The organism is Anabaena lutea FACHB-196 (assembly GCF_014698305.1).
In the GTDB taxonomy this organism is placed as follows: domain Bacteria; phylum Cyanobacteriota; class Cyanobacteriia; order Cyanobacteriales; family Nostocaceae; genus Anabaena; species Anabaena lutea.
In genome coordinates this window covers 1-57,671 of the sequence record NZ_JACJST010000023.1, presented here as the reverse complement: position 1 = coordinate 57,671, position 57,671 = coordinate 1, and the positions used below count along the sequence as shown (strand labels likewise).

Here is a 57,671-nt window from a genome sequence, read left to right as displayed (position 1 = left end):
TCGCGTAATAAGCTTTAGCCATAATCGAGTACCGAGTACCAAGTATTGAGTACCGAGTATTGAGTAGTGAGTATCGAGTGATGAGTTGAAAAACTATCCAGCAGGAGTGGGGTTTTTAGAGATTAACTGCTAACTACTAAGAACCACCGCGACGACCTCCTCCTCCACGGCCACCACCGCCACCTCCTCCTCCTAAACCAGGGAAAACGCCTCCTCGTGGTGTTGATTGGGGGCGTGATCCTGGTGGAAAACTGAGCAGTACCCTCTCGTCTCCTGTCAATCCAGACTTAACTTCAGTAAAATTATTCACAGTCACGCCAGTCTCAATACGCGTGAAAACAGGTTTGCCATCCGCGCCCGCTACATACACACCTGTGGTACGTTCTCGGCGCACTACTGAAGCTGTTGGCACTACTAGGACATTTTCCAATTTACCAACTTGAAAGTCAGCTGCCACATTCATACCCGAACGCAGTAGCCTTTCAGGATCTGAGAGTGCTACTCTGACTTCAAAACTGGTAACATTTTGCTCAACTATGGCTTGGGCTGCAATTTGACTGACTTTACCTATAAAGGTTTTTCCTGGGTAGGCATCTGCCTTGATTGTGACTTCTTGACCAAGACGGATTTTAGAAATATTAGTTTCGGCTAAATTGGATACAACTTCATTTGTGGAAGCTAGAGACAAGATAGAAGAAGAGGTAGCAGAAGATACTGCACTACTGGCAGTTGTGGGAGTAACGAAAGCGCCAGGATCAGCGTACTTTTTCGTCACTACACCGTCAAAGGGAGCGCGAATTATGGTGTCATTAATTTGGGCTTGAACGTTTTGTAGGGAGCCACGAGCAGACATCATCTGTGCTTGTGCTTGGTCAATGTCTTCTCGGCGCGTCCCTGCTTTGAGGAGTGATAAAGATTGCTGTCTCTGTTGAACTACAGCCCGTGCTTGTTGAATATCTTCTGGACGTGAACCTGCTTTTTGTAATGCTAGTGCTTGCTGGGCTTCATTCACCTGAGCCTGGGCACTATCACGATCTGCTAGTTTTTGGTTAACGGTTTGGAGGGAAATTCCTCCTGAATTGAAAAGTTGTTGATTTCGGCGGAAATCATCTTCTGCTTTACTGAAATTAGCTTGAGCGCTTTTTAAGCGTGCCTCTGCTTGGCCAATATCTTGGGAACGATTACCTGCTTCTATTTTTCGCAAATTTGCCAAAGCCTCGTCCAGTTGTGCCTGTGATTGAGCAATATCTTGGGGACGATTACCTGCAATCAACTTTTGTAGATTCGCCTCAGCTTGAGCTATTTGCCCTCTGGCAGAGGTGAGTTGCCCTTGCAGGTTGGAATCATCCATGTAAGCTACAATCTGTCCTTGTTGGACTATATCGCCTTCTTTGACGAGCAGTTGTTTGAGGATGCCTGAATTTTTAGGGCTGAGGTTGATTGATCTCTCAGGCTTAACGGTTCCATTGGCAGCAACTGTGATTGATAAGCTCTGTCTTTCTACTGGCCGGGTGACAACACGACGTTGTGCTTGTTGACTGGGAAGAACCATGAACTGAAGATAAACTACGTAGCCAATTCCACCTATTAGCCCAAGGACGATTAGCCAAGGCAGCCAATGATTTCTGCCTTTTTTTTTGTTTACTTTTGGAACCGATAAAGATGAATCTACAGGATTTGATGTATCAATTGCCATATAAAATTTGTGTATATACAACGGATGCGGATCTAGTACAAAAAGGCGTAACAATAATCTGCCCATTTAAAATGTCTAAAACCCCTACAGCACATTCAGAGGGAAGAGGGAACAGTGAAACCCACCCTTAAGAGAGTGAGATTGAAAACTTGGACGTTTTGTTGTTCGGGCTACGTTTTCAACAAATTTTCTTTTCTGACTGAGCTTTAAACTCAGAACTCAAGCTTTAGGAAATAAGACACTTTCTATTCCCTGTTAAGAGTTCCCTCTTCCCTGTTCCCTTTTTTTGTAATTAAGTTGGCATCATCTGCGATCGCCGCTCTTACGAATTATTTTAATGTTATGCAGCCTCTTCGTATAAATCTATGTAAGCAATTATCGAACAATTACCCCATATCTCAAGCATGACCAAAGTCACTAGTAACTGTAAACTTATGTATGACCAAAGTCACCAAAAAATTTCTGAAGAACTAGTTGTAAGTTATGAGACTAAACTCAGCACTCAGCACTCAGAACGGTTTCGGTAAAATTTACCTTTTTTCTGGAGCGGAGATCGTCTAAGCTATCTGAAAGATTCTTTGATTTGTGGTTTAGAGGCGGTAGTGTGCCAAAACACCTTGGTTTGATTTCTCTTCTGGTTGTCTGTAGTTTGTGGAATATTCCCAAAACTGTCCACGCACAGGCATTGATACCTCATACACTGCAACTTGATACAGCCAAGTTGGAGAAGCAGGGGTTGAGCTTGGCTCAAGAAGCGGCTCAATTAGCACAGTTTCAGCAAATTGATTTGGCTTTGCCACGTGCGCGGCTGGCTACTCAATTGGCTCCTGAAAATGATAAGGTATGGTTACTCTTGGGTGGTTTGCATTTGCAAATGAAAGAGTATGATACTGCGATCGCAGCTTTACAAAAAGCCCAAACGCTTAATCCCAAAAATGCTGATATTCTCTTTGCTTTGGGTTCAGCTAATTTTCAGAAACAAAATTATCAAGCATCTGCTACCCATTACCAAAACGGGTTGCAGTTAAAACCTAATGACTCAGAGGGTTTATTTGATTTGGGTAATGCTTACTATATGTTAGGTCGCTTGCCCGATGCGATCGCTCAATTTAATCAAGCTGTCTCTCAAGATAAAAAATTCTGGCCAGCAATTAACAACATTGGCTTAATCAAATACGAACAAGGCGATGTTCAAGGTGCAATTAAACAATGGCAACAGGCAGTAGCTATTGATAAGCAAGCCGCCGAACCTTTATTGGCTTTAGCTGTAGCGTTGTATACCAAGGGTGACAGTCAACAAGGATTAGCAATGGGGGAAGCAGCACTCCGTATAGATCAACGTTATGCTGATTTGGATTTCCTCAAGCAAAACCTTTGGGGTGAACGCCTACTGTCTGATACGAAAAAATTCTTAGAATTACCCCGCATTCAAGCAAGTCTAGGAACGCTGCAAGACACCCCGCAACCCACACAACAGCCTACACAGTAGTAAGTTGATTAATTGGTAATTGGTAATTAGTGTTGCTATTACCCGTTACCTATTAATACTTGCCTAACTTTACCAATCTGTAGTACATATAAACTAAGAAAGAACAGAAGTCATCCAAAATATTTATGGATGTGTTCTTCTGACATCAGCTGGCAGTTTTCAAGAATCTTGTGTAGGTAGAAGTGCCACAATCTGGTCAACAAATTGTTGATGGTCAACAACGGGTTTAGAGATGTAGCCATCCGCACCACTTTGCTTGAGAAAGTTCTCACGATCGCCTTCCATAGCGTGTGCTGTCACCAAAATAATAGGTAAGTTTGCTGTTTGCGGATCAGATTTTAACATTTGTGTAATTTTGATACCATCAACAGACTTACCTTCGTAAACACTGCGAGATAGAGAAACATCCATTAAAATCAGGTCAGCTTCCCCAGCTTGGGCAATTTTGATCACCTCTTCCACATTTTCCGTATGTTTCACACCCAAGCCACCACGCTTGGTCAAAATTTTGGAAAAAACACGAGCATTAATCAGATCATCTTCGACAATCAAAACAGTTTTCATGAGAATTTAATCTATAAGGGTGAAGGAGGATTAAAAGCAATTTTGGATTTTGGATTTTGGATTGGGAACATGGATAGTTAGAGTGTTTCATCGCGATGAAACAAGACAACCTCTCCCAATCTGGTATAAGACCTAAGCAGCAAATAATCTCTGCTGCCTTATTTAGTAATCAATTTGTATCCCCAATATCAAGGATAATACTACTGTTTTTTATCCTATGAGGATCAAGATTTTATTATCAATACCATTTAATCCGTTATGCTGTGGTTTCTATAGTGTTAAGTTCCACCGACTTTTGTGTAGTTAAAATTCAGGGAAAAAGCTCATGGCAAAACAGTTAAACCTTCTCTCCACGGGACAGGTCATCACAACAGCCCTGCACACCGAGATGCAACGGTCTTATCTAGAATATGCCATGAGTGTGATAGTTGGGCGGGCATTACCAGACGTGCGTGATGGCTTAAAGCCAGTGCATCGACGGATTTTGTACGCCATGCATGAACTTGGGCTGACACCAGATAGACCTTATCGTAAATGCGCTCGTGTAGTTGGAGACGTATTAGGTAAGTACCATCCCCACGGGGATCAAGCCGTTTATGATGCTTTGGTGAGGTTAGTACAGGAATTTTCCAGCCGCTATCCCTTACTGGCTGGACATGGTAATTTTGGTAGCGTGGATAACGACCCACCAGCGGCGATGCGTTACACAGAAACGCGCCTCGCACCCATTGGCCATGAGGGAATGCTGACAGAAATTGGCGAAGAAACCGTGGAATTTAGCGGTAATTTCGATAATTCTCAGCAAGAACCAACTGTCTTACCGGCTCAGTTACCGTTCCTACTACTTAATGGCTGTTCTGGTATTGCTGTGGGGATGGCGACAAATATTCCCCCGCATAATTTAGGGGAAATAGTCGATGGGTTGATTGCTTTAATTGACAACCCAGATTTAACGGATGAAAAGTTATTTGAGCTAATTCCGGGGCCAGATTTTCCTACCGGGGGAGAAATTGTCGGTAACACGGGGATTCGGGAAGCATACACCACAGGAAAAGGTGGGATTTTGTTGCGGGGTGTGGCGACATTGGAGGAGATTCCTGCCACTAGAGGCAGCAAACGCCGGACGGCAATTATTATTACTGAATTACCTTATCAGGTAAATAAGGCGGGTTGGATTGAAAAAGTAGCAGATTTGGTCAATCAAGGACGCTTACTAGGCATTTCTGATTTGCGGGATGAGAGCGATCGCGAAGGGATGCGAGTAGTCATTGAACTCAAACGCGATACCAACCCCCAAGAAGTTCTCCAACACTTGTATCACCAAACTGCTTTACAAACTACCTTTGGAGCGATTCTGTTAGGGTTAGTAAATGGACAACCTCGACAGTTAAGCTTGCGTCAACTGTTGCAGGAATTTTTGAATTTCCGAGAACATACTCTCAATCGTCGCTACAGTTATGAGTTAGGTAAAGCCGAAAACCGAGTGCAGATTGTCGCCGGTTTACTGAAAGCTTTGTCTCACCTAGATGATGTAATTGCCATTTTAAGGCAAGCTGCTGATGGTAGTACAGCCAAATTGAACCTTTGTCGCCGACTAGATTTGAGCGAAGTACAAGCGGATGCCATTCTGTCCATGCCATTACGCCGCCTCACCAGTTTAGAACAGCAAAATTTACAGCAGGAATTTGACCAAATTAACGAGCAAATTACCTCATTGCGGAGATTACTGGAAGACAGACGGGAATTACTGAAAGCGTTGAAAAAGGATTTGCGAAGTCTCAAGCGAAAATATAGTGATTCTCGACGGACAAAAATTTTAGCGCCCAATGAAACCCCAATCAAACCAGAAAAGGGAAAAATAGAAACACAGGACAATCCAAAATCTACAATCCAAAATCCCAAATCGGAACAACCACCAGAACCAGCAGTTCTAGAATTTACCCAGCGAGGTTATGTCCGTCGCATTTCTCCCACAGGGAAAAAGCCGAAAGCGGAAAATGGTTTGCATGACAACGACTTCATTATCCACACCGAGTCAACTGACACTGAAAAAGATTTGTTGATTCTCAATAGTGGTGGTAAAGTCTACCCTGTGAAAGTGGGAGAAATTCCCGCTACAACTGGACGTTCTCCACGAGGAACACCACTCATTACCATGCTCACAAGTACAGCACAAGGTAATGCAGAAGCTGTTGTTAGCCGCTTTGTACTGCCAGAAACATCCGCAACAACTGAGATGATTCTCCTCACCAAACAAGGGCGAATTAAGCGTCTGTCTCTGGAAGAATTCGCCAACCTCACTCGGCGCGGAATTACGATTTTGAAGCTGAAAGATGATGATGAATTATCTTTTACCCAGTTCACCAGAACAGGAGATCATCTGATTTTAGCTAGTTCAGGCGGGCGCTTGTTGCGGTTTGCAGTTAATGATGAGCAATTGCCTGTAATGGGACGTGCCGCAATGGGTTTACAAGCATTCCGGCTGTTAAAAAATCAGCAAATGGTTGGTTGTGTAACTGTCGCTAAAGATGACCAGATATTGCTAGTTACTCAAGAAGGATACGCCAAACGAATGCCTGCAAGTAACTTAAGAGCAGCTAATCGCGGCGATTTAGGCATACAAATGCTGAAATTTAACAACAAAACTGATAACCTAGCCGCTATGGTACGCGCCATCCCAGGTACAGAAGTAGCTCTGTTGACTAATAAAGAACGCGTCGTGAGAATTCCTGTAGATACAGTGCCACTTTTAGATAGAGATGCTAAAGGTGAGAAGATATTGCAAATCAACCGCGATGAGAAAATTATCACGGTTGTTGAGGTGCGAGTCTGGATCAGCTAAAAAGCATCTAATTTGCAGATCATAATTTCATCGAACTCTTGTGGGGTAGGTATCTTGCTTGCCCAGCTTGAAGTTTGAGTTGATTCGCTAATTTAGGAGATTTGTCAACTTAAGTTTATAAATCTCTACAAAGAGAACAAACTAACCTTGCATTATTGAAAATATTTGTTATATTAGTTTACATAAGGCAATAAAGCTTAGTAAAGCCATCTTGGAGTGCGAACCATGACTAACGCAACAAAAACTATTACTTCCATACCAGAAGATCGTAACGCTTGGCGTTGGGGCTTTACTCCCCAAGCAGAAATTTGGAATGGTCGCTTGGCAATGATTGGCTTTTTAGCGGCTACCTTGGTTGAGGTTATTTCTGGTCAAGGCTTTCTACACTTTTGGGGTATTTTGTAAGATTTGAGATAAAGAGTTGTTCATAAACGAAAAACCTGGTAGTTTTGATTAACTACCAGGTTCTTTATTTTTTGCTTTCTTGGTTATTTGTCTTCAGTCATTAGATATACATTTAAAGCTCATGACTAAATACAGCAGATTGCAGATCAATGAGGTACAGAATCTAAATTGAAACCTAGACACATTCGCCAGTTTTACTCCTGAACCGGAGGTCTGCGTAGCGTCTCCTGAACCGATAGCGCAGCGTGGCGTAAGCCATAGGTCTGCGAAGCGTCTCCTGACTCCTGAATTCTGCTGTAACTACCGAATATATTCCTTAAGAACGCTGTTGCGATTCGGATGGCGTAACTTGCGGAGTGCCTTGGCTTCAATTTGGCGAATTCTTTCGCGGGTAACGTTGAAAATCTGACCAATTTCTTCAAGAGTTTTCATCCGACCGTCATCTAAGCCATAGCGTAGTCTCAAAACATCTCTTTCGCGGGGGCTAAGGCTGTCGAGTACTTTTTCTAGGTCTTCGCGCAGAAGATTTTTAGAAACTTGGTCTTCTGGCGTTTCTCCGTCAGATTCAATAAAATCGCCCAATCGAGAATCTTCTTCTTTCCCAATTGGTGTTTCTAAGGAAATTGGTAACTGGGCGGATTTAGCAATAAAGCGCAGTTTCTCGATGGTCATTTCCATGCGAGTAGCAATTTCTTCTTCGGTGGGTTTGCGACCCATTTCTTGAGAGAGCAGTTTGGTAGTTTTCTTGATCCGTGATATGGTTTCGTAGAGATGAACAGGTAGACGGATAGTGCGAGATTGATCAGCGATCGCTCTGGTAATTGCCTGACGAATCCACCATGTAGCGTAGGTAGAAAACTTATAACCTTTTTCGTGGTCAAACTTCTCAGCAGCGCGAATCAAGCCTAGACTACCTTCCTGAATTAAATCTTGGAAGGATAAGCCACGATTCATGTATTTTTTGGCGATTGAAACTACCAGGCGCAAGTTTGATTGCACCATTTTATCTTTCGCCCTGCGTCCAACGTGTAGACGATAACGGAAGGTCGGTAATGGTAGTGCAACAGCTTCTGCCCATTCTTTAAATTCAGGTTCGCGTTCTAACTGTTCGTACAGACGATCCCTTACCCGTTCTAATTCCAGCAGATCGGCAATTTTCCGCGCCAATTCAATTTCTTCATCCGCTCGCAATAGCCGAATTCGACCAATTTCTTGCAAATAAAGGCGAATTGAATCTTCGGTGTAATGCTTTTTCTTTGTTTGTGTCCGACGACGCGACTTAGCGGCTTTTCCAGACTTTGCGTCGTCCTCATCAGACTGAGGCTCTAAAAAATCATCAATTTCGCCGTCGTCGGTAAGCAGTAAGTCCTCTTCATCCTCAATTAATAAGAGTTCTTCTTCGATCTCAGGCGGATTTATCATTTCTAGGTCAGGCTGATAAATGCTGTCGAGTACGTTGTTAGCCTGGTTCATGCCGCGTTCCTCATGCTCCTTGCAGAATCAATTACTCAAGATGTGTTTACTGCTCTTTTAATCGAGCTAATTGTTCACCGAAAATAGACTTTTGGCTGATTGCCTGTGATATTTTCGGAATTATTGCCCCCTTGGGAGGCGGAGTTTTTTACTTTAGCAGCAACTATCACTCTTATGTGACTTGCTTTTGGGAAAGTAAATTTCGTCGCTGTCGCCGTTGTACACAACTTCTGATTGACTGGTCTAAAACCAGACTGAATCTTTAATCAAGAAATCTACCATTTCAGAGCAATGAATCTGACTGCTGGCAGATTTACCTGTAAAGACTGTTCCGATTGTAGCCTGTTTCACAGAAATTGCACTCTTTTTGTGTTTTAATCGCCAACTCGTTCAGAAAAGGGAAGCCACTTTTATCAAAAAGATATTAAAAACGGTAGTCACACCATTAAATCTTGTCGAAAACTTTTTGGTTTTGCAGTGGCATTCTCATTAGATTAAAAGGTAGGCACACTTGCTCCTAAAAGCTTCTAGATGTTAGGTACAACAATAATTCCCTGGCAACAGGACTTTGAATCTTAACTTAAGTCAGCAGGATTAATGCATCCATGTTTACATTTCTTTCATCCAGCAGTCAGTTTACCAGAGTAGAGCAGGGCTAACTGCTCGGTAGATCTCTTTGTAGTGGATCAGTGCGCTTGCTTACAGGCGCTTAACCTTGTATATACTGTGCCAATAACCTGAACTTAGGAGTTAAGGTTGTAGCATAACTAGCAGGATGACAGATGAATTTAGATTTCACTCAATTCTGCCTTATTAACACATTAGCGCAAGGCTGAGATTTCAGCCTTATGCAACTTGACAAACTGTTCTTATTGTATACAAGGTTATTTTAATCAGTCGAGAAATAATTTGTCAGTGGAGATAGTAGATAATTTGCTCTCTCGATGCTAAAAGTGCATTGTTACAGGGAAAACAATCATCTTGGCTACAGCGATATATGACTATATCAGCAATTGTTTAGATATTTGTTGCCTGTTTTTGAGAATGAGCAGTTGGCTCATAGAGAAGTTGCCGATTGGCTTTTTTGTATGCACTTAGCATTATTACGTACTTTTACTATCAATGTTAATCTTGTTTTGAGGAAATTTTGATACTTGGTTATAAATATTAACCTCTATACTGAGAATAATTATCGATTAGATCATATGGCAGGGAACTCTTCACAGGGTAGAAAGTCTTTTGGTGTCTGACTTTTATGCTTGCTGTTTGTCCTAACCTACCTCAAACATAAATGAGTGGTGGGAATAGCCCACCCTACGGACAAATTAACCCAAACTAAATTCTACACATTCTGGTAAACCTGGATAGATCATATTTCTGTCCAATGCTGACAAGACTTTATGATTAGCATGATCAGAATTTAAACACCGACAAACTAATTGGGCAACATCAGCGCGATGAATACTACCAACAATACGTGGATCTTCAGTTAGGAGGCCATTATTAGTTGCTGGTTCTGATTTTAAACCACCGGGACGAATAATTGTATAATTTAGTCCGCTATTAATTAAGTATTGTTCAGCTTGTTCTTTGAGAATTAAAACTGGTTTGAGTGTTGCTAATGCTTGGGGAGGCATAGAAACTGCACTATCACCACTACCAATAGAAGTTACCAGAATAAACCTTTGCACTCCGGCTTTAACTGCGGCATCAATCAGGTTTTTATTACCGATATAATCAGGTTTTACATCATCTGTAGGTAAACCACCCAGGGTACTGATAACAGCTTGGATAGGTTCATCTCCTAAAATTGCCCGTTCAACATCATCCACATTCAAAGCATCTCCTAAAATCGGATGAACACCCATCGCTTCTAGTTCCTTAGCGGCAACTTCTGTTCTCAATAGTGCTTTTACCTGGATTTGTTGTGCTGTCAAATATTTGGCAATTTCTTGTCCAACACCGCGACTAGCCCCAGCTATAAAAATGTAAGATGTACTTGACATGGATATTTTCTCAGATAGATGCATTGGTTACACAAATAATTAATATATCTGGCTTTGACCAATTTTAGAAATTACATTCCTAAAAAAAATTGATTTACTGATAAACCATACACCTCATTTGTCTGGATAACTGTTTCTCTAGAAACAGTAACTAGTTTGCTAAGTTAGTTAGAATTTATGGAAATCATCTAAATCTCTATATACTACTAAATAAGTTGATCAAACGTTTGATGATTATCTAGATGTATCTTTAGCATAAACCTAAAAATTTGTTTGTCTTCTATGGGACTGTAAATATTACTGATTTTTTACTTAACTAAAGGTTATAAAATTGAGTAATTGCGTTGGTATAAATTACCCTGAATATGCAATAATGTGCCGCTATCATGCAGATGGATTGGATTAGCTTACTAAAAGCTCAACAAATTGACTTCCTACAACGTGTGAAAAAACCTAAAACTGCGGATCTTTCTCTCTTAGAAGGTCAAGTAAAAGGTTGTCACAGTGAGATTGTCGCCTTTTGGGGCGAGCCATTGGCAAAAATAGTAGAATGTTCGCGCCAACAAGCAGAAATTCTTGCCAAAAACCCTCCACCAATGCCACCCGAATATCCTGAACCACCTGACTGGACAATTCCCTTTCCTACATATTTTCAACGCCAAGCAGAGGATTATCTGGTTCGAGAACAAATTGTAGATAGATTGATTACAGAAAGGTTGGGTAAATTAGTCAAAAAAGTGCCACAAGACACTTTAGAAAATATGGTCTTAGATGATGAGGGTAATTTACGTAGTGAAAGTAAATTTATTTATTGGTTGAATAATAACCCAAAAATTAGTATTCAAGTTCACGTAGCAGATGGAGAAAGTTTCAACGGAATTAAAAAAGACAAAATTCGGTGGTCAATTAGTCAAGAAGATGTCAGAAATCACCAGGTTTTAATTTTTCTGTGTTTGTTGTATCCAGCAACTACTAAATTAGGCTATGAAAAGCAAACTGTAATCGCTGGTTTTTTACCAACACATCAACTAGAACGTACTGAACCAAAACTGTCTATCACTCCTAGTAATTTATTGTATGCAGGAGGATTAAATTGGTATTTAGAATCGCTAGATGGCAAAAAATATGATCTGCCTGTAGCAGATGAAATAATCATTGCAGAGACTATTCAAACTTTGCCATCAGACCATCCGCAAAAAAATGTTATTGGGGATTGGGAATTTTGGCAGACCTTGAAAGGACACACTAGAGGTATTAACTGTCTAGCTTACGCTGTTAAAACTGTACCCATATTAGCTAGTGGTAGCCGAGGAGAAACAAAATTATGGGATCTAACTAAAGGTGAACTAATCGAAACTTTGTCAGAATATCCTTGGATAATGTCTGAGTTAGTAGATGAAGTAAATTCCTTGGCTTTTAGTGCAGATGGACAAACTTTAGTTAGTGTAGGTGCAGATTCTACAATTAAAATTTGGCATACTGGCGCACTGGATTTAATTGATATTTTGCATAAACATAATGGGAGTGTGCGTTGTGTTGCTTTTACTCCTGATAGCAAGATGATCGCAACTGGTGGCGATGACAGAAGAATCTTGTTTTGGGATTTGTGTAATCGCCAGGTTGAAAAATCTTTATCTTTAGATGATACAGCAGCCCATTCAATGGTGTTAAGTCAAGATGGGCAACTTTTGATTACAGGTAGTTACCGCAAAATTAAAGTTTGGCATACATCTTCTATAGTTAGTAAGAAAAAGGTTGAGGATATACAACCACTACATATTCTTATTGGTCATTCTCACGTTGTTAATTCTCTAGCAATTAGTGCTGATGCTAAATTCTTGGTGAGTGGGAGTCGTGATAAAACTATTAAAGTCTGGAATGTGGAAACAGGGAAATTAATTCACACTCTTAAAAGTCATAGAGATGGTGTGTACGCTGTAGCCCTGAGTCCTAATGAACAAATTATTGCTAGTGGTAGTGCTGATAAAACTATCAAATTGTGGCATCTAGAAACGGGAGAGTTGTTAGGCACGTTTACTGGTCACACTAATACAGTTACAGCTTTGACTTTTACAGCTTCTGGAGAAATGTTGGTGAGTGGGAGTTTAGATAAGACGATTAAAATTTGGCAGCGGAGTTAAGTTTAAACGCAGAGGAACGCAAAGTAAACCGCAAAGGAACGCGGAGAAATTCCTCTGTGTTGTAAAAACAAGTTTTTATAGAAGATAAACTTCATATTATCGTTGATAATAGAAATATGCTTTTTCATTAACGACTATGACTATAGCTAGTGAATGCAAAATTACTTTAGATGAGTTCCTGAAACTCCCGGAAACTAAACCAGCATCGGAATTTATTAACGGGGAAATTATACAAAAACCAATGCCACAGGGTGAACATAGCTTAATCCAGACTACTTTAATTGAATTTATAAATGGAAAAGCCAGAATTCAAAAAATTGCCATAGCTTTTTCAGAATTACGCTGTACTTTTGGTGGTGATACTATTGTACCGGATATAGCTGTATTTCGCTGGGAAAGAATCCCTAAAACTGCATCAGGTAAAATAGTCAACCGCTTTGAAATTCATCCAGACTGGGTAATTGAAATTCTTTTCGCAGGACAACAACAGAAAAAAGTCTTAGCCAAATTATTACATTGTTGTCGCAATGGCACAGAATTAGGATGGTTAATCAACTCAGAAGAAGAAAGTATATTAGCTGTTTTTCCTGGTCAAAAAATTGAATTATATGAAGGTGATGATAAATTACCAATTCTTGAGGGTATTGAATTAGAACTAACAGTTAAAGAAGTTTTTGGTTGGTTAAGTTTTGGTTAAATGAAAAAAAATAATTACCCCCAATACCATAATATATTTTTTGGGGTTGCATATTTGTAGGATTACTTTTATACTTCTCTAGGATGCTTTTGCAAGCGTCCTCATTTTTTGGGTAAATGCATATATTCTCTAAATTAGACTTAATAGAATATCATAATTTTACCCTTTTAACTCAAAAACATTTCTTTAGGAATTTTCATAAGATTTTCCTATAAGTTGTGCAGGAAATTATCAACAATTCTGAAAACGCAAACTTAGTATCTACCATGAATCAATCACCCATCCTCAATAATCCAATTTTAAATCAAGAAGCTAAGGCGAATTCCCAGTTTAGATTTACGATTTCTAACGATATTTTTTCAGATCCAGACGCTATCAACCCCTTTGATAATTTAGTTGTCTTTGGTAATAGCCTTTCTGATACTGGAAATGTTTTTGAAATATTCAAGAACTTTGATCCCCAACCATTTGGTTATCCCGCATCACCCTATTATTACCAAGGACGTTTTGCTAACGGACCGAATTGGGTAGATTATCTGGGATCTAAATTAGCCTTTAGCGAAGAATCAGTCATAAATTTCGCTCATGGTGGAGCAAAGGCAGGGGAAGATGTTGTTTTTCCGGGTTTTGAGAATAATCCTATCCCATCAGTATTAACACAAATTCAACAATTTACAACTGAAAATACAAATACTCCGGTTAGTGAAGATACACTATACATAATCTGGGCTGGTCATAATGATTTTAATTTTCTCGCTGCTACGGCTGATCCCGTCGAAGTTGCTAAGAATGCAGCCACAAGTATTGGTGATGCAATTACGACATTAAGCAGTTTAGGAGCAAAGGAAATTGTTGTTGCTAATTTAGAAGATTTAAAAGCTAGACCTTACATAAATCCAGCAAATCCTACTGCCGATGGTAGAGAATTTTCTATTGAGTTTAACAATGCTTTAAGTCAAGAAGTAAATGATCTAGAATCATCTCTCAACATTGATTTATCTGTAGTAGATATCTTTAGTTTTAATGAAGAAGTTCAAGCTAATCCTGAAAATTACGACTTCACCAATCTTACCGAACCTCTGATTTATATCACCCCTGGGACTGTTAACCCTGATGAATATGCATACTGGGATGAAGCTCATCCCACTACCAAGCTTCATCAATACATTTCCCAAACATTTGAGAATACACTACTGGATGAGGGAATAATTCCCGATTTGATTACTTATTCAACTACCTTAGCAGATGGTAGTGAATTACCAGATTGGTTGAGTTTTAATCCCATAACTCAAACATTTAGTGGTACTCCTGCATATGGAGATGCAGGTCAACTGGATGTAAAAGTAATCGCTACAGATAAAGAAGGAGCGATCGCAACGGATACTTTCTCCATTCAGATTCAAACACCATTCATCTTCGGGACTCCCAATAGTGAAGAACTCAACCCCGAAGCAGGACAAACATTATTTGCTGGTGACGGAGACGATACAATAAATTCCACCGACGATAATGACATCTTTGCAGGTAATGGTAATGATGTTGTCACAGTCAATAGCAACTCTTCTGTTTCCGCAGGAGATGGTGATGATATGGTTACTGTTGGTGCAAATGGCCCTGCTAACAATACCACTGTCAATGGTGGTGATGGTGAGGATATGCTATTTGTAGCTGAAGCCAATGGTACTAACAATCTGTTTGGTGCAGCAGGTGCAGATGAACTAAGAGTTGTTGAAGGTTCACGTCAATTATTGTTGGGTGGTTCAGGTAACGATAATATTACCAGTGAAGGAAGTAACAACCGTATTTTTGGTGGTTCAGGAGATGACGTATTAGTCTCTAACCTGAATGATTTTCTATCCGGTGGTGATGGTAATGATATCCTCTTTGCTGGAAAAGCAGGAGGTAATAAACTCACAGGTGGTAGTGGTAATGAGCAATTTTGGGTTGCTAATGGTAGTTTACCGACTAGCAAAAATACCATTACAGATTTCACCATTGGAGTTGACAAAATCGGCTTTGGTGGAGTGGGTATCCTCAATTTTGGTCAAGTAACCAAAGAACAAACTGGTGCTGATACTTTACTCAAAAACGGAACAACTGAAATAGCTTTGTTAGTGGGAATTAACTCCGCTAATCTCTCAGCTAGTGATTTTGCTTTCTCTGCCAGCGTAGTTTAAATAACACCATTTTCTCGTTCCCATACTCTGTATGGGAATGAATTCAAGAAGGCTCTGCCTTAGATTAAATCAGAGCCAGAGCCTCTATTAATGGCATTCCCAGTCTCTGACTGGGAACGAGATAATCCTCTGCGTTTAAAAAACTCTAAACCAAAAGCGTTTGCAGCAAAGGTTTATCAGCATCTAACTTACCAGTTCGCAACCATTCAGACATTTCATCTGGAGCTTTTGCTTGAGTTAGCTTTTCGCGTAAATAACTACCTTCAAGAATTTCCTTTTGTAATAATTCCTGGGCAATTTCTTCTAGTAAATCGCGGTTATTTTTCAGAATGCTTAAAGCAATGTGGTGAGCATTATCGACAATTTCCTTCACTTCGCGGTCAATTTCTTCCGTCATTTGGGGACTAATTGTACGCCGAGGATTTCCATAACCTTCAATAAACTGCTGTTGAACTTTTTCAAAAGCGACAGGTCCGAGTTTATCACTCATGCCATAAATTGTAATTGCCCTTTCTGCTAAATCAGTGACTTTTTGAATATCGTCAGAAGCACCAGTTGATACTTTACCAAATACAATTTCTTCCGAAGAACGTCCACCTAATAAAGTGGCAATACGTCCACGAATTTCATCTTCTACCATTAAGAAACGGTCTTCTTCTGGCATTTGGATTGTATAACCCAAAGCACCGACACCACGGGGAACAACAGAAATTTTTTCAACTTTACCTGCTCCAGGCATTAATGCACCGATGATAGCGTGTCCAACTTCGTGATAAGCAACAGTTTTTTTCTCAATTTCGTTTAACACACGAGAACGTTTTTCTAAACCTGCAATTAAACGTTCAATGGCTTCATTAAAATCTGCCATGAGTACCGCTTGACGGTTATTTCTTGCTGCTAACAAAGCTGCTTCATTGACTAAGTTAGCTAAATCTGCACCAGCAAAACCAGGTGTGCGAGTGGCAATAATTCCTAAATCCACATCTTCGGCTAATTTCACATTTCTAGCGTGGACTTTGAGAATAGCTTCTCGACCAATTTTATCAGGTCTATCCACCACAATTTGACGGTCAAAACGACCAGGACGACGTAAAGCAGGATCGAGAACTTCGGGACGGTTGGTAGCAGCGATGATAATTACACCGGTGTTAGCGTCAAAACCATCCATTTCGGTGAGTAATTGGTTGAGGGTTTGTTCTCTTTCATCGTTACCACCGACGAAACCACCAGGACCACCACGAGATTTACCTAAAGCGTCTAATTCATCGATGAAGACGATACAGGGTGCTTGTTGTTTTGCTTGTTCAAATAAATCTCTAACTCTTGCAGCACCGACACCAACAAATAATTCAATAAATTCAGAACCGGAGATACTGAAGAAAGGAACACCAGCTTCACCTGCGATCGCTTTTGCTAGTAATGTTTTACCTGTACCTGGCGGTCCGACTAACAACACACCTTTGGGAATTTTTGCCCCTAAGTTGGTGTATTTGGTCGCATTTTTGAGAAAATCAACGATTTCTTCTAATTCGGCTTTGGCTTCATCTACACCCGCCACATCTAGGAATTTTACCCCAGTGCTGCCTTCAGAATAAATGCGAGCTTTACTTTTACCAACTGTCAGCGCTGCGGGGCCAGCACCTTGACGATTCATTAAAAATGCCCAAATCCCAAAGAAAATTAATGGGGGAGCTACCCAACTCAATACAGTGCCAATCCAGGCGTTTTCGTTTGGTGGTGGTGCGGCAAATTCGACATTATTCTCACGGAGAATTTTCGGTAAATCCAAGTCGATGGCTACAGGTGTAGTTCTAAATACCTGTTCAACGGTTTTACCTTCGGGGGTTTGGGTTTTGATAGAATATTCAATGCGATCGCTCCCCACAATTGCTTTATCTACTTTACCAGCTTGTACTTGAGCAATAAAATCACTATAGGGAACTTGCTGCAATCGAGTCCCAAACAAACTGGGAACTATCAAATTCAGCAATAACAAAAGAGTCAATAAAATTAGGAAACTACCCCCAAACTGTCTGATTTTTGGCGGTTTCATCTGTTTGTTATTATTAGTTTCTACAGGCATAATGTCACCTCAACGAAATTTGTTTGTTAGTTATTAGTCATTGGTGATTGGGGAAAAGGTGATTGCTTTATTAACCTTTCCTATTCCCTGTTCTCAGCTTAATAACAAAGCAAATAGTCCACATAAAGCAATTCCATCAAATACACCCGCACCACCAATACTCAATACACCCGCACTCATAGCTTGAATATCCTTGAGATGTAGCAAATCAGCACCAATTAAAGTACCTAAAACACCACCCGCAAAAGCCACTGGTGCAGCATGAGGTGAGGCTATTAGCATTGCAGACACAGCCGCAGTCAAAGGAGCAAGCAATGGATTCATTTGAATCCCAATTCCCGGTACTACTTGGGCTGCAAAGTAGCTGACAACAGTCACAATGGCAGTAACTAGCAGAATTGCCAGCCCATTTCCCTGAGAAAATTGGTATAATGCCAACACAACAGGTATTAATCCACCCCCCACATTCAGAGCTACCACGGTAGAGCGTTGCACATTTCTTAATGGAATACCCCAAAATTCCTTTAACCACAATGCCGCAAATTCATCTGCTAATTGGACGGGAGCTTCTAATCGGTAGATGGGAATATTGATTGTGCTGGTAATAATTACTAGCAACAACAATACAAAAGCAATACTAGGAGAAAAACCCAACTTAGCTACCGCAATTTCCACCACGTCTACTGCAACGGCAAACCAAATAAATGGCAGCAACAGCAATAAAACCAGAAATAACAGTAATGAAACTGGTAGATAGATCATGGAAATAAAGAAATAGAATGAATTTGGCACTCAGTTCATCAAATCCAGCCTTTTGAAAATCTGCAAATAACTATAAAATGCGCTTATTCGACCATTTTCCAGAAATCAACTTTGTGAATGTTGACAGATACAGAATCTAAATAAGTAAAGTTTTGTATCTGTTTTCTATTGTAGAGACTGGATAGTGAAGTCTAAATTCGTGTATACCCTACCAAAAAAATGTGTATTGCCGTACTTTTATGAAAAATCAACTAGGTTTCTTACTTAAGCTACTTTTACTCTCGGCTTTAATATCATTGTTGATTAAGTATGCCACTCCGACGTTTTTAATTCCCGAAACGTCAACAAATGCGTTAATTCTAGTTTTGTTGCCTACTGTGATTATGATAACTATCCTACTTTTGCGAATTCCAGCACAAAAACAAAATTAACTGAAAATCTCTAGTGGGAATCTCTAAAATCAGCTAACCTATCTGAATTACTCGAAAATTTCATCTCACCAAGCTTTGGGAGTTAGTCTGTGAAACTGGGTCAATGGATCGGTTTAATCGCCTTAGTTCTATCTTTATATATATTGTGGCAACTGCGCGAAGTGCTGTTACTGATATTTGCTGCTGTTGTCCTAGCAACTATCTTAAATCGGTTAGCACGCACTTTTCAAAGCTTGGGAATGAAACGTGGACTTGCTGTTGTTCTGTCAGTAGCTATCTTTTTTGCTGGTGTGATTGGCTTTTTCTGGCTAATTGTGCCACCATTTACGCAGCAATTCCAAGAACTAACCTTACGAGTTCCCCAAGGATTTGAGCGCATTAATAATTGGATTGACGAACAGAGAACTCACATTCCTGATCAATTAGCACCTTTCATCCCAGATTTGAATAGCTTAATAGAAGAAGCACAGCCTTTATTCAATCGCATATTGGGAAACTCTTTTGCTTTTGTTTCTGGCTCTTTAGTAATTGTTCTCAATATATTATTAGTGTTAGTGTTGACAGGGATGTTTTTAGCAGATCCTGATGCTTATCAAAAAGTATTTATCCGGCTGTTTCCCTCATTTTATCGACGACGAGTACAGGGAATTTTAGCTCAGTGTGAAACTTCATTAGAAAGATGGGTGACAGGGGCTTTTCTTGCTGTCTGTGTTGTAGGGCTGATGAGCCTAATTGGTTTGTCATTACTGGGTGTAAAGGCAGCTTTGGCATTAGGAGTTTTGGCGGGATTTATGAATTTAATTCCTAATCTCGGACCAACTATGAGTGTAGTACCGGCGATGGCAATCGCTCTTTTAGATAATCCCTGGAAACCTATTTTTGTCTTAATTCTTTACTTTTTTATTCAACAAGCTGAGAGTAATTTTATCACTCCGGTAGTCATGGCACATCAGGTATCTTTATTACCAGCAGTAACGTTAATTTCTCAATTATTTTTCGTGACTTTCTTTGGCTTTTTAGGATTATTGTTAGCACTGCCTTTAACTGTTGTTGCTAAAATTTGGGTACAAGAAGTATTAGTTAAAGATGTTTTGGATGAGTGGAGGCATAATCATCAACAAGCGACTGAGTTGGTGATGGTTTCTGAATCTGCTGATATCAACGATATTCAGGAAGTAGAAGTTATAGGAAAGGATGAAGATTAAAATAATTCGTAATTCGTAATTCGTAATTAAGTTTTGTAATGAGGATTTAACCCCGACACAAAACTTACCGATTATAGAGCCGGGAGACTTAAACCCACGGTATTTGGTTAATTGTAAATAGCATATCTGAAAGCGATGGCTGCTGTAGCGATCGCTTTTTTGATAAACTACATTAAATTCTAATCATGGGTTGTACCATCTGGCATAATTGCACCAGTTTGCGTTTGTTAAATTTGCTCCAGACAATCCAGCAGCCGTTAGATTAGCACTATTTAATGCTGTTTGTATCAAATTTGTACTAATAAGGTTCGCAGCAGTTAAGTTAGCAGAAGATAGATTTGCTTCACTCAAGTTAGCAAACCTTAGATTTGCTTGAATGAGTTTTGACTCGATCAAATTTGCCTTAGTTAAATTTGCACTACTCAAGTTAGCTTGACTTAAATCTGTACCTTGCATATTAGTTAATTCGAGGTTTGAATATGATAAATTAGCCCCAGTCAAATTAACTTGACTTAAGTCAGCACCAGATAAGTCAGCCTTTGCTAATGACGCACCTGGAGCGATTAAATAAGCACCTGTTTCAGAAACAAAATCTTTAGGAAAAATTGTTTGTGAATTGTAAATTGATTTTTGGAGATTTACACCTTCAAGATTTGCATTTTCAAGATTCGCTTCCAACAAATTCGCACTACTCAAATTAGCGTTACTCAAATCTGATCCAATTAGCCTTGCTTTCCTCAAATTAGCGTTACTCAAATTGGCTCCACTTAAGTGAGAACCAATGATGTCAATCTTATAAAGATGCGCTCCAGTAAGGTTTGCTTTTCTTAGTGTGGAATTTTCTAGACTGACTGAGCTTAGTTTTATATTCTCAAAATTAGCATTATCAAAATTAGCTTGATTAAAACTGACATAGCTCATACTTTTACCACTCAAATTAACACCAGCTAAATTAATCCCAGTAAAATCTCTTTCTCCAGCTTCATACCTGCACCAAAATTCCTCCGCACTAACAGGAATATCTTGATAATCTTCCTCCGCTGCATAAATCCTGTTCACTAACCACATTATTCTCTCAATCTGAAATTCTAAGTTTTTGAAAGCATTGCTATTTTCTGATTCTTCTGCAATTACATCAACTTCCTCGTCTTTCTCAATTTCATCAATATCAACATTTTTAATAACAACTTCTTTTTCTATCAATACACCTTGACTTTGTTGCCGTTCTACTCTCTCAAAAAACTGCTTCACTATTTCCGCATCATCTATAGTTTTAATCTCAGTTAAATTTTCACCCTCATTCAAATCTTCACTCATAATATTAGACGACAAATTTAGACACTGTTGCAACTCTGCCACTTGTGCAGTTAACTGGACTATCTCTTGTTGCATAGTTTGAATTTGATCTAATTCAGGTCTATTATTAAATTCCTGTTTGAGTTCATCAAAATACTGTTTTAGCCAAGCAATATTTTTTCGTCTGAGATTTTGCTCTGCTTCAACTTGAGAAATCCGATCTGCTAAAGATGCTAAATTGAGTTCTGAGTCAGAGGTATTCATGAATTTTGCGCTAAATGTATTGTGCCTATATTGATAGTTTTCCCAAAATTAAGGCTAGACTAACAAACACAGGATATACAGCAGTTTTCATATATTTAAACTACACCCTGAATTAATCCATATTCTTTGCGCCTTTGCGCCTTTGCGTGAGATATAAAAATGCGAACCATTGCGGAAATTAACGAAAAAATCAACCACAAACGCGCCGTAGTGTGGACGGTTGAAGAATTAAAAGCACGAGTTACAGAAATCGGTGTCACTAAAGCTGCTAAAGAAGTTGATGTCATTACCACCGGCACCTTTGAACCAATGGAGTCCAGCGGTGCAATTATTAATCTCGGACACACAGATCCACCCATCAAAATTCGGCGTTGCTGGTTAGATGGTGTGCCAGTATACCCCGGCTTTGGGGCTGTAGATTTATACTTAGGTGCTAGTTGCGCTGTGGAAACGATGGACGGGGAAGAACTCCGAGAACGTGGCGGTGGTCATGTCATCCAAGATTTAATTGCAGGTAAACCAGTACAAGTACGAGCATTAGGACAAGTTACCGATTGCTACCCAAGAGCCACTTTTGAAACGACAGTTACTCGTGAAACTATCAATCAGTTTTATTTATTTAATCCACGCAATCTTTATCAAAATTTTATTGTGGGGGTAAATGGAGGCGATCGCCCTCTTCACACTTATCTCGGACCCCTGCAACCACGTTTAGGTAATGCAGTGTACTCAAATCCTGGTGCAATTTCCCCCCTTTTCAATGACCCCGATTTACAACTTGTGGGGATTGGGACAAGAATATTCTTAGGTGGTGGAATTGGTTATGTGGCTTGGGAAGGTACGCAGCACTTCCCTTTACAAAAGCGGTTAGCTAATCGGACACCCATTGGCCCCTCAGCAACTTTAGCCTTAATTGGTGATGCCAAACAAATGGATGCGCGTTGGGTGCGGGGTTGTTACTTCAAAAGTTACGGGCCTTCCTTAATGTTGGGAGTAGGTGTTCCACTTCCCGTTTTAAATGAAACAGTCATTGAACGCTGCGCTGTCCAAAATAAAGACTTAGTAGCACCAATAGTAGATTTTTCCATTCCTCGTCGCGTCCGTCCCACCTTTGGTTTAGTCAGTTACGCTCAACTCAAAACTGGAAAAATCGCCATTGAGGGTAAAGCGGTGCGAGTTGCTCCTCTAGCCAGTATGTTGCTCTCACGACAAGTTGCTCTAGAGTTAAAGCAGTGGATTGAAGCAGGCACATTTACCCTCACAGAACCAGTTGCTCCTATTCCTATGGATCGGACTTTTTTACCCCAAGACCGTCGGACTGATTTTTGATCTTGGGGCGAGTAATGTCAACTACTCTTGGGTTGGTTTTGGCCGCTTCACTGGCTTAGGAAGAGGGGCTTTTGGTACAGGTTTAGACACCTCTGCTCGTGTAGCAGAAGCAGCCGAGGCATCGCCGTTGGTTTTTTTGATCGGAAGTGGAGGCGCTTCCCCATTGCGTCTGGGAGGGAATGGTCTTCTTCCACCACCACCACGAGGGGCGCTTCTGAAAGGTGGTTTGCGTTTTTTGGGCAAATCAGCGATCGCTTCCGCATTTTCTACTACTAATACGTCCACTTCTCGCTTGACTTTGAAATCCCAAAACTTGCCGACAGCTTTGGTTGTCAGCACACCGCGCAGTTTCAACTTAAAATACTTAGGTTTATCAGTTGGCTTACGGGGAGCTTGCTTAATTTTCACCACCAAACTCTTATCATCAAAAGATTGGTAAACTACCTCACCACGCACAGAAAAATAACCATCAGGAATTTCTGAAGAGGGTTTTGGGGGTTCAGAACTTTCGTCGGGTTTCTGTAACTCTTGTGAACCCAAATCTTGGTGATCTTCTTCTAGGAAATGTTTAGCCAGATTTTCTGGTTCCCACACTCCGACAATTTGGATGTGTAATGTGTCATTTTCTTGTCTGGTGCGGGGATAAACTACCCACAGATGTTCTGTTTCCAGATCCAAGTGATTTTTGACCAAACTCATAATCCGCCCTAAGAGAACGGTATTGAGTTCTACACCATCGACAGTGAGCAATGTTCCTTGCGTAAATTGTTCACTGCTGGCAAAGTAGCGACCCCGGACTAATCCGATGGCTCGATACTGCATTGCTTCGCTGGGAGGTGGAATCGGTTGTTGCCGATGGGCTAAATTCCCATTTGAGTTATTATCACTAGGGTTAACTGGTACATTATCCGGTTGAGAAGAATTAGCTGCTGCTGTTTTCACATGAGCGGCTACGTCGATTTTAGTTGGAGCCTCTTTAGAGGCAGTAGTGTTAGCGGATTCAGGAGACGGCATCAGGTCGGAATTCATAAAAACTCCTTGCGGCGGAGACACATCCCAATTATGGGATTTTACAAAAGCAGATCGAAAGAGCGTTGGTGAGGCTGATCAAAGTATATTTCCTTTTAATCTAGCCACTCTAGAGCGCCCAGAGCGAACAGAAAGGCGCAAAATTTGGCATTTAGAGACTAAATGTGTAATTTAGCGCCTTGACACTAGTTTCGGAAGCATAGCATAGCTACAATTCTGAAGGCTCCTCCTAAAGTCATCAATCACTTTGAGCAGCGTAGATAGTTATTTGTTATAAAATTCACAGTCTCATGACCGTATTCCGCAAAGTTTTAGAAATTTTTGACTTTGCGATCTGTGTAAATGTTAATCTCGTGAAAATTTAGAAGAGGGAAAATATTGTGTCTCAACCGCGCAATCGGTGGATAATTCAGGTCGTGTTAGGTCTGGCAGTTTTGGCTTTTATTGGGGTTTCGATTTTACCTATAATTACGGCTTTCAATGATTCTGAATCGGTAGCCCAAAATACTACCAGCACTCCTAGTAGTTCTTCTGCGTCTGATCAAAAGTCAAAACTGGCTGATCAAGTTCGGGGTTATGAATTAGTTTTGCAACGGGAACCAGAAAATCAAACTGCACTCAAGGGACTTTTAGAAGCAAGGCTGCAATTACTCAGTCAACAAGGTAGAGGTGAAGTTAAACCAGCTGATATTCAAGCGGTAATTGAACCTTTAGAAAAGCTGGCTAAGTTGAATCCCCAACAATCAGAGTATGGTGTGTTATTGGCACAAGCCAAGCAGCAAATTGGCGATAAGGAAGGAGCAGCCCAAACATATCGCTCAATCTTAGCAACAAAACCGGGTGATCTCAAAGCTTTACAAGGAATGGTAAATCTCCAACTCAGTGAGAAACGCCCTGAAGCTGCTATTGGTTTGCTGCAAGATACTTTATCTGCTTCTACCCAAGCAAATACAATTCAGCCTGGAAGTGTGGATGTTGTCGCTGTACAGGTGCTTTTGGGTAGTGTATACGCTTTTCAGAAAAACGATACTCAAGCTATCTCTGTATACGACCAAGCAATTCAGAAAGATGCTAAGGATTTTCGTCCTGTGTTGGCAAAGGCTATGCTGCTAAAAGAACAGGGCAAAGTTGATGAGGCAAAACCTTTGTTTGCCAGTGCTACTGCTTTAGCTCCTGCTCAGTATAAAGACGAGATTAACAAGGCAGCAGGATTACCGACTCCCAGCCCAGCAGCTGCTCCTACTTCTTCCCCAGAAACTACACCATCTCCAGCAACAACATCCAGTCCATGAGGGAGGTGGGGGAGCCTCACAAGGGTAGGTATTTTACATTGTCGTGAGGGCAAGACTTGGGGGACAAGGAAGGACAGTGGACAAGGGAGGAAACACGTACAAAATCATATTCTCTTAGTAACAAAAAGACCATTGTGCGGAGAAAATCTTCCTTGTCTACTTTCCCTCCTTGTCTTCCTAGTCCTGCCTTAACAGATAATATTAAAAACCTACCCTTGTCAGGGTGGGGGAGCAGGGCGAATTTTTATCTGTCACCTATCACCTAATTTCCTTCTATGGCGGCAATTATACCGAAGAGAATAAATAAACAGCCGCCTATGAAGGTGATTTGTCGTTCAGATATCTTACCTGCTATTAATCTACCACCGATGACTGCGATCGCTGCACAAATGGCGTGTCCTAATATTGCTCCTGCTGTCACACCAATGGCGTTGTTACTAGCTGCTAGGGCTATTGTGGCTATTTGTGTGCGATCGCCCCACTCTGCTATAAATGTCAATACGAAAGACTTCAGTAATATTGACCAAATGCTTTTTTGCTGACTGTCTAAATGTGCCTTTTCTACTGCTTCTTTTGCTTCTTCTATGACTTCTTCTTCAGCTTTAGCAGGCATTTTTTTAGCATCGTAGAGCAGTTTCAACCCAAAGGCAATAAACAAAACTATTTCAGCATAATGAACATAAATTTCTGAGCCTTGTGTTAAAGCAGACAGCAATTGCCCAAATATCACTGATAAAATCGTCATTGCCGCTAAAGCAGCTGTCACACCAACGAACACTACCCGTCGTGAGTGCTGCATTGACAAAATCACAGCGATAAAAAAGGTTTTATCACCTAATTCGGAAATGGTAATTAGAACTAAACCTGCGGTAAAAGCTGTTAACACTCTCTCAAGCTCCTGTAGGATTTTTTACCTGTGTGGAGCTTCTAATGAGTGTTTAATGACCTCACTGAAGCTCACACACTCTTTTTGTGTGAACTCAGTGAAGGTCTCGCTTTCAAATACTTTGTTATTCGCCATCTGAACCAGGCTCATCGCCAGTATGTTGATTCAAATGTACTGGTTTTTTTGCCAGCAGCTACTCCCCTTCTATTCGATACGAATTATACCTTGATGTCGGTTGGGTGTCAAGGTTTTTTGGAGAAACGTTCGCGTAGCGTGTCGAAGACATACCGCAGAGACGCGGAGGACGCAGAGGAAAGAGGGTTTTTGAGAGATTTTTCGTGAGTCGTGATTGACTGTTGACACTTTACTCTCGTTTTGAGAGAATGAATTTGATCATTATAAAAAGACCTGCCAGTCAATTTATGAATAACAGCAAATTTCAACCCAACATAAAATTCAAACCCAAAATATATGCACCTTATTTCAATTCGCACCCTCCGCGAAGATGCAGCTAATTATCCTAATATCAAAAAACAAATTGATAGTTGGTATGCAACTGTTAAAAAAGCTGAATGGCAAAATTTAGAGGATGTGCGTCAAAATTACCGAGATGCTGAAACTGTTGGTAATTTTACTGTTTTTAATATCAAAGGTAATGATTACCGTTTAATTGTAGGGATTAATTATGAAACTAAAAAGGTTTATTACAAATACTTGCTAACTCACGCGGAATACAATAAAGAGAAATGGAAAAATGACGATTACTTTTGACGATAAAACCTATAGCCAATTACTAGCAGAAATAGCTCCTCAAGTAATTGAAACAGAGGAAGAGTATGAACGTCTTTTAAAAGTTGCCGAATTTCTAACTTTTAAAAAAAATCTTACTCCAGAGGAGCGGAAATTAGATAAATTAGTTGTGAAACTAATTGAAGATTATGAGGAAGAAAATTATCCAATGGATGAATCTACACCTCATGAAATATTACAACATCTCATGGAATCTAGCGGAATTCGTCAAGCTGACTTAGTACGTATTCTTGGTTCTAGTAGCGGTGTGGTTTCGGAAATGGTTAATGGTAAACGTTCCATTAGTAAAGCACAAGCGAAAGCGTTGGGAGAATATTTTAAAGTTTCTCCTAGTTTGTTTATTTGAAGTTTGGTTTTTTAGGATGTTCAGGTTTTTTGTCAGAATCAGGATATCCAGGATTTAAGGATTTTCAGGATTTCTATTGATTATTCGAGAATACCAAGATATCATCTGTCTGAATCAGGATATCCAGGATTAAAGGATTTTCAGGATTTCTATTGATTGATTATTCAATCATCCCAAGATATTAAAGATTTACAATATTTTTATTGATGGATTATTTAAGAGGACTAATATATTAAGTAACATTTATTGTTGACAATCCTGATTAAAACAAAAAGCACATCCTGTAAATCCTTAAATCCTGGATATCCTGATTAAGATAAAAAGAATATCTTGCAAATCCCTAAATCCTCTAAATCCTCATATCAAACAATAACATCCTGTGAAGCCTTAAATCCTGGATATCCTGATTCAGACAAAAAGAATATCTTGCAAATCCCTAAATCCTAGATATCCTAATTCAGACAAACTCATTTATTCTTTCCCAAACTTTCTCTAATAAATCAGGATTATCCATATCAATATATTCCATATTAGGAGCTTGTCTAAACCAAGTGCGTTGTCGTTTTGCGAATTGTCTTGTATGTAAAACAATTAATTCTTTAGCTTCATCTAAAGTAATTTCTCCAGCTAAATATTGCTTGATTTCTTGATATCCTAAAGTATTCAATAAAGATAAATCAGTGCCATATTTTTGAGATAAATATTCCACTTCAGTAACTAAACCATCTGCGAGCATTTGCTCAGTGCGTCTACGAATTCTTAAATCTAACTTTTCTGGATCACAATCTAAACAAATTTGCAAAATCGGATATTTGGGTGGATTCTCACCTTGTTGTTCAGAAATCGGGCATCCAGTAACATAATATACTTCTAAAGCTCTTAGAGTCCGCACCAAATCGTTAGGGTGAATTTTTTGGGTTGCAACTGGATCAACTTGTTGTAACATCGGGTAAAGTTGATGTTGACCAAGAGATTCTAATTGCGATCGCAATTCTGGTTGAGGTGAAACTCTCGGAATCTTCATTCCTTGCACAATAGAACGTATATATAAACCAGTTCCACCAACCAACAAAACTGGAGAAACTCCAAGATTAGCAATTGCAGCTTGTGCTTGTTCCTGATAATCTGCTACTGTCATTGTTTCAGTTGGCTCACATATATCTATTAGATAATGTGGTACTAATTTCTGTTCTTCTACCGTTGGTTTAGCTGTGCCAATGTCAAACTCACGGTATACTTGACGAGAGTCAGCACTCAAAATTACAGAACCCAACCTTTTAGCTAAACTCAAAGCCAAACCCGACTTCCCCGTAGCCGTCGCTCCACAAATCACAATTAATTTAGTCATTAGTCGCTTCGCTCCAATTAAAAATTCAAAATTAAAAATTCAAAATGAAGAATCCACTTTTTAATTTTTAATTGATAAAGGGTTGCTATCCTTATATAAACTTCTCATTAAATTGCCCTACAGACGGCAGCAAGGCTTTTGTGTTATAATTTTGGGGTGATTTGACTTTTTCTGCCTTTTGGCAAGTTCAACCCCAAGCATCAGGAGAATTTTCATGACGAGCAGTTACAGTGCCGATCAGATTCAAGTTCTGGAAGGTCTGGAAGCCGTCCGCAAACGACCAGGGATGTACATCGGTACTACAGGTCCGCGAGGACTCCATCATTTAGTTTACGAGGTGGTGGACAACTCTGTTGATGAAGCTTTAGCGGGTCATTGCACCCATGTTGAGGTGGATATCAATGCTGATGGTTCCGTAACCGTAACAGATGATGGTCGGGGTATCCCTGTCGATCTTCACCCAAAAACGGGGAAATCGGCTTTAGAAACAGTGTTAACCGTACTTCACGCCGGGGGTAAGTTTGGCGGTGGTGGCTACAAAGTCTCTGGGGGTTTACACGGAGTTGGGATTTCGGTAGTTAATGCCCTGTCTGAGTTTGTGGAAGTTACAGTTTGGCGAGACAAAAAGGTTCATACTCAGCGATATGAACGGAGTTTCCCTGTTACTGAATTGGTAGCAAAGCCTTATAAAGAAGCTAGAACCGGAACTTCTATCACTTTTAAGCCAGATACGGAAATTTTTACCACCAGTATTGAATTCGATTACATCACTTTATCAGGTCGCTTGCGAGAATTGGCGTATCTGAATGCAGGTGTCAGAATTATTTTCACTGATCATCGTTTGGAACTCCTCAAAAGTGAAACACCGAGGATAGAAACTTACGAATATAAAGGCGGTATCAAAGAGTATATCGCTTACATGAACCGGGATAAGCAGCCCCTACATGAAGAAATTATCTATGTCCAAGGGGAACGTAACAATGTTCAGGTAGAAGTTTCGTTACAGTGGTGTACTGATGCTTATACTGATAATGTCCTCGGTTTTGCTAATAATATTCGCACCATTGATGGTGGTACGCACTTAGAAGGTTTAAAAGCAGTTCTAACTCGGACATTAAATGCGATCGCTCGCAAACGGAATAAAATTAAAGAAGGTGAACCAAACCTCAGTGGTGAACACGTCCGCGAAGGTTTAACCGCAGTCATTTCTGTTAAAGTTCCAGATCCTGAATTTGAAGGACAAACCAAAACGAAACTTGGTAATACAGAAGTTCGCGGTATCGTCGATTCTTTTGTGGGAGAAGTCCTGACTGAATATCTAGAATTTCACCCCAGTGTCGCTGATGCTATTTTAGATAAGGCTATTCAAGCCTTTAAAGCCGCTGAAGCCGCCCGTCATGCGCGGGAATTGGTACGACGGAAATCGGTTTTGGAATCTTCGCCCTTACCAGGTAAATTAGCAGATTGTAGTTCCCGTGATCCTGCTGAATCTGAAATATACATAGTTGAAGGCGATTCAGCGGGTGGAAGCGCAAAGCAAGGACGCGATCGCCGTACCCAAGCAATTCTCCCTCTGCGTGGTAAAATCCTGAATATCGAAAAAACCGACGATGCAAAAATCTATAAAAATAACGAAATTCAAGCGTTAATTACTGCACTCGGTTTAGGTGTCAAAGGTGAAGAATTCAACCCCGCCCAATTACGATATCATCATATAGTATTAATGACTGATGCTGACGTAGATGGGGCGCACATCCGCACGTTGTTGTTAACTTTCTTCTACCGATATCAACGGGCGCTGATTGAACAAGGTTTCATCTATATTGCTTGTCCTCCACTGTACAAAGTAGAACGGGGAAAAAATTACCAGTATTGTTATAGCGAAAGGGAATTGCAACAGCACCTAAGTACTCTTCCCAGTAATGCTAACTATACCATTCAGCGTTTTAAAGGGTTGGGAGAAATGATGCCAGAACAACTCTGGACAACTACCATGAACCCAGAAACCCGTACCCTCAAACGAGTGGAAATTGAAGACGCAGCCGAAGCTGATCGTATCTTTACCATCTTAATGGGCGATCGCGTCGCACCTCGAAGGGAATTTATTGAAACCTATGGTTCTAAGCTGAATATGATAGATTTAGATATCTAACATCAACTTCTGTATCTTAAAAATTAGCAATAGGTAAGGGGTGATCCTCTTTCCTCTGCGTTCTCTGCGCCTCTGCGGTTCGATAAATTACCTCTCAACCACAAAGGCACAGAGTAAAAAACAGGATTTTTCAAATCACCGTGAAAGGGATGACGATAAGATTATTTTGAGACCGCTGACTAATCTTTCTATCCCTGCTTTTGCGGTGTCTTGTTGCAAAGCACCATAAGCAATTCGTAAATAACAACCATCTTCCATCCCAAATGTTGTCCCAGGGATAACAGCTACTTGATGTTCTTGAATCAGTTGTTTCACTAATTCAAAAGCATTTATTTGGGTATGCACTTTTAAGAAAAAATAAAATGCGCCATTTGCTGGTGTAACAGTGCATAATCCTTGCAGTTGCTTGAGTTCATTCCCAACGACTTGCCGAACTTGTGCGATCGCTTTAATATTATCTCTTAAATAGCCTTCTTTTGCCTGTAACGCCCCTACCGCAGCATATTGGGAAACCACAGGAGGACAAATCAAAATCGTATCTTGCACTTTTTTAACAGCATTTAGCAGGTGTTGGGGAATCACCATATAGCCAATACGCCAACTTGCAAAACCATAAGCTTTAGAAAGGCTATAAAGGGAAATTGTATATTCACTACTTCCCGGAAATGCACCAGGAGAAATGTGCTTCACTCCATCATACGTGAAATATTCATAAGCCTCATCACTAATGTGGTAAATACCCTTTTCTCTACAAATTTCATTAACTTGATGTAATGCTGTTTCTGAATAAACTACACCAGTGGGATTATTAGGAGAAATAGTCACTATAGCGCGGGTTTTGGTTGTAATTGCTTGGGCTATAGCTTCAGGACGTAATTGATAATTTTCATCTGTTCCCACTAATATAGGACAACAACCCGCCATTTTAATCGCCATTTCATGATTAAAATAGTATGGCGTATTTAATATAATTTCGTCACCAGGGCAAGTAATCGCTAAAATAGCATTCATAAACCCCATATTGCTGCCCGCTGTGACAACAATACAATTTTCGTTGTTAATATTAATGCCGTTAAATATTGATAATTTTGTAGTTAATTCGCTTAATAATTGGGGAATTCCTACAACTGCTTTGTAAACATGATTATTGGCTTCAGCCAGAAATTTTGGTAAAATTTCTATTGCTTCTGGTGGTGGGCTATAGTGAACTACACCTTGTCCGAGAGAAATTGTACCAGGAGAGTTTTTAATTAATTCCCCAACAACGGGAATAATCGGCGATTGTACCGCATTCATTCGAGATAATTCGTAATTCATAAAATCATCTGATTTATTTTAATTTTTCAGGTTAAAAGTTTTAACTACTCAATGGTGGAGGAAAACGAATATCAGTAATTTGATGAATTGGTAAAACAGATTCTAAATTTTCATGGGGACGAGGAATAATATGATGGGAAAGTATCTCGCCACCATTAACTTTTAAAACTGATTCTAGTCCCTGATTTACCGCCATATTCACTTCGCCCACATCACCACGAATCAATATTGTAATTCTTCCTAAATCCGTGTTTTCATAACCAACAAAAGTGATACGGGCTGCTTTACACATTGCGTCTGCCGCTTCCACTGCTGCGGGAACGCCGTATACTTCTATCATGCCCAGTGCTAATGTCAATGTTGTTTCGCTCCAATTCTAAATTCAGAATTCTCAAAAATCTTCAGTAATCACCTATTACCTATCTCCCGTTCAGGTATACCGACTGGTGACAAAAGTGCTATTGATTTCAAGTTTTGACATCGAATTAATTCGCTAAAATCTAACCCAGTACGCCCTTCAATTTTGGCTACTGTCTCAATGGCTGTTAACAAATGCTGTGCTGCTTCCGTTTCTGAGTAACCCCGGCGTTGGGCGACACGAATGGCGGCTACATCAGCGTTTAACTGTGACTCTTGTGATTGATTACTGCGCCAAATGCGAACAGCAGCTACAGCACTTAATCCCCCAGCTATCACCACACCCACCAAATCAGATTGGGTGGCTTCCACTATTCCACCTAACAACCCTGCTAACACCACACCTTGATAAATATCTGGTTGTAGCCACTTTACTCCTGTCAACCAACTAACCTGATGCAACAGCAGTAAATCTCGTTGCGGTTTCGTCAAGCGTCTCCATAAATCGAAATTAATATATATCGGTCTTTCTTGATTCCAGGGTAAGGGAAAATTAGCATCTATGACCTTTTTTTGCTCTGGTTTATTGACTATTTTCGTCATCATCCGCCCAGAAGCAGGCATTACATCTAACAAACGGCGAATTTCAATATTTGGCTCGATCATGTTAATTATTAGGCATAATCTCTAAAAAATTTTAAGTCTCATAGGGTGGGCAATGCCAGCCCTTTCAACGCGAACAAATGAACTACTTAATGAATATCTGAAACTCAGTCCCGGTATAGAATCTGAGGTACGATTTCGATGCATATTCAAAAAATGGGTGGAGAACAGCCAAATCCACTACCTAGATATCAAATCAGAATTGTCGATGGAACTTGTTTGGGTGGCACAGAGCATAGATTAGATGCAATTCGTTTATTTGCAGCCAATTCTTTACTGGGTAAAGCGATAGTCGTCTTAGACCCAGTATCGAAACTAGTAATAGATATAATTCTTTGCCAAGATGGTCATGCCCAGGAGCGTAGTTTATTTAATGATATTCTGTCTGGTGTACAATCAAATGATGTTTGGATTAAAGACCGGAATTTCTGCACAGCCAAATTTCTATGGACGATTGCGAACCAAAAAGCTTTCTTTACGATTCGTCAACATGGGTCTTTAGGTTATAAACAAGTGAGTGAATTAAAGGCTGTGGGTCAAACCGACACAGGAAGTATTTTTGAGTAGGAAGTCGAAATCTGTTATGAGGGCGATATTCTCAAATGCCGACGAGTGCTACTGAAGTTGTTTAAACCAACACGGGACAAGGAATGGGAAATCGCCATTTTGACAAATTTACCTCCTAGTAATGCTCAAGCTGCAAAAATTACCGAATTGTATCGTCATCGTTGGAGTCTAGAAACCCTTTTTCAAACAGTAACTGAATCAGAAAAATGAATTATTGTGCCTCAACCAGCAGCAGTGTGGTGAAAGAAAAAGCCAGGGAGTTAGGTTTTCATCAAGTTGGTATTGCATCTGTAGATGGGGTAGATGCGACAGAAGTACAAAGGCTGCAAGCTTGGATGGAACTTGGTTATCATAGCGATATGAAATGGATGGCTAACCCCAAGCGCCAAGATATTCGTTTAGTCATGCCAGAAGTGCGATCGCTTGTCTGTGTAGCGCTAAATTATTACACACCCGATCAACGACCAGAAGGTGAAGAATACGCGAAGATTTCTCGTTATGGCTGGGGACGTGATTATCATAAGGTCTTGCACAAGAAACTCAAGCAATTAGCTACCTGGTTAGAATCATTGGATGAAGGTGTAAAAGCTAGATATTACGCAGATACAGGCCCAGTACAAGATAAAGTTTGGGCGCAAAAAGCAGGGATTGGTTGGATTGCTAAAAATGGTAATGTAATTACGCGAGAGTATGGTTCGTGGGTATTTTTGGGAGAAGTATTGACTAATATAGAACTAGAGAGCGATCGCCCAGCGACACAACATTGTGGAACTTGTACCCGTTGTCTACAGGCTTGTCCTACTGGTGCAATTACCGAACCATTTGTAGTGGATGCCAATCGTTGTATCGCTTATCATACCATTGAAAACCGGGCAGAAACATTGCCAGAAACCCTTACACCTCATTTACAGGGATGGGTTGCAGGTTGCGATATCTGCCAAGATGTATGTCCTTGGAATCAGCGTTTTGCTAAGGTTAGTGATGTCACAGATTTTCGCCCTTATGCTGGGAATTTAGCACCCAAGCTGGTAGAATTAGCGCAAATCTCAGATCAGGAGTGGGATAGACAATTTACAGCATCAGCCTTACGACGGATTAAACCTGAAATGTTACGACGGAATGCTCGTGCTAATCTTGATGCATCTAGGCTAAAGAATGACCCAGAAAGTAATAATATTTGATTTTGACGGCACAATTGCTGATACTGTAGATGCCCTTGTAACTCTTGCTAATCGTTTAGCTTTAGAGTTTGGTTATGTACAAATCACTCCCAATGAACTTGCTCTTTTGAGGAATTTAACCTCTAGAGAAATTATTAAATATTCAGGTATTTCTCTGTTTAGAATACCCTTTTTAGTTAAAAAAGTAAAATCCGAATTAAAGGACAAAATCAAAGATTTCCAGCCTATACCTGGAATGAAAGAAGTATTAACAGAACTAAAAAATCAAGATTTTCGGTTGGGAATTATTACTTCTAACTCTCAAGAAAATGTTACCGAATTTCTTAATTGTCATGATTTAGGTTATCTTTTTGAGTTTATCCATTCGGGAGTAACAATTTTTGGGAAAACCACAATTATTAATAATGTATTAAGGCAGAGGCAAATTAAATCACAATCGGTGATTTATGTAGGAGATGAAACCAGAGATATCGAAGCTTCAAAAAAAGCTAATATTAAGGTGATTGCTGTAACTTGGGGGTTTAATTCAGCAGAAGCATTATTGAAGCAAAAGCCAGACTTTTTAATTGATCATCCCAGTGAATTATTACAGATAATCAAAAATTGTTAAATAATTCGTAATTCCTAATTCCTAATTCCTAATTCGTAATAATGCCTCCGGCAGGCTACCGCCAACGTAATTCGTGATTAAGTTTATTTTCAGTAAGCCCTACTTACAGCAGGTTGCGTAGTTAGGAGGTACAAAATCTAAGTTGAAACCTATACACATTCGCCAGTTTTACTCCTGAACCGGAGGTCTGCGAAGCGTCTCCTGAACCGGAGGTCTGCGAAGCGTCTCCTGACTCCTGACTCCTGAATTCTGCTGTAATTAAGAATTGGTAATTTCAACAAAGCTGCTACAGGAGATTTCTGATTGTGGATGGCTTAATTGTTGCAATTTATTTGTTAAATCTGCCGTGAGACGTTTAGCACCTTTTTTTAAACTCCCATTCATATAATCTGTAACTTGAATGGGTTCGCCAATATGCAAGTTCACATCTGTTCCCCAATTAGGATAAGGTTGACTGTAATTGATGCCAACGGGTATTATTTTTACTCCTAAGCCTGGATGACTAGATTCAGCACTTAAAGCCAAACGCGCAGTTCCCGACTTTAAAGGTTGAACATTGTGATCACGATAAATTCCGCCTTCAGGAAAAATAACTAACATTTCTCCCTCTGTCATTAACTCTACTGCATGACGCAGAGTTGCGATCGCCGGACGTTGAATATCAACTGGGAAACCTCCCATTCGTAGGACAAACCATCCTTGTATTCCCTGACACTCTGTACTAGTTGTCATAAATCGCATATCTCTACCAGTGACACAACGACCTGTCGCGTAAGGTAACAATAACGAATCCCAGCGAGAACGATGGGTAGGTGCAAGAATTATCGGCCCGTGTTTGGGGATATTTTCCTGTCCGGTGATGTTAATTTGACCGAAGAACAAGGGTAAAACGACGTTACGTCCCAAACAATACGCAAGAGGAGTTAACCAAGGAGAAACCCGTGAAGTACTAGAAACCACCTGATGGTTTACAGGTGTATTTGTTAATTGAGATTGGGAGGTATGAGAATCAGAGTAAATTTCCATCATAACGGTGGCTGCTAGTTAGCGGGTAGAATGTGACGCAAACTGGATTATGTCCACCGTATATTTTCTTGAGTAACTTGTGTCTTGCGATCTGGACAGTTTAACCTTTGTCTGTTAATTTTTCGGTCGCCGTTTACTTGCAAACCAAGTCTGCAATTGCAGCCGACAGGCTGATTCTAAAATACCTCCAACTACTTGCAGACGGTGATTAGAAGCAGGGCTATCAGGGATGTTGATAACAGTACGAATTGCGCCAGTTTTGGTATCGTCTACTCCATAGACAATAGTTGCCAAACGTGCATGAGCGATCGCACCGGCACACATTGGGCAAGGTTCGAGAGTGACGTAAAGAGTACATTGATGCAAACGCCAACTTTGCAAGTTTTTTGCAGCAGCCCTAATCGCGATAATTTCTGCGTGGGCGGTAGGGTCTTTGTCTCGTTCTTTACGATTTTCCCCTTCGGCGATTAATTTGCCATCTGGGTCAATAATCACCGCACCTACAGGAATTTCACCCGCTTCACCTGCTATTTGTGCTAATTCTAGGGCGTGATTCATCCATTGACGATGTTTTAGATATTCTCGTGGTAATTGGTCATTGGTCATTGGTCATTGGTCATTGGTCATTGGTCATTGGTCATTGGTCATTGGTCATTGGTGATTGGTGATTGGTGATTGGTGATTGGTCATTGGTCATTGGTAAATTGTTCTTCCCCTGCTCCCCCTGTCACCTGTCACCTGTCACCTGAACTAACAAAGGATCAAGTTGACCTTTTGTATCCATTGCATACAGGTCATCACAACCGCCAATATGTTGGTTATTAATAAAGATCTGGGGGACGCTGCGGCGACCGTTGGCGCGTTCTGCCATGTTTGCTCTAGCTGCTTCGTCACCGTCAATTTTGTATTCGGTGAATTTAACACCTTTCCACCACAACAGCAGTTTGGCGCGAATGCAGTAAGGGCAGGTTTGCCAAGTGTAAATTTCTACGTTGGCTTGAACGCGCTCTGGGTAGCGATTTAATAAAGAGTTGAGAAAGTTGGACATATTGCTAATTGGTAGATTTTAATTCAATGAAATACAGCTGACTTCAAAACCTCACCAATACAACAGTATCAATAAAATATCTAACTGTGTCTTGGTCGCAAAACTTAACACAGGCTTTCCGCAAGACTTTTTTCCATCTGTATCCGCACTTTGGTAGACTTGAAAACTGAAATAGCCAATAAAAAGACGCTAAAACAAGCAATTGAAAGGGTAGACACTGTGGAAAATACACTTGGGCTAGAGATTATTGAAGTAGTAGAGCAAGCAGCGATCGCTTCCTCGAAGTGGATGGGTAAGGGCGAAAAGAACATTGCTGACCAAGTAGCAGTGGAAGCTATGCGCGAACGGATGAACAAAATCCATATGCGTGGTCGCATCGTCATCGGTGAAGGCGAACGCGACGAAGCTCCTATGCTCTACATCGGTGAAGAAGTTGGTATCTGTACCCAACCAGATGCCAAAAATTTCTGTAACCCAGATGAACTTGTAGAAATTGACATCGCTGTTGACCCTTGCGAAGGTACTAACCTGGTTGCTTACGGTCAAAATGGCTCTATGGCGGTTTTGGCAATTTCCGAAAAAGGCGGTTTATTTGCTGCTCCTGACTTCTACATGAAGAAGCTTGCCGCACCAGCAGCCGCTAGAGGTCATGTTGATATCAACAAATCTGCTACAGAAAACCTGAAAATCCTTTCTGAGTGCTTAAACCGTGCTGTTGAAGAATTGGTGGTAGTAGTGATGGATCGTCCCCGTCACAAAGAACTAATTCAAGAAATCCGCACCGCTGGAGCAAGAGTTAGACTCATCAGTGATGGTGACGTTTCTGCCGCTATCTGTTGCGCTTTTGCTGGAACTAATATTCATGCCTTAATGGGTATCGGTGCTGCACCCGAAGGTGTAATTTCTGCTGCTGCTTTACGTTGCTTGGGTGGACACTTCCAAGGACAATTGATTTATGATCCAGCTGTAGTCCAAACAGGTTTGATTGGTGAAAGCAGAGAAGGTAATCTTGCCCGTTTAAACGAAATGGGTATTACTGATGGAGACAAGGTTTATAACGCTGACGAATTAGCTTCTGGTGAAACAGTGCTATTTGCTGGTTGTGGTATTACTCCTGGAACTCTCATGGATGGCGTGCGCTTCTTCCACGGTGGTGCTAGAACCCAAAGCTTGGTTATTTCTAGCCAATCTAAAACTGCTCGGTTTGTAGATACAGTTCACTTGTGGGATGAACCCAAAACTATCCAACTGCGTTAGAAACTGATGATTGGGGAAAAGGTGATTCAATTTTGGATTTTGGATTTTGGATTTTGGATTTTGTTAACTCCAATCTAAAATCTAAAATCTAAAATTTTTCTTCCCAGTCCCCAGTCCCCAATACCCATTACCAATTACCAATTTTAAAAAATGAATATTGCAGTGGTGGGGTTAAGCCATAAAACAGCCCCTGTAGAAGTTAGAGAAAAGCTGAGTATTCCCGAACCTCAAACCGAAAGTGCGATCGCTCATCTTCTCAGTTATCCTCATATTGATGAAGTCGCCATCCTCAGCACCTGTAACCGTCTGGAAATTTACATTGTTAGCAATGAAATTACTCAGGGTCTTCAGGAAGTTACTCAGTTTTTGTCGGAATATAGTAAATTGCCAGTTGTGTCTCTGCGACAGCACCTGTTTATGTTGCTGCATAATGACGCAGTAACTCACATGATGCGGGTTGCCGCTGGGTTAGATAGTCTTGTTCTTGGTGAAGGCCAAATTCTGGCTCAGGTGAAAAATACTCACAAACTGGGACAGCAATACAACGGTATAAAAACAATTTTGAATCGCTTATTTAAACAAGCTTTGACAGCAGGTAAGCGGGTTCGTACTGAAACCAGCATCGGTACTGGCGCAGTTTCCATTAGTTCGGCGGCTGTGGAATTAGCGCAGATGAAAGTAGAAAATTTATCTACTTACCGTGTGGCTATTCTTGGTGCTGGGAAAATGTCTCGGTTATTAGTACAACACCTAATTTCTAAAGGTGCAACCCAAATAAGTATTGTTAATCGTTCCCGTCAACGTGCGGAGGAATTAACCAAGCTTTTCCCCGAACAATCAATTCAAATCCATCTGCTACCAGATATGATCACTGTGGTAGCTGCCAGTGATATTGTATTTACAAGCACTTCATCAACTGAGCCAATTCTAGATCGTGCTAAGTTAGAAATGGTTTTAGAACCTAGTCAACGGTTGATGCTATTTGATATTTCTGTACCACGTAACGTTGATGCAGATGTGAATGACTTAGCAAATGTACAAGCATTTAATGTGGACGATTTGAAGGCAGTTGTTGCCCAAAATTACGAAAGCCGCCGGAAAATGGCACAGGAAGCCGAAAAAATTCTAGATGAAGAAGTTGAAGCTTTTGATGTCTGGTGGCGTAGTTTGGAAACTGTATCGACGATTAGTTCTTTACGGAATAAAATCGAAACTATCCGTGAACAAGAACTAGAAAAGGCTTTGTCCCGCTTGGGTTCAGAATTTGGTGAGAAGCATCAAGAAGTGATTGAGGCTTTAACCAGAGGAATTGTTAATAAAATATTACATGACCCAATGGTACAATTACGGTCGCAACAGGATGTGGAAGCTAGACGAAATTGTATGCAAACTCTGCAAATGTTATTTAACTTAGACGCAGGGGAGCAATTTAGCTGAAATCTCCAGCCAGCAGGAGGCAGGTGAGAAAGGGGAGGCAGGGGGGGAGAATTACCTTACTCTCAGTCTCCATATCCCCATATCCCTGTCTCTATTAAGCCGCTTTTAATGACTTTCCTAAAATTTGCGGTTCTGGTAAAGGTTGTCCATCTTCTAAATAAGATGAAATCAGCATTTCTAACACTTCCTGAGCATTTTTTAAAGCCTCCTCATAAGTGTCTCCATGAGTATGACAAAACTCTCCCCATTCAGGAAGACTTACTACAAAACATTTATCTTCTTCTGACCATTGAATAATTATTGTGTAATGATTATTCATTGTCTTCTTCCTTTTGTGCTTTTTTGACTTCTGCTATTTTTTTGATTGCGTTATTAACGTCTTTTTCTTGATATTCTTTAGCATCATTTCCATCTTTACCCGATATGGTAACTCTTCCAGATAACAAGGGATGATACCAGTTAGTATGACTACCTTTTCCAGTACGACAAGTAAACCCTGATTGAAGTAATAAACTTTTCAGTTCTCTAATTTTCTTGGGCATATTTAATATAACTTTATTGTCCCAAATAAGCTTCTAAAACCTTGGCATCTTTTTGAATTTCTGCGGGAGTACCGACAGCTAAATTTTGCCCTTCTGCTAATACCCAAACGCGATCGCACAATGACATAATTACATCCATATTATGCTCAATAATTAAAAATGTTAAACCGTCTTCGCGGTTCCACTTGAGAATGCGATCGCATATATCATCAATTAATCGTGGATTTACCCCCGCTGCTGGTTCATCTAACAAAATTAACTTGGGATTAGTCATCAAAGCCCTTCCCATTTCCAGCAGTTTGCGTTGTCCCCCAGACAAACAACCAGCGTAATCATGGGCTTTTTTTTCTAACCCCACAGATTCTAATAAAAACATTGCTCGTTCCTTTAGCTGCCTTTCTTCTTGAACGACAGCTTGGGGTTGGAATTGTGCTTGCCAAAAATTTTCACCGATTTGTTTTTGCGCTGCTAACAGCATATTTTCTAATACCGATAACCGCGAAAGAGTCCGCGCTACTTGAAAGGTACGAATTAATCCTTGCTGGGCGATTTTGTATGGTTGCAAATTGTGAATAGGTTCACCATCAAAAATCACTCTTCCCTGATCAGGATGGATAAAATTGGAGAGTAAATTAAATAACGTAGTTTTACCAGCACCATTGGGGCCAATTAATCCAGTAATGCGTCCTTTCTCAACTTCAATATTCGCATCTTTAACGGCTTGGATACCACCAAAACTTTTACAAAGTCCAGTAGCTGCTAATAGGGGAAGTTGGTTATTTACCATAATAAATTTAAGTTTTTTCTATTTTTTAAGTTTTTTCTTAACCAATGAATTTGCATAAGATACCTAATATTTTATTGATATCTTTAATATAATATTCACTGAAATCAATATAAATCGATTGTTCTTGTAGCTTCAAAAATTTCCACATATTGCCTGTAGTGACAATACCATAAATCGAATCTATAGAATTTCCTTCCTTTTGATTAAATAATTGTGCTGCTATCATCTCGGCAACACACTGCCCTAATCCCAATTTTATATTTTCATTTTTTGCTTCAACTATTGTGATCACCGGTGTAGTGATAAAGAGTTGTTCTGAGGATTTACTAATTAAAAAATCACAAATACCATTCAACCCTTGTTCTGGTTCTACATTAAAATCAACACCTGAGAATAAACTAATTTTTTCTGAGAATTTATTTTTTATTTCAATTAAAACAGGAGCAATTATCATTTCAGAGCGAGCTTTTTCAGTGTTAATTGCTAATGCCAAAGGAACCGTGGTTTTTAGTACCGCAGCTAAAACTTCACTACATTCTATTTCTGGTGCATCAGCAAATAAATCAGTTTTTTCATTAATGGTTAAACTGAATTTCTTAACTATTTCCTGCAATTTGAAATCGCTATAAGCCATTAAGTTAACCTCTGAAAAAATTATTTGTTCACTGGTTGTCTATTACCAATTATTTACCAAGAGTGAGTTCTTCCTTTTTCCCTAATATACCTTGAGGTCGCCAAATCATCAGTACCATCAGAATTAGACCGATAAACATAACGCGAAAAGCACCAATACGTTCTACATCTAAGGGGACGATTTTTGGTAAAAATTCCCTTGTCAGGGCATCATAAGCAAAGTATATGACTGCACCTAAGATTGTACCGACATTGTTGCCAGAACCGCCTAAAATCACCATAATCCAAGCATCAAAGGTGAGTTGGGGTTGAAAGTTATCAGGGTAAATGGCGCTGAGTTGCCAAGAGAAGAAAGCACCTGCGATACCTGCGATCGCACCGCCTAACATTAATGATTGTAGTTTATACCAAAAGACATTTTTCCCCAGTGCTTTGGGAATTTCTTCATCTTCGCGGATAGCTTTAAGAATTCTACCCCAAGGCGATCGCACTAAAATTTCTAACCGCCAAAATACAAAGGCCAATACCAACAACGCTAACAGCATCAAGCCGGCTTTAGGGTTGTAGTTATAAAGTCCAGTCACACCAGAAACATAAATTGCTAATATCAACAATCCCAGGATTATACCCACTCCTAAGCGGGATAAAAATTCTTGTTTGCTACTGTTGGTTTTAGCTACATCCTTACTTAAGGATATTTTCGCTGATTTTACCCAGCGTCCTAAATAAAAAACAGTGACAATTGCTAACAGGGTAAGTACCCCAATCATTAGCAGTCGCAAAAATAAACTGGGAGTTGCGTTCAATGGGATGGCATAACTTTGGATACCAAACGTTCCAGCTACCCAAGTATCTCCCACAGGTAACTCCTGATTATTCACAACCAAGCGGATCACTTCCCCTGTCCCAATTGTGACAATTGATAAATAATCTTCCCGTAAGCGCAAAGTTGCAAAACCAATTACTAAACCCAACAAAGCCGCAACAATTGCCCCTGCGATCGCTGAAAATAATAAGGGTACACCTTTTAAACTTAACAAGACAGCGGTGTATGCGCCCAAAGTCATAAAAGCAATATGACCGAAGTTAATTAACCCTGTAAAGCCCCATTGCAAATTCAGTCCTAGTGCGAACAGGGCAAAAGTTGCCGTAGAAATAGCCAGAAAAATCAGATATTCAATCATAATTAGTTATTGGTCATTAGTCATTGGTCATTAGTCATTGGTCATTGGTCATTGGTCATTGGTCATTGGTCATTGGTCATTGGTTATTGGGAATAGGTAATTAAGTTATTCTTCATTTTCTCCGCGTCCCCGCGTCTTCCCATCTCCGCGTCTTCCCATCTCCGCGTCTTCCCATCTCCGCGTCTTCCCATCTCTCCATCTCCCATGCAGGCGAATAGATTGTAGTGTAACTTGGGTATTGTCGGAGATCACTGTCAATCATTGCTATTCTGGTGGAAAAAGTATTGTTATTAGATAGAGTGTTGCTCGTCATTAAATTTTATGAATTTACTGCGAATCAGAATGCATCATCTGATTGAACAATTAGCTGATGAGGATTTACAGACTGCTTGGGAACTTGTCCAGGCTGTACATTTTGACTCTCATATGCTTAAAACTATGGAACAAGTCAAGTCATTGCAGCAGCCGTGGGATATATTAACCCATGAGGAGGCGATAAGATTATTAATGTTCCTCTAAGTTTAGACATCAAAGTTAGCAAAAAAAATTGGTGAGCAAGCTGTGAATCTGGATGTGCGCTATGCTAGGTCTTTTTTGATAGATCTGAAGAGTTTAGAACCCGTTGCTTATGAACGGGTGTATGATTTTGTTTTTGTTGAGTGTGCTGCACACAAGTGGAATTTGCATGGCCTGCCAGAATTGCGACAGCTTGATGAACAAGGTATTTTTTATCGCTTTACCATAGATAATTATCTTATTGGCATAGAAATTAGGGGTGAACTAGTCAAATTTTTACGTGTAGTCCCGATACCAGATGTCTAAGCTGGAGACTGGGGGGATGGGGTGATGGGGATATGGGGTGATGGGGTGATGGGGTGATGGGGTGATGGGGTGATGGGGTGATGGGGAGAAAATCAAGAATAACTTAATTACGAATTACGAATTACGAATTACGAATTACGAATTACGAATCACCTTCTAATTGTTCTCCCTTCCTCATTCCCTGTTGTCTCCTAAATGTAAACTGTATAAGACAAAGCAGGGATCGCTAGAACCATACATTAAACTGGTGTTTGACCAATATATTTGAGATTTCCCTCTTATGGATGCTAAGGCACTTTGGCAACGATACCAAGATTGGTTATATTTCCACGAGGGATTGGGACTGTATCTAGATATTAGCCGGATGCGGTTTGATGATGCCTTTGTAGAATCGTTGCAGCCGAAGTTTGACAAAGCGTTTGCGGATATGGCAAAACTGGAAAAAGGTGCGATCGCCAATCCAGATGAAAACCGCATGGTAGGTCATTACTGGTTGCGGAATCCAGATTTAGCACCCACTCCAGAACTGACGCAAGAAATTGTCCAAACCTTAGAACAAATCGAAGCTTTTGCGGAAAAGGTACACACTGGTGCTATTCATCCGCCTAAGTCTAGCCGCTTCACCGATATTATTTCTATAGGCATTGGTGGTTCTGCCTTGGGACCCCAATTTGTCGCTGAAGCCCTCGCACCTGATTTTCCCCCGCTCAAAATTCACTTTATCGACAATTCCGATCCCGCAGGAATTGATCGGGTTCTCTCCCAACTACAAAACCATCTTTCCAGCACCTTGGTATTGGTGATTTCCAAATCTGGAGGAACTCCCGAACCTCGCAACGGGATGATTGAGGTGAAAAAAGCCTATGCAGGACAAAATTTAGAATTTGCTAAATATGCGATCGCAATTACCGGCGTAGATAGCAACCTAGATAAAGTCGCAAAATCAGAAAATTGGTTAGCCCGGTTTTCGATGTATGACTGGGTAGGTGGACGTACCTCAGAAATGTCCGCTGTAGGGCTAGTTCCTGCGGCATTACAGGGCATTGATGTCCGTGCCATGCTGGATGGTGCAAAAGAAATGGATGACGCTACACGCGTCGCTAATCTCAAAAATAACCCAGCCGCTTTATTAGCCCTTGCTTGGTATTTCTCTGGAAATGGCAAAGGTGAAAAAGATATGGTTGTCCTTCCTTACAAAGACAGTTTGTTGCTATTTAGCCGTTATTTGCAACAACTGGTAATGGAATCTTTGGGTAAGGAAAAAGATTTAGACGGAAAAACCGTTTATCAAGGTATTGCTGTTTATGGTAACAAAGGTTCAACCGACCAACACGCTTATGTACAGCAGTTGCGGGAAGGTGTACCCAATTTCTTTGCTACCTTGATTGAAGTTTTAGAAGATCGTCAAGGAAAATCGATAGAAGTTGATCCTGGTGTGACTGCTGGTGATTATTTGTCTGGTTTCTTGTTAGGAACACGTCAAGCGCTGTATGAGAATAACCGCGATTCGATTACAGTCAGTATTCCTCAAGTTAATGCTCGCACAGTTGGCGCGTTAATTGCTTTGTATGAACGGGCTGTAGGTTTATATGCCAGTTTAGTAAATGTCAACGCTTATCACCAACCAGGTGTAGAAGCTGGTAAAAAAGCCGCTGCTGTCATTCTCGATTTACAAAAACGAGTTTTGGAAGTTTTGCAAAAAGAGCAAAAAGCACTTTCTATTACTGAAGTTGCTGATAAAGCCGGCGTTGCTGATGAAGTTGAAGCAGTTTACAAAATTCTCCGTCATTTACACGCTAATAATCGCGGTGTGGTGTTAACTGGTGATTTGGCTAAACCTGGTAGTTTAACTGTTTCTCTCGGTTAATAAAATTATCTTTGTTAATTAAATCCTCGATTTCTTTAGGAAGTCGGGGATTTTGTTTTTTGGTTGGAATAATTTTTTCTCGCAGAGACGCAGAGGCACAGAGAGAAGAGTTATTTTTAATTGATTGGTAAGTCACGTAGGTAGTAAAATTTATCGTTTTCCCAATTACTTGCTTTAATTCTTCCTAAATAGCCGATTAATGGTGATGAAAGTTCTATGAGAATATCATATAATTCTCTATTTTCTAAGTTTTGAGGTGGATGATCATAAAGATATGCTATGCGAAGATCACCAACTTGAGTATCTTTAGCATCTGTTTTTTCTAGATGTTTTTTGACGAGTTGGATAATGTGCGATCGCAATTTAATATCTTTTTCAATTTTATCAATATATTCATTAATTTTATCATCGATTTGTCCCGGTTCTAAGTATTTCTGTAATTCAATTAAGTTTATTGCACCTGGATATTTTGCTTTAATTTCTACTAATTTTTGTAATGTCATAGCTTTAATAATACTGGTTTTAGATATTTTCGCAGATTTCTGGAGAGATTGTCTGAGTTGTTTCGTAGGTTCACCAGGCCCAATAATTAAGCGTACTGCTTGCAGATAATTTTCTTGCAGATGTCTTTTACCAATTCTATCTAATTCTTCTACTGCACGATCTGGAATACTTCTACCTGCTTTACATTCACACACTAAAGGATAAGGTTGGGAACAATATAAGTCTAAACCTCCAGCACCACCTTTATAAGCATTTTCAACTTTAAACCCTAAAAAATCAAGGCTTTGACGGGAGATGTTTTCAAAGTCTGTACCCGCTTGATAGTTGCTTTTTTTCTCTTCTAGTTCTATACTTCTATCTCCTAATGCTGCAATTGTTTTTATCCAATCTAAATCAGAATTTATCGTATTTGTAGTTGGTTCATTACTCCAACCTAAAAATACTTTGATTTCAGTTTCTAATTGCTGTGCTGCTGGGTTATTATTAGCTATTTGTGATAATCCACTTTGTAATTCTTCTAGTTCAGGATATAAGGGAGGTTCTAGGTTTTCTAATTGATATTTGCGTCGGGTAAATATATGATCACTTAATACGGGTTTAGCTTCAGAAACATTCAGATAATCAGGTAATGGTACAAACTGACTATTTGACTTTACTACTATTTCAATTGATTTAGACAACTGATATACTCGCAAATATGCCAGAAAAATCTTTTGCCTTTGTCTGAGTATTTCCTCTAAAGCTTTTTGTGTCCAAATAGTTAACCTTGATAAAGGAGCTAATGATTCAATATTTGTTATATCTTGACACAGTTCGCATCTAGCCCAAGCTTTAATAGATAATGTTTGATGAGCTAACAAAGGTAGCTGTAATTGTTCATTATCTCTAAGTAAACTTGTTTGCTGAGGTTGAAACCAAATACCCTGACTGTCTAATTTTACAAATGCACTTTGAGCAATAGGCAAGAAACTCAAGCGATAGTAATCCTCAACTGCTAGAACATTACTTGATCCATCTGTTGGACATAGAGCAAATTCTCGTCCAGGAGAAAGGAAACTATTAGGTATGACTGCGATTATTCTCCCATACAATAATGCCTCCATTTCTGCTGCTGGTACACGTAGGGCTGTATTAATCATTATCCTAATCAATTATTAATGCTTATTTAGAAAAAATAAATTGTGGCTTGAACATCAGTAAAAGCTACTATGTTAATTTAACTTTCTTCATCAATAGCATCTTTAGGAACTTGACCAGAAGGATCACTAAGAATTTCACAAATCAGATAATTATTAGTTGCTATACGCTTTTTGCGAATAAAATCTATGATTTCCTCTTCGCTTAACTCTTCATCTTCACGACTTTTCATCAGAAAATGTAAAGCTAAAAGTGGTTTAATATCTTCTGGTTTTAACAAAACCCATTCACCACCTAAATCTGGTGATAAAAGTTTACTCAAATACTGTTGAGCTTTAGCTGCATTTCTACCAATTTGTTTAGAACGAACTAAACAACCACGAGTCATATCAAACTTCTTGTACTCTATTAATCGTTTCAATGTTGCTTGAACCAACATTCCACCCGATTCTTGTAATACTACTACTACAATTTTGACATCTTTACCGTTTTCTTTGCCAATAATCTTAAAATCTAGATAGCCTCTATCAGCAGCTTTTACTTGAACATCCACTATATCTACAACTTGCACATTTTCTAAAACTTCTCCTTTTATTACAGTAAATCCTAATCGCAGGGCTTGAGTAAGAGTTCCTTTATCCTCCATATAATCTTGGATAGTGGTTTCCAAAGCAGCTAATTGTTGATTATAAGCACATTCCACAGGATCTATTTTTTTTATTGGATCAGGTTTAAAATTTTCAGAACACCATTGCAAAACTTTTCTGACAATTGGTTTTTCCTTACCTAATGCTCTCAGTTTTGCTTCATCAAATGGATAAACTGAATTAGGTGGTGTCAATCCTTTTTCCTGATAAAATTCATCAAGCCATCCAGATACTAAAAGAATAATATCATCAGAATTGAGATATTTTAGTTCAATAACTTTTTCACCTATTCTATCTACAACCGATTCAGCATTTGATAATCTTTTAACTTCGTTAATCCAATGATCGGGGAAAATAGATGTTAGTAAAATACCTCGTTTAATTTTATCAGATAAATCTTTAGCCAATATAGCAGTCACTTGTCTGGCAGTATATCCTAGATCATTACAGTGATCAGCTTCCATTTCATCAAAACAAACTACTATTGGTTTATAATCACCAATTAAATCAAGAATTTGCCTAGCAGTGTTGAATGACTCAGCTTCTTTATCATCTGGAGTCACATTAGCTAAACTCATGGAATCAGCTTTAGTTTGTGGTACATTCCCACCAGCAAGCCATCGAACAGCAAATATTTCATACGCTGGGTCAGGAGAAAGTGTCCATAAAATTGCAGTAATAATGTCAGGATTTTCTATATCTGACTTAACAGCAAGGACTTTATCGCGCAAAACTTCTACTAACTTAGGATTTTTAGATAATGCTCCAGGAAAATTATTGATTAGATTTTGAGGTACATAGTTTTGATTAAAAGCTTCATTAATTAAAGCTGTTGCTAATTCTTGCCATTGACTCACACCTTGGCTACCTATTTGTTTGAGACTATTTGCCAAAGTAGTTAAAAATTCTGTTTTAATACGATTTAGATTATTACATTGACTCATATACACAAATAATGCACTACCGTCAATTTGTAATTTATGGCGAATTCGGCTAATAAGATGGCTTTTCCCTAACCCTCGTTCTGCTGTAATGGTAATACCTACAATTTGTCTCTGTCCGGTACTTACTTTTTCAATTGCATCATAAATAGCATCAGAAGCATGGGCATTTAAAGAGAGAACATCAGGATAACTTTTTCCCCAAACATTATTACTTCTAACTACTAAACGTCCCTCAAATGGGTTGTTGTTATTAATAGCATCACTTAATGTATTAGACATGGATTTCTTTGCAGTAGTTATGTATGAGAGCTAGTTGAAAAGTAGAAAAATTACGAAAATTAGTAAACTAATTTAAACGCTTGGCATAGCAACGTAACCCACTGACTTCAGTAATTACTGAATCTTCTAGTTTTACTGGGTCATTGTCTGGTAAACTTCCACCTTGCAGTTGTAAAATATCTTTCTCCTGCATTTCTAACAGCCATTTATTGAATTTTTCACGACTAACTTGTTCACCTATTTCTCTTCTAATGCGATAGATAGGTACTAAATCATCTAGGCTGTAATCCTTGTTTAACTTGTCATAAACATCCAATGCGACAGACTTAAACTCCTCATAAGAACCAATTACCCCATTACCTGACGCAACCGGCGCAGCAACCACAACATCAATCAGACCTATCCACCGCAACAACGCATTAGCAGCCCAAGTACCAACAATAGTCCCCTCAAACTTAAACTCTTCACTACGCAAACCCGCACCCAACACTTCTAAACCTATTGGTGACGTGAGAGTATAACCAGTCCTAGAAACAGTAATAGCCCCCTGCGTTTGCAAATCCTCTAAAATCCCCTTATAGTCGGTCATCTTCTGACCCTTAGCCACTATCCGCTTCGTCAGTAAGCCTTTTTTCACTTCCTGTTTATTTGCTCCCAAATCCCACAACGCAAGCAGTAAGCGAGTTTGAGCGTAACCCGCCTGTAATTCCTTTGTTTTTGGACTCATGATGATGTGTGTTAAATAACTAAGATTATTATAGTAATGATTGTATTTTTTATTGCGCCCAAGTCAAAATATTCTTTATTTTCTCGATTTTGTCGATAAATAGCTCAATTTATCGATATAAAAAGCAATAGAGAATTTACGTAAATTATAAATTTACCAGTTACATAACACTGAATATAAAAATGTTGTAATAGTTGATTAACGAATTTCTCATATTTTTATTGTCAGAATCAGGATATCCAGGATTAGAGGATTAACAGGATTTTGGTTGCATAATGATGAAAATAATTTGCAGATTTTCAGAATTTAGTATTTCCCAATAAAATATTTTATTTTACAAGTGATGTAATCATATTTATGCTGATTCATCTTCACAGAACATGGGTATTAATTAAAATATTTAATCTCTTAATCCTGAAAATCCTTAAATCCTGGAAATCCTGATTCTGACAAATTTAATCTCTTAATCCTGAAAATCTTTAAATCCTGGAAATCCTGATTCTGACAAATTTAATCTCTTAATCCTGAAAATCCTTAAATCCTGGAAATCCTGATTCTGACAAATTCTTACTATATCAACCCCACAATCTTCTCCCAGCTTTCCCATTTAATCTCTCATGGGTATCTGCTAACAAAGCCGGAATATCTAAATTTTCAGGACATTTAGGTAAACAATCACCGCATTCTGTACAACGATTTCCCTTCATTCCTGGAAACCAATGACCAGCATTTTCAAACATTCCATAACGATATTTTCCATAATCGTTCATGTCGTAAGCAACTGCTAAATTTCTCAGTCTTAAAACTTCAGGAATATTGATATTTTCAGGACAAGGTAAACAAGCATAACACTGACTACATTTATCAGTATTTAAAACCATGCTTTGCTGATTTTGTAATTTTTCTAAAACAGCAATTTCTGCTGAAGTTAATTCACCAACATGATCAGCAATTTCTAAAGGTGCAATTAATTCTTCTGGAGTTGCAGCACCTACACTCAAAGTTGTAATGCGATTATCACTCAACAAAAATCTATAGTTTAATTCTAAAGGTGTAAATGGCTGACAGAGTTCTTTTAAAGTTGAGGGTGGTGTATACAGTCTTCCTCCTTTATCAGCAGGAGAAATAATAAAAACACCCATATCTTTTTTTGTCGCTGCTTGAATAGCTAAATCATTGCGTTGGAAAAAATAATAATAATGCAAATTAATAAATTCAAAAAAATCTGTATTAATTGCTGCCAAAATTATATCTAATGAAGCGTGGGTAGAAAACCCAACGTGTTTTACTCTACCATCATTTACTGCTTCTTCTACAGCTTGCATACAGCCATTTTTAGCTTGTACCCACTCTAGATGTTCTGGGGTATTTAAACCATGAATACCCAAACAATCAAGATAATCTATGTTCAAACGTTGTAATGATTCATCAATACATTGACGCATCGTGTCAGCATCGGGTGTGGGCGCAATTTTTGTAGTGATATACAGTTGATTTCTGGATACTGACAAACCAGCTTTTATCGCTGCACCTAAATACTCCTCACTTTTACCATAACCTCTAGCTGTTTCAATGTGATTAATTCCTAAAGATAAAGCTTTTTCAATGGTTTTTTGGGCAGTTTCTGCGTTAGCCAAATAACGCATTGTTCCCAAAGAAAAAACAGAGAAGTGTAAATTAGTTTTCCCAAAACGCCGATATTGCATAAATCAGTTTGGATTTATGTTGTGAAGATTTTATATTTCATGAAATTGATTAAATTAGTAGGGGTAAAGCGCAATGCTAAACCCTTACATTGATAGCAACTTGCTAGGTGATTAGGACATTAACTACTGATAAAACTTAAACAGAAACAGACTTTTAACCCTGTCACCTGTCACCTGTCACCTGTCACCTCTTAACTATCACCATTATCAAATCGTTTAATCAGATCTTCAGGACGAAGATTGGAAACAAATTCGCGGAAAGCTTGCTGTTCAGCTTCATCAGCATCTCGGTCAACTGGGATAGAAGCATCAGCGACTACCTCTTCCATAACCCAAATAGGTGCATTTGTACGGAGAGCAATTGCGATCGCATCGCTAGGACGGGCATCAATTTCTTTTTTCACCTCGCCTTGCTGAACAATCAAAACTGCATAAAATGTATCCTTTTGCAAAGAGTGAATAATGACCTTTTCTAAAGTCATATTCCATGCTTCCAACATATTAACAATTAAGTCATGGGTTAAAGGTCTAGGAGGCTTTTGGTGTTCTAGCGCCCCCATAATTGCCCTAGCCTGTTCTTGACCGATATAAATTGGTAAAGCCCGACGATCTGAGCCATCTTTTAGAAGTACAATTGGGCTGCGGGTTATGGCATCTAATGCTATACCAGCGACTCTCATTTCAATCATTGGCTAACCCTCTACAATCCTTTAATTGCTTGAGTACTAAGTTGTAAATAATACCCTTGGCTGGGTTTTTCTGGGACAGAAGTAAACATAGGGCTTTTCTTCTCTATAATTGCTTCTATTAAACTCCGAACTTGTGGTGAATGCCAGAGTAAATCAAATTGCTTTACCGAAACAATAATTTTCTTACTCAAGTATGCCTTGAGATTGATGTTATAGCCTTTTCTAACCTGCTGACGTACAAATTTATCTGTGTCCATCTGCGTACTCTTCGATAAACTATCCTACGGGTGTCTAAATCGTCTTTTATTTGCGGTTAATTCTTTGTTGTTGTATCTCAGGTTGGGAATCGCCATAATGTGTTAATAGACCTCTTGCAGAAAAAGTCAGAAAATTATATTAAAACGTTTCACATTGATTTTTGAATTAACAGTAAATTTCAGCCAAAATTAAACAATAAATAGAGTTAGTTTGCTAAAAAACCGTGTTTACAGGATTAATTCAAGGCTTGGGTACTATCAAACCCTTAGGGAAAGATTCTTGGCAGATTAGTTTCGTTAGCCAGTCTGAGACAATTATGCAGGATTTGACCTATGGGGACAGTGTAGCTGTAGATGGAGTATGTCTCACAGTAGAAGAAATTTTAAAAGATGGGTTTATTGCCACTGCTTCACCAGAAACCCTGCGTCGCACGACTTTAGGTAAAGAGGAAACCCAAGAAAGATATGTCAACTTAGAAACATCACTGCGAGTTGGTGGCAAAGTAGGCGGTCATTTTGTCATGGGTCATGTAGACGGAATGGGGAAATTACTTTCAGCAGAACAGACTAGGACTTCTTGGGAAATGACTTTTGTGGCATCGGATGCGATCGCTCGATATATTGTCCCCAAAGGTAGCATCGCTGTCAATGGAATTAGCCTAACCGTAGCCACATATCAACCAGAAAACTCTGTGTTTACTGTAGCAGTGATTCCCGTTACTTATGCTGAAACTAATCTCAACTATTTAGTTCCTGGTAGTTGGGTGAATCTTGAAGGAGACATTCTCGGCAAATACGTCGAAAAATTCCTATATCCTGGCAATCAACCTAATAAAGATACAGATGAGCTTGGTTTAGATGTAATTACACCCGCATTTTTAACAGAACACGGGTATTTGTAAACTGAGGCAGGGTGCAGGAGGCAGGAGGTAGGGGGCAGGAGGCAGGTGACAGGTGACAGGTAATTCTTAATTTTCTCCGCGTCCCCGCGTCCCACCATCACCGCGTCTTCCCCATCACCGCGTCCCCGCGTCCCACCGTCACCGCGTCTCCCCTCTCCCCATCACCTTACTGCGCCGGCGCTGTCCTTGTGCTTTGCGCCAAGTTGCTGAGTCCAGCTTGTAATTGTACACCTGGGTCAACTGCAACCCAACCGTTTGCTGTTAGGTGGCGGACTTCAAAGTGCAGGTGAGGCCCTGTTGAATTTCCCGTGCTACCAACCCGGCCAATCACACTACCTGGTTCTACCCACTGACCGGGGCGAACAAAGATTTCTGACATATGACCGTAAAGAGTTTGTTGAGCAGAACTATGATTAATAACTACTGCTAAACCATAACCACCCAACCAGTCAGCAGTTTCGATTTGACCTTTAGCCGCTGCCAAAATTGGTGTTCCTGTGGGCGCACCTATGTCTGTACCAGCGTGAAAACGTCTATTCCCTGTTATGGGATGAATCCGCCAGCCAAACATAGAAGTAATCGGCGCGGCGAAAGACAAGGGGTACATCATTCCTGTTCCTCTAAAGGTGGCGTTACCCATACCACCACCATAAGCAACTGCACCACTATAAGGAATTTGTGGTAAGACTGATGCCAGCGAGAACTCATAAGACACATTGCTAGGGCGAGGTGCAATGTTACCTTCTGCCATTGGTGCGGGTAAACTACCAAAACTAGGTGCAATGGGAGTAGCACTCACGCTTGTAGTGGCGAATTCGCTGGGTTGAGGGATAAACCGATTGGAACGATATGCAGTCTTTGTATGACTGCTACGACCAATGTTGGAATTACTCCAACTTCTATTATTATTTACAGCACTAGCAACAGTCCGAACTACACTCTGGGGTTTTGGGCTGGATTCAGTAGCTGTTGGCCGGACTATAGGCGCTTGTTCTAAACTAGCGGTTTCACTTTTTCTGAGCCAAGTTGGTGCTGATTTACTGGGAGAATCAGCTACACGAGGATTGTCAATTGCTTTTTTACCGCAAGCACCACGAGCAATTTCTCGTTCTGAGAAAACTGCTCGACAGCCACCAGCGCGTTCTGTGACTATTACAGAACTGGGTGCTTCATAGTTAGTCGTAGCAGTATTGTTGTAATTCGTGGGGTCAATAAGGGTGTTATTGTAATCCTGAGTTTTCCTCGCGCTGGTACTAGCAGTTCCGTTGGAGTTATTTGCTGGTTTAACAAATTCTACGGCTTTCTCAGGTGCTGAATTAGCAGTATTTTGCGGTTTTTCTGCCTGTGCGTTTTCTACTTTGGGTTTGGAGATTCTGACAGTAGGCGCAGGTTCAGAATTCTCTACTTTGGGTTTGGAGACTCTGACAGTAGGCGCAGGTTCAGAATTCTCTACTTTAGGTTGAGAGATAATGACTGGTTGTTTTGATTGGGAAACTTTTTCTCGGTTGAGTTTTTTCCTGAGTCTAGCGCGACGTTCAACAAAATTGGGCTGCGATTGCGTGGAGGATGATGCCGAGGGCGATCGCACTGCTTCCTGCTCATTAGTAGCTTTTTTTACAGGCTCTGCAACTACTGCGGGCTGGGAATTCTCATTAGTAGGAACAATGTTATCTACCGATGTTTCCATTTGAGCAGACACAAAGCCACCACCAATGAGACTAATGCTGCTCAACCAGCAGAGACTTTGGGCTGGTAATGTGGATGCAAAGCGTTTCTTTTTTAAACCTTCTGTTTGCAAATTATGCAAGCGGTTATGGGCAGATTTATGGCGCTGAGTCATTTGTTCTCTCAGTTGTGTGTAATTAAGTTTAAAGAGATGATGTCAGTGGTTTGTCTTGCCCAAAGAGCGGAATTTTTAACAAACCTAAAAAGTTAAACAGAAGATTTACAGTAACCTAAACTGATTGTACCGGGTTCGACGGAAATTTCTGGTGTTATGAGTTCCTGAGTATCATATGCAGCCATTCTTAAACGGAGATTTCCTTGAGGTGTCACCCCAACTACAGTGCCTAAAAGATTATTCACATACACCTGATCACCCATGTTTGTTAGTAAATCAAGATAACGAGATAATAGTATGCCTATTCCTTCGTTACTCAAGCACTCTAGACCGGATTCTATTCCTAGCAACACTGTTGAGGTTAGCATTTCCAAACAAGAAATTGGTCGCAAGTTTTGGAACTTTTGCCACAATTCTAAGTTGATGCCGGTTTGGGGTACTGGGTTAGACCAGTTAATACCAACACCAATTACAGCTTGGGTGATTTGTTCTTTGTGGACTTTGGTTTCCGTCAAAATGCCGCCTAGTTTGCGACCATCCAATACTAAATCATTCGGCCATTTTATGCCTACACTTACGCCACACTTTCGCAACTGGGCGGCAATTCCCCAAGCACTGGCTAAAGTTAGCTGATAAGCATCCGCCGCTATTAGTTTAGGAGAAATGCCAACCGACAGATATAGTCCGCCACTAGGAGATACCCACTGACGACCCCATTGTCCTCTACCAGCAGTTTGTTGAGTTGCAATAACTACACATCCTGGTTTTGCTCCTTGGTTGAGCAAGTCCCACGCAGTTTGATTAGTTGAGGATAGGCTGTCAAAAATATGTAGAGAATATGGTAAATCTGTATACTCACGCTCTGATTTCAGAGCATTTACCACAAGTTGCTGATCAAGTTCCACAGCGGTTCCCCTAAATCCAGTTGTTCACGTTAGCATTGATTGGCGGTTTTAAATTTTTTGTTTAGGTTTGGTTAAAGATGCACACTTGGCACTGGCACAATTGGGAAGGTCTACCCTACCTGACTTGTAATCTTTTAGAATCTTGGCCTCACGGTTTCTTTACACAGCAGTTTTGGCCTCGTCCGCCACATGAGTTAACAAAAGTGCTGCAACCACAGGCTTTAGCTTATCGTTTGCAACAAGTACATGGCAATACTGTGCTGACTCCCCAAGAAGTTGATATCCAGTTAAGTACGAGTGAAAATAACTTGGCTTTGGCAGATGGTTTAATCAGTGAGCAACCTTTACAAGCTGTTTGGGTAGCTTCTGCCGATTGTACACCCGTGTTGATTGGGGATGTGAAAATCGGACAGGTGGCAGCTTTGCACGCTGGTTGGCGGGGTACAGCAGCGAAAATTGTTCCCCAAGCCATTCAGAGAATGCAATCCCAAGGTAGCAAATTAGAAGATTTGCGAATTGCGATGGGGCCTGCTATCGCTGGCGAAGTTTACCAAGTTTCAGTGGAAGTTGCTGCTGAAATTGGAAACACTATTATACCACACAATGATCCACAAAAAATTATTACTGCTTTACACGATTTACCTGATTCACCTTTATTTGCAGATACAGAACCAGGAAAGGTGCGTTTAGATGTGCGTCGGGTGAATGCTTTGCAGTTGGAGCAATTAGGAATTAGTGGAGAACAAATTGCGATCGCACCTTATTGTACATACCAAACTCCTGAGCATTTCTTTTCTTATCGTCGAGAGAAAGAGAAAAAGGTGCAATGGTCAGGAATTGTCAGCGCAAGTAAATAATTCGTAATTCGTAATTCGTAATGGAGATTTAGACCCCGTTTAACATATTTGTAGCTTATAGAAGCTGTCTGCTTTAACCCCTGAATTATTTAAAATAAAACTCGTGTGGGACGGGCATCTTGTCCGTCAAAGTTTTGCAATTTTAATATTTATACCAGGGTAAGCTCATCTAATTTGGTATAGTATGAACTTGACAAAAGAAACAAGATAAGCAGCAGGAAGCAGAGAAAAATTTTACTTGACATGACAGCAAAAG

At 39.9% G+C, this 57,671-nt stretch carries 55 protein-coding genes (1 of these 55 running past the window's edge); 24 read left to right on the top strand and 31 right to left on the bottom strand.

What is annotated here, in order from left to right; genetic code table 11:
• On the bottom strand, positions 1-22 hold the 5' portion of the coding sequence (locus tag H6G59_RS21075; RefSeq protein WP_190717971.1) for an ABC transporter permease. 1,256 nt of this gene lie to the left of the window's left edge; 22 of the gene's 1,278 nt are visible here — the first part of the coding sequence; the start codon lies at positions 20-22; the stop codon falls past the left edge of the window.
• A gap of 114 nt (positions 23-136) precedes the next feature.
• Positions 137-1,696 carry an efflux RND transporter periplasmic adaptor subunit gene (locus H6G59_RS21070; protein WP_190717968.1) on the bottom strand — a complete coding sequence of 520 codons (1,560 nt, stop codon included), beginning with the start codon at positions 1,694-1,696 and terminating at the stop codon, positions 137-139.
• 604 nt (positions 1,697-2,300) lie between these two features.
• Between H6G59_RS21070 and H6G59_RS21065 the strand changes: the two genes are divergently transcribed.
• Entirely contained in the window at positions 2,301-3,185 is an 885-nt protein-coding gene (locus H6G59_RS21065; RefSeq protein ID WP_190717965.1) for a tetratricopeptide repeat protein, read from the top strand.
• Between the two features lie 159 nt (positions 3,186-3,344).
• Here H6G59_RS21065 and H6G59_RS21060 read toward each other — a convergent pair whose 3' ends face one another.
• The gene (locus H6G59_RS21060; RefSeq protein ID WP_127051782.1) at positions 3,345-3,749 is read right to left on the bottom strand and encodes a response regulator; all 405 of its coding nucleotides are present in this window, start codon (positions 3,747-3,749) and stop codon (positions 3,345-3,347) included.
• 325 nt (positions 3,750-4,074) lie between these two features.
• Between H6G59_RS21060 and gyrA the strand changes: the two genes are divergently transcribed.
• Together gyrA and H6G59_RS21050 are read left to right on the top strand one after the other, a co-directional pair.
• Positions 4,075-6,591 (top strand): DNA gyrase subunit A, encoded by a 2,517-nt coding sequence (gyrA, locus tag H6G59_RS21055; RefSeq protein ID WP_190717962.1) that lies wholly within the window; start codon positions 4,075-4,077, stop codon positions 6,589-6,591.
• Between the two features lie 225 nt (positions 6,592-6,816).
• Positions 6,817-6,996: a chlorophyll a/b-binding protein gene (locus H6G59_RS21050; protein WP_190717959.1), complete on the top strand. Its 180-nt coding sequence runs from the start codon at positions 6,817-6,819 to the stop codon at positions 6,994-6,996.
• Between the two features lie 300 nt (positions 6,997-7,296).
• Here the strand turns inward: H6G59_RS21050 and rpoD are convergent, their stop codons facing one another.
• Positions 7,297-8,469, bottom strand: a complete 1,173-nt coding sequence (gene rpoD, locus H6G59_RS21045; protein WP_016950148.1) for an RNA polymerase sigma factor RpoD — start codon at positions 8,467-8,469, stop codon at positions 7,297-7,299.
• A gap of 1,325 nt (positions 8,470-9,794) precedes the next feature.
• Entirely contained in the window at positions 9,795-10,475 is a 681-nt protein-coding gene (locus H6G59_RS21040; RefSeq protein WP_190717956.1) for an SDR family oxidoreductase, read from the bottom strand.
• 386 nt (positions 10,476-10,861) lie between these two features.
• Between H6G59_RS21040 and H6G59_RS21035 the strand changes: the two genes are divergently transcribed.
• From H6G59_RS21035 to H6G59_RS21025, 3 genes are all read left to right on the top strand, one after another.
• Positions 10,862-12,616, top strand: coding sequence for a WD40 repeat domain-containing protein (locus H6G59_RS21035; RefSeq protein WP_190717954.1), 1,755 nt, complete (start codon positions 10,862-10,864; stop codon positions 12,614-12,616).
• A gap of 136 nt (positions 12,617-12,752) precedes the next feature.
• Positions 12,753-13,313 (top strand): Uma2 family endonuclease, encoded by a 561-nt coding sequence (locus H6G59_RS21030; RefSeq protein ID WP_190717951.1) that lies wholly within the window; start codon positions 12,753-12,755, stop codon positions 13,311-13,313.
• Between the two features lie 266 nt (positions 13,314-13,579).
• Positions 13,580-15,490 (top strand): SGNH/GDSL hydrolase family protein, encoded by a 1,911-nt coding sequence (locus tag H6G59_RS21025; protein WP_190717948.1) that lies wholly within the window; start codon positions 13,580-13,582, stop codon positions 15,488-15,490.
• Between the two features lie 145 nt (positions 15,491-15,635).
• Here the strand turns inward: H6G59_RS21025 and ftsH are convergent, their stop codons facing one another.
• Both ftsH and H6G59_RS21015 read right to left on the bottom strand, forming a co-directional pair.
• The gene (gene ftsH / locus H6G59_RS21020; RefSeq protein ID WP_190717945.1) at positions 15,636-17,573 is read right to left on the bottom strand and encodes an ATP-dependent zinc metalloprotease FtsH; all 1,938 of its coding nucleotides are present in this window, start codon (positions 17,571-17,573) and stop codon (positions 15,636-15,638) included.
• Between the two features lie 93 nt (positions 17,574-17,666).
• Entirely contained in the window at positions 17,667-18,335 is a 669-nt protein-coding gene (locus tag H6G59_RS21015; RefSeq protein ID WP_190717942.1) for a DUF1614 domain-containing protein, read from the bottom strand.
• 239 nt (positions 18,336-18,574) lie between these two features.
• Between H6G59_RS21015 and H6G59_RS27450 the strand changes: the two genes are divergently transcribed.
• The gene (locus H6G59_RS27450) at positions 18,575-18,766 is read left to right on the top strand and encodes a hypothetical protein (protein ID WP_242038939.1); all 192 of its coding nucleotides are present in this window, start codon (positions 18,575-18,577) and stop codon (positions 18,764-18,766) included.
• Positions 18,767-18,855: 89 nt separating this feature from the next.
• Entirely contained in the window at positions 18,856-19,971 is a 1,116-nt protein-coding gene (locus tag H6G59_RS21010; RefSeq protein WP_190717939.1) for an AI-2E family transporter, read from the top strand.
• 183 nt (positions 19,972-20,154) lie between these two features.
• Here H6G59_RS21010 and H6G59_RS21005 read toward each other — a convergent pair whose 3' ends face one another.
• Complete coding sequence (locus H6G59_RS21005) at positions 20,155-21,531, bottom strand: pentapeptide repeat-containing protein (RefSeq protein WP_190717935.1); 1,377 nt, start codon at positions 21,529-21,531, stop codon at positions 20,155-20,157.
• A 159-nt stretch (positions 21,532-21,690) separates the two neighbouring features.
• On the opposite strand from H6G59_RS21005, the gene H6G59_RS21000 reads away from it, so the two are divergent.
• Entirely contained in the window at positions 21,691-22,860 is a 1,170-nt protein-coding gene (locus H6G59_RS21000; RefSeq protein ID WP_190717932.1) for a homocysteine biosynthesis protein, read from the top strand.
• Positions 22,861-22,881: 21 nt separating this feature from the next.
• Here the strand turns inward: H6G59_RS21000 and H6G59_RS20995 are convergent, their stop codons facing one another.
• The gene (locus tag H6G59_RS20995) at positions 22,882-23,889 is read right to left on the bottom strand and encodes a hypothetical protein (protein WP_190717929.1); all 1,008 of its coding nucleotides are present in this window, start codon (positions 23,887-23,889) and stop codon (positions 22,882-22,884) included.
• Positions 23,890-24,269: 380 nt separating this feature from the next.
• Here H6G59_RS20995 and H6G59_RS20990 point away from each other — a divergent pair, with 380 nt between their 5' ends.
• Complete coding sequence (locus tag H6G59_RS20990; RefSeq protein WP_190717926.1) at positions 24,270-25,181, top strand: tetratricopeptide repeat protein; 912 nt, start codon at positions 24,270-24,272, stop codon at positions 25,179-25,181.
• Positions 25,182-25,443: 262 nt separating this feature from the next.
• Here H6G59_RS20990 and H6G59_RS20985 read toward each other — a convergent pair whose 3' ends face one another.
• Positions 25,444-26,067, bottom strand: a complete 624-nt coding sequence (locus tag H6G59_RS20985; protein ID WP_190717923.1) for a TMEM165/GDT1 family protein — start codon at positions 26,065-26,067, stop codon at positions 25,444-25,446.
• 471 nt (positions 26,068-26,538) lie between these two features.
• Here H6G59_RS20985 and H6G59_RS20980 point away from each other — a divergent pair, with 471 nt between their 5' ends.
• Both H6G59_RS20980 and H6G59_RS20975 read left to right on the top strand, forming a co-directional pair.
• Positions 26,539-26,838: a type II toxin-antitoxin system HigB family toxin gene (locus tag H6G59_RS20980; RefSeq protein WP_190717920.1), complete on the top strand. Its 300-nt coding sequence runs from the start codon at positions 26,539-26,541 to the stop codon at positions 26,836-26,838.
• Positions 26,822-27,223: a helix-turn-helix domain-containing protein gene (locus H6G59_RS20975; protein WP_190717917.1), complete on the top strand. Its 402-nt coding sequence runs from the start codon at positions 26,822-26,824 to the stop codon at positions 27,221-27,223. The genes H6G59_RS20980 and H6G59_RS20975 overlap by 17 nt, the downstream gene beginning before the upstream one ends.
• Before the next feature lie 457 nt (positions 27,224-27,680).
• Here H6G59_RS20975 and miaA read toward each other — a convergent pair whose 3' ends face one another.
• Positions 27,681-28,571, bottom strand: a complete 891-nt coding sequence (miaA, locus tag H6G59_RS20970) for a tRNA (adenosine(37)-N6)-dimethylallyltransferase MiaA (RefSeq protein WP_190717915.1) — start codon at positions 28,569-28,571, stop codon at positions 27,681-27,683.
• Between the two features lie 214 nt (positions 28,572-28,785).
• Between miaA and gyrB the strand changes: the two genes are divergently transcribed.
• A complete protein-coding gene (gyrB, locus tag H6G59_RS20965; protein WP_190717912.1) occupies positions 28,786-30,723 on the top strand; it encodes a DNA topoisomerase (ATP-hydrolyzing) subunit B in 1,938 nt (645 codons plus the stop codon).
• A gap of 135 nt (positions 30,724-30,858) precedes the next feature.
• Here the strand turns inward: gyrB and H6G59_RS20960 are convergent, their stop codons facing one another.
• From H6G59_RS20960 to H6G59_RS20950, 3 genes are read right to left on the bottom strand one after another with little or no spacing between them, the layout of a single operon-like run.
• Complete coding sequence (locus H6G59_RS20960; RefSeq protein ID WP_190717909.1) at positions 30,859-32,040, bottom strand: pyridoxal phosphate-dependent aminotransferase; 1,182 nt, start codon at positions 32,038-32,040, stop codon at positions 30,859-30,861.
• A 40-nt stretch (positions 32,041-32,080) separates the two neighbouring features.
• Positions 32,081-32,398 (bottom strand): carbon dioxide-concentrating mechanism protein CcmK, encoded by a 318-nt coding sequence (locus H6G59_RS20955; RefSeq protein ID WP_190717905.1) that lies wholly within the window; start codon positions 32,396-32,398, stop codon positions 32,081-32,083.
• 50 nt (positions 32,399-32,448) lie between these two features.
• Entirely contained in the window at positions 32,449-33,060 is a 612-nt protein-coding gene (locus H6G59_RS20950) for a DUF3318 domain-containing protein (RefSeq protein ID WP_190718079.1), read from the bottom strand.
• A 141-nt stretch (positions 33,061-33,201) separates the two neighbouring features.
• On the opposite strand from H6G59_RS20950, the gene H6G59_RS20945 reads away from it, so the two are divergent.
• The 4 genes from H6G59_RS20945 to H6G59_RS20930 are packed head-to-tail and all read left to right on the top strand — an operon-like array spanning position 33,202 to position 35,418.
• A complete protein-coding gene (locus H6G59_RS20945) occupies positions 33,202-33,627 on the top strand; it encodes a transposase (protein WP_190717903.1) in 426 nt (141 codons plus the stop codon).
• Positions 33,628-33,684: 57 nt separating this feature from the next.
• A complete protein-coding gene (locus H6G59_RS20940) occupies positions 33,685-33,837 on the top strand; it encodes a hypothetical protein (protein ID WP_190717900.1) in 153 nt (50 codons plus the stop codon).
• Positions 33,834-34,808 (top strand): tRNA epoxyqueuosine(34) reductase QueG, encoded by a 975-nt coding sequence (gene queG / locus H6G59_RS20935; RefSeq protein WP_190717898.1) that lies wholly within the window; start codon positions 33,834-33,836, stop codon positions 34,806-34,808. The genes H6G59_RS20940 and queG overlap by 4 nt, the downstream gene beginning before the upstream one ends.
• Positions 34,783-35,418, top strand: coding sequence for an HAD-IA family hydrolase (locus tag H6G59_RS20930; RefSeq protein WP_190717895.1), 636 nt, complete (start codon positions 34,783-34,785; stop codon positions 35,416-35,418). The genes queG and H6G59_RS20930 overlap by 26 nt, the downstream gene beginning before the upstream one ends.
• A 258-nt stretch (positions 35,419-35,676) precedes the next feature.
• Here the strand turns inward: H6G59_RS20930 and H6G59_RS20925 are convergent, their stop codons facing one another.
• The 3 genes from H6G59_RS20925 to grxC all read right to left on the bottom strand — a co-directional run bounded on the left by H6G59_RS20925 (position 35,677) and on the right by grxC (position 37,492).
• Positions 35,677-36,444 (bottom strand): lysophospholipid acyltransferase family protein, encoded by a 768-nt coding sequence (locus H6G59_RS20925; RefSeq protein ID WP_190718075.1) that lies wholly within the window; start codon positions 36,442-36,444, stop codon positions 35,677-35,679.
• A gap of 114 nt (positions 36,445-36,558) precedes the next feature.
• Positions 36,559-37,050, bottom strand: a complete 492-nt coding sequence (gene tadA / locus H6G59_RS20920; protein WP_206755629.1) for a tRNA adenosine(34) deaminase TadA — start codon at positions 37,048-37,050, stop codon at positions 36,559-36,561.
• A gap of 121 nt (positions 37,051-37,171) precedes the next feature.
• Positions 37,172-37,492 (bottom strand): glutaredoxin 3, encoded by a 321-nt coding sequence (grxC, locus tag H6G59_RS20915; RefSeq protein ID WP_190717892.1) that lies wholly within the window; start codon positions 37,490-37,492, stop codon positions 37,172-37,174.
• Between the two features lie 219 nt (positions 37,493-37,711).
• Between grxC and glpX the strand changes: the two genes are divergently transcribed.
• The gene (glpX, locus tag H6G59_RS20910) at positions 37,712-38,749 is read left to right on the top strand and encodes a class II fructose-bisphosphatase (protein WP_190717890.1); all 1,038 of its coding nucleotides are present in this window, start codon (positions 37,712-37,714) and stop codon (positions 38,747-38,749) included.
• A 150-nt stretch (positions 38,750-38,899) separates the two neighbouring features.
• Positions 38,900-40,186, top strand: coding sequence for a glutamyl-tRNA reductase (locus H6G59_RS20905; protein WP_190717887.1), 1,287 nt, complete (start codon positions 38,900-38,902; stop codon positions 40,184-40,186).
• A 94-nt stretch (positions 40,187-40,280) separates the two neighbouring features.
• Here the strand turns inward: H6G59_RS20905 and H6G59_RS20900 are convergent, their stop codons facing one another.
• The 6 genes from H6G59_RS20900 to H6G59_RS20875 all read right to left on the bottom strand — a co-directional run bounded on the left by H6G59_RS20900 (position 40,281) and on the right by H6G59_RS20875 (position 43,590).
• A complete protein-coding gene (locus tag H6G59_RS20900) occupies positions 40,281-40,505 on the bottom strand; it encodes a type II toxin-antitoxin system HicB family antitoxin (protein ID WP_016950201.1) in 225 nt (74 codons plus the stop codon).
• Complete coding sequence (locus tag H6G59_RS20895; RefSeq protein WP_190717884.1) at positions 40,498-40,728, bottom strand: type II toxin-antitoxin system HicA family toxin; 231 nt, start codon at positions 40,726-40,728, stop codon at positions 40,498-40,500. The genes H6G59_RS20900 and H6G59_RS20895 overlap by 8 nt, the downstream gene beginning before the upstream one ends.
• 13 nt (positions 40,729-40,741) lie before the next feature.
• Positions 40,742-41,515, bottom strand: a complete 774-nt coding sequence (locus tag H6G59_RS20890; protein ID WP_190717882.1) for an ABC transporter ATP-binding protein — start codon at positions 41,513-41,515, stop codon at positions 40,742-40,744.
• 37 nt (positions 41,516-41,552) lie between these two features.
• Complete coding sequence (locus H6G59_RS20885) at positions 41,553-42,149, bottom strand: hypothetical protein (protein WP_190717879.1); 597 nt, start codon at positions 42,147-42,149, stop codon at positions 41,553-41,555.
• A gap of 49 nt (positions 42,150-42,198) precedes the next feature.
• Positions 42,199-43,332 carry a branched-chain amino acid ABC transporter permease gene (locus tag H6G59_RS20880; protein WP_190717876.1) on the bottom strand — a complete coding sequence of 378 codons (1,134 nt, stop codon included), beginning with the start codon at positions 43,330-43,332 and terminating at the stop codon, positions 42,199-42,201.
• Positions 43,333-43,437: 105 nt separating this feature from the next.
• Complete coding sequence (locus H6G59_RS20875) at positions 43,438-43,590, bottom strand: hypothetical protein (RefSeq protein WP_190717873.1); 153 nt, start codon at positions 43,588-43,590, stop codon at positions 43,438-43,440.
• A gap of 63 nt (positions 43,591-43,653) precedes the next feature.
• On the opposite strand from H6G59_RS20875, the gene H6G59_RS20870 reads away from it, so the two are divergent.
• The 3 genes from H6G59_RS20870 to H6G59_RS20860 all read left to right on the top strand — a co-directional run bounded on the left by H6G59_RS20870 (position 43,654) and on the right by H6G59_RS20860 (position 46,021).
• A complete protein-coding gene (locus H6G59_RS20870) occupies positions 43,654-43,851 on the top strand; it encodes a hypothetical protein (RefSeq protein ID WP_190717870.1) in 198 nt (65 codons plus the stop codon).
• A 42-nt stretch (positions 43,852-43,893) separates the two neighbouring features.
• Positions 43,894-44,154 (top strand): cytotoxic translational repressor of toxin-antitoxin stability system, encoded by a 261-nt coding sequence (locus H6G59_RS20865; protein ID WP_190717867.1) that lies wholly within the window; start codon positions 43,894-43,896, stop codon positions 44,152-44,154.
• Between the two features lie 280 nt (positions 44,155-44,434).
• On the top strand, positions 44,435-46,021 hold the full coding sequence (locus H6G59_RS20860; protein WP_190717864.1) for a glucose-6-phosphate isomerase: 1,587 nt from the start codon (positions 44,435-44,437) through the stop codon (positions 46,019-46,021).
• A 116-nt stretch (positions 46,022-46,137) separates the two neighbouring features.
• On the opposite strand, the gene H6G59_RS20855 is transcribed toward H6G59_RS20860, so the two are convergent.
• The 6 genes from H6G59_RS20855 to H6G59_RS20830 all read right to left on the bottom strand — a co-directional run bounded on the left by H6G59_RS20855 (position 46,138) and on the right by H6G59_RS20830 (position 52,911).
• Entirely contained in the window at positions 46,138-47,664 is a 1,527-nt protein-coding gene (locus H6G59_RS20855; RefSeq protein ID WP_190717861.1) for a DUF1802 family protein, read from the bottom strand.
• Positions 47,665-47,741: 77 nt separating this feature from the next.
• Entirely contained in the window at positions 47,742-49,532 is a 1,791-nt protein-coding gene (locus tag H6G59_RS20850; protein WP_190717858.1) for a P-loop NTPase fold protein, read from the bottom strand.
• A gap of 67 nt (positions 49,533-49,599) precedes the next feature.
• Entirely contained in the window at positions 49,600-50,259 is a 660-nt protein-coding gene (locus tag H6G59_RS20845; RefSeq protein ID WP_190717855.1) for a hypothetical protein, read from the bottom strand.
• Between the two features lie 575 nt (positions 50,260-50,834).
• Positions 50,835-51,965 carry an aldo/keto reductase gene (locus H6G59_RS20840; RefSeq protein ID WP_190717852.1) on the bottom strand — a complete coding sequence of 377 codons (1,131 nt, stop codon included), beginning with the start codon at positions 51,963-51,965 and terminating at the stop codon, positions 50,835-50,837.
• A 191-nt stretch (positions 51,966-52,156) separates the two neighbouring features.
• A complete protein-coding gene (locus H6G59_RS20835) occupies positions 52,157-52,654 on the bottom strand; it encodes a bifunctional nuclease family protein (protein ID WP_190717850.1) in 498 nt (165 codons plus the stop codon).
• An 11-nt stretch (positions 52,655-52,665) separates the two neighbouring features.
• Positions 52,666-52,911: a hypothetical protein gene (locus H6G59_RS20830; RefSeq protein WP_190717848.1), complete on the bottom strand. Its 246-nt coding sequence runs from the start codon at positions 52,909-52,911 to the stop codon at positions 52,666-52,668.
• 224 nt (positions 52,912-53,135) lie between these two features.
• Here H6G59_RS20830 and H6G59_RS20825 point away from each other — a divergent pair, with 224 nt between their 5' ends.
• The gene (locus H6G59_RS20825; protein WP_190717847.1) at positions 53,136-53,813 is read left to right on the top strand and encodes a riboflavin synthase; all 678 of its coding nucleotides are present in this window, start codon (positions 53,136-53,138) and stop codon (positions 53,811-53,813) included.
• Between the two features lie 166 nt (positions 53,814-53,979).
• On the opposite strand, the gene H6G59_RS20820 is transcribed toward H6G59_RS20825, so the two are convergent.
• Both H6G59_RS20820 and H6G59_RS20815 read right to left on the bottom strand, forming a co-directional pair.
• Positions 53,980-55,653 (bottom strand): M23 family metallopeptidase, encoded by a 1,674-nt coding sequence (locus tag H6G59_RS20820; RefSeq protein WP_190717846.1) that lies wholly within the window; start codon positions 55,651-55,653, stop codon positions 53,980-53,982.
• A gap of 92 nt (positions 55,654-55,745) precedes the next feature.
• A complete protein-coding gene (locus tag H6G59_RS20815) occupies positions 55,746-56,558 on the bottom strand; it encodes a biotin--[acetyl-CoA-carboxylase] ligase (protein WP_190717845.1) in 813 nt (270 codons plus the stop codon).
• A gap of 77 nt (positions 56,559-56,635) precedes the next feature.
• On the opposite strand from H6G59_RS20815, the gene pgeF reads away from it, so the two are divergent.
• A complete protein-coding gene (pgeF, locus tag H6G59_RS20810; RefSeq protein ID WP_190717843.1) occupies positions 56,636-57,415 on the top strand; it encodes a peptidoglycan editing factor PgeF in 780 nt (259 codons plus the stop codon).
• Positions 57,416-57,671 lie beyond the last annotated feature (256 nt).

Coding starts and splice junctions, on each gene's coding strand:
- H6G59_RS20880 (WP_190717876.1), bottom strand. CDS start 43,332: ATGATTGAATATCTGATTTTTCTGGCTATTTCTACGGCAACTTTTGCC.
- H6G59_RS21050 (WP_190717959.1), top strand. CDS start 6,817: ATGACTAACGCAACAAAAACTATTACTTCCATACCAGAAGATCGTAAC.
- H6G59_RS20975 (WP_190717917.1), top strand. CDS start 26,822: ATGACGATTACTTTTGACGATAAAACCTATAGCCAATTACTAGCAGAA.
- H6G59_RS20830 (WP_190717848.1), bottom strand. CDS start 52,911: ATGGACACAGATAAATTTGTACGTCAGCAGGTTAGAAAAGGCTATAAC.
- H6G59_RS20820 (WP_190717846.1), bottom strand. CDS start 55,653: ATGACTCAGCGCCATAAATCTGCCCATAACCGCTTGCATAATTTGCAA.
- H6G59_RS27450 (WP_242038939.1), top strand. CDS start 18,575: ATGAAAAATCAACTAGGTTTCTTACTTAAGCTACTTTTACTCTCGGCT.
- H6G59_RS20900 (WP_016950201.1), bottom strand. CDS start 40,505: ATGAATAATCATTACACAATAATTATTCAATGGTCAGAAGAAGATAAA.
- H6G59_RS20860 (WP_190717864.1), top strand. CDS start 44,435: ATGGATGCTAAGGCACTTTGGCAACGATACCAAGATTGGTTATATTTC.
- queG (WP_190717898.1), top strand. CDS start 33,834: ATGAATTATTGTGCCTCAACCAGCAGCAGTGTGGTGAAAGAAAAAGCC.
- H6G59_RS21035 (WP_190717954.1), top strand. CDS start 10,862: ATGCAGATGGATTGGATTAGCTTACTAAAAGCTCAACAAATTGACTTC.
- H6G59_RS21040 (WP_190717956.1), bottom strand. CDS start 10,475: ATGTCAAGTACATCTTACATTTTTATAGCTGGGGCTAGTCGCGGTGTT.
- H6G59_RS20870 (WP_190717870.1), top strand. CDS start 43,654: ATGAATTTACTGCGAATCAGAATGCATCATCTGATTGAACAATTAGCT.
- H6G59_RS20995 (WP_190717929.1), bottom strand. CDS start 23,889: ATGAATTCCGACCTGATGCCGTCTCCTGAATCCGCTAACACTACTGCC.
- H6G59_RS21000 (WP_190717932.1), top strand. CDS start 21,691: ATGCGAACCATTGCGGAAATTAACGAAAAAATCAACCACAAACGCGCC.
- H6G59_RS20850 (WP_190717858.1), bottom strand. CDS start 49,532: ATGTCTAATACATTAAGTGATGCTATTAATAACAACAACCCATTTGAG.
- miaA (WP_190717915.1), bottom strand. CDS start 28,571: ATGACTAAATTAATTGTGATTTGTGGAGCGACGGCTACGGGGAAGTCG.
- H6G59_RS20980 (WP_190717920.1), top strand. CDS start 26,539: ATGCACCTTATTTCAATTCGCACCCTCCGCGAAGATGCAGCTAATTAT.
- H6G59_RS21070 (WP_190717968.1), bottom strand. CDS start 1,696: ATGGCAATTGATACATCAAATCCTGTAGATTCATCTTTATCGGTTCCA.
- pgeF (WP_190717843.1), top strand. CDS start 56,636: ATGCACACTTGGCACTGGCACAATTGGGAAGGTCTACCCTACCTGACT.
- H6G59_RS21005 (WP_190717935.1), bottom strand. CDS start 21,531: ATGAATACCTCTGACTCAGAACTCAATTTAGCATCTTTAGCAGATCGG.
- H6G59_RS20895 (WP_190717884.1), bottom strand. CDS start 40,728: ATGCCCAAGAAAATTAGAGAACTGAAAAGTTTATTACTTCAATCAGGG.
- H6G59_RS21030 (WP_190717951.1), top strand. CDS start 12,753: ATGACTATAGCTAGTGAATGCAAAATTACTTTAGATGAGTTCCTGAAA.
- tadA (WP_206755629.1), bottom strand. CDS start 37,050: ATGACCAATGACCAATTACCACGAGAATATCTAAAACATCGTCAATGG.
- H6G59_RS20960 (WP_190717909.1), bottom strand. CDS start 32,040: ATGAATTACGAATTATCTCGAATGAATGCGGTACAATCGCCGATTATT.
- H6G59_RS20890 (WP_190717882.1), bottom strand. CDS start 41,515: ATGGTAAATAACCAACTTCCCCTATTAGCAGCTACTGGACTTTGTAAA.
- H6G59_RS21025 (WP_190717948.1), top strand. CDS start 13,580: ATGAATCAATCACCCATCCTCAATAATCCAATTTTAAATCAAGAAGCT.
- H6G59_RS20855 (WP_190717861.1), bottom strand. CDS start 47,664: ATGATTAATACAGCCCTACGTGTACCAGCAGCAGAAATGGAGGCATTA.
- H6G59_RS21015 (WP_190717942.1), bottom strand. CDS start 18,335: ATGATCTATCTACCAGTTTCATTACTGTTATTTCTGGTTTTATTGCTG.
- H6G59_RS20845 (WP_190717855.1), bottom strand. CDS start 50,259: ATGAGTCCAAAAACAAAGGAATTACAGGCGGGTTACGCTCAAACTCGC.
- H6G59_RS21060 (WP_127051782.1), bottom strand. CDS start 3,749: ATGAAAACTGTTTTGATTGTCGAAGATGATCTGATTAATGCTCGTGTT.
- ftsH (WP_190717945.1), bottom strand. CDS start 17,573: ATGCCTGTAGAAACTAATAATAACAAACAGATGAAACCGCCAAAAATC.
- H6G59_RS20930 (WP_190717895.1), top strand. CDS start 34,783: ATGACCCAGAAAGTAATAATATTTGATTTTGACGGCACAATTGCTGAT.
- H6G59_RS20885 (WP_190717879.1), bottom strand. CDS start 42,149: ATGGCTTATAGCGATTTCAAATTGCAGGAAATAGTTAAGAAATTCAGT.
- H6G59_RS20840 (WP_190717852.1), bottom strand. CDS start 51,965: ATGCAATATCGGCGTTTTGGGAAAACTAATTTACACTTCTCTGTTTTT.
- H6G59_RS20835 (WP_190717850.1), bottom strand. CDS start 52,654: ATGATTGAAATGAGAGTCGCTGGTATAGCATTAGATGCCATAACCCGC.
- H6G59_RS20905 (WP_190717887.1), top strand. CDS start 38,900: ATGAATATTGCAGTGGTGGGGTTAAGCCATAAAACAGCCCCTGTAGAA.
- H6G59_RS20945 (WP_190717903.1), top strand. CDS start 33,202: ATGCATATTCAAAAAATGGGTGGAGAACAGCCAAATCCACTACCTAGA.
- rpoD (WP_016950148.1), bottom strand. CDS start 8,469: ATGAACCAGGCTAACAACGTACTCGACAGCATTTATCAGCCTGACCTA.
- grxC (WP_190717892.1), bottom strand. CDS start 37,492: ATGTCCAACTTTCTCAACTCTTTATTAAATCGCTACCCAGAGCGCGTT.
- gyrB (WP_190717912.1), top strand. CDS start 28,786: ATGACGAGCAGTTACAGTGCCGATCAGATTCAAGTTCTGGAAGGTCTG.
- gyrA (WP_190717962.1), top strand. CDS start 4,075: ATGGCAAAACAGTTAAACCTTCTCTCCACGGGACAGGTCATCACAACA.
- H6G59_RS20925 (WP_190718075.1), bottom strand. CDS start 36,444: ATGGAAATTTACTCTGATTCTCATACCTCCCAATCTCAATTAACAAAT.